The organism is Paenibacillus nicotianae (assembly GCF_042681745.1).
Taxonomy (GTDB): domain Bacteria; phylum Bacillota; class Bacilli; order Paenibacillales; family Paenibacillaceae; genus Saccharibacillus; species Saccharibacillus nicotianae.
In genome coordinates this window covers 2779956-2837626 of sequence record NZ_JBHUGF010000010.1, presented here as the reverse complement: position 1 = coordinate 2837626, position 57671 = coordinate 2779956, and the positions used below count along the sequence as shown (strand labels likewise).

Sequence of the window (57671 nt, the reverse complement as noted above, 5' to 3'; positions counted from 1 at the left end):
TTTTCCTTTTACTTTGTCTAGATCAACGGTTACAGCTTGATCAGGTGTAGGATCTTGAATCTCTGGTTGAAGTTTGAGAATACGCCAGATTCGATCCATAGAAACAGTAGTAGATTGAAATGTATTCCATTGCATCGTAATCTGATTAATGGGTTGAAAGAATTGACGAATATAGCTGATAAAAGCATACAGTACACCTACTTCAATCTGTTTGTTAAATACAGCTACGCCTCCAAGCCAGACCATTAAGACCAGAGCAATATTACCCAAAATATCAAAAGTACGGTTGAAAAATACATTGGATTTCAATTGTTCTACATTGGCTTGCCAGTAATCAGCATTGTATTCATTGAAGCGCTTTTTCTGTTCTTTTTCTTGATGGAAAATCTGTATCAAGCCCATACCGGATAAATTCTCTGCTGTAAATCCGACTAACTTGGATAAGCGACTGCGTGTGTACTGATAGACCTGTCGCAATTTACCACGAAATAAAATCGCTAGTGTCGCAATCACCGGTAACGTAATCATCGAATACCAGGCAAGTGTCGTATCCAGACGGAACATAAAATAAATAATAAATACAAGCATCATACCATCACGAATTAGACTTAATAATACCTGTGTAAAAAATTGGCTGATCGTTTCAGTATCACTGGATACATTCGTTACCAACCCGCCACTGCTAGAGCGATCAAAAAAGCTCATCGGTAACTTGGTAATATGAGCGAAGAGGTCTTTACGAATACTGGCGACGATATGTTGACCGACGTATTGCAATAGATTGCTTTGTAGATAAGAGAACAGAAAACTGACTACAGCTAATCCCAGATAAATAGCCGCCATTCCTGTTAAAAAAGGCAATCCATTTTGTCCAGCAGCAATATGATCGTCAATCACAATTTTGACTAGATACGGTTGTAATAAGTCCGCCGCAATAGCAAGCATTGTTGCAAAGAAAATACCGACAAATGTCCAACGATGCGGACGAGCATAAGCTAAAATGGCACGCAAGGCTTCATATCGAATAGGCTTGCTGGTAGGCGTACTGGCTGTAGTATTTGATAATCGTTTGCTCATGCGCGCAACCCTTCTTCCTGTAATTGATACAAGGATGAATAGATGCCTTGTTGTTGCAACAATTGTTGATGGGTTCCACGTTCAACAATCGTACCTTCGTCCAGTACAATAATGAGGTCAGCATGTTTTACTGCACTGATCCGATGCGAAATAATCAAGTTGGTATAGTTATTCCGTTCTCGGATAAGATTATTCAGTATTCCTGTCTCGGTGACTGCATCGACAGCACTCATACTATCATCCAGAATCAAGATCGGCCCTTTTTTCACCAATCCGCGTGCAAGACTGGTACGCTGACGTTGTCCACCGGATAAGGTAATACCACGCTCACCTAATTTGGTATCAAATCCTTCTGGAAAATTGGAAATAGGATCATAGATCATCGCCTGACGTGCATGATCTTCTACTTTTTCAAGCGGTGTATTACGATCACTAAAAGCAATGTTGTCCCGAATCGTAGTGCTAAATAAAAATCCATCTTGAGGTACATAAGCAATACGTGATCGTAGACTTTGCAATGATATCTGGCGGATATCTGTACCGCCTAACCAGACTGTATTTGCAGGTGGGTCATATAGTCGTAGTAACAGCTTCACCAGTGTACTTTTGCCAGAACCTGTTTTGCCGACGATTCCTACTGTTTGCCCAGCTTGGATATGCAGATTAATATCAGATAGAGCATAACGATCACTGCCCGGATAAGCGAATGATAAATGTTTTATTTCCAGATCAGGTGTTGAAGCTAACGGTTGTGCATTAGGATGATCTTCAATGTCTGGCTTTTCAGCTAGTAAACGATTGACTCGATCCAGTGAAGCACCTGAACGTTGCATCATATTGATCACGTTACCAATTTGCTGAAGAGGGCCAGACATAATACGCAAGTACAACGTCAACGCGATAAAATTCCCAATCGTAATCGTACCTTGAATCGTTAAATATCCTCCATATAACAAAGAAATCACAAGCGATAATGCTCCTAGAAAAGGAACAGCCGCTTGAAATAGAGAGGACATGCGAACAAGATGTAACTGGTTATCACGAATATGATTGACCGTTGTTCCAAAGCGCTGACGTGCTGTAGGCTCGATCGCAAATGTTTTGGTCACTCGAATACCGCTTAATTGTTCTTCCGCCGATTCAGTCATCACTGCTAACGATTCCTGCACATTTTGCGAACGTTTGCGAATACGTGGGCCAAAATAAATGACTAGAAAAGGAATGCCTACCATCGGAATTACACTTACCAGTATCAGATACAGTGGAATATGACTGAGTAACATCATCACGATACAGGATAAAAATAGAAAAATAGCATTGGTGGTCATCGTTACACCATTCGAAATCGACTCACGTACAGAATTGACATCATTGGTCATCGAACTCAATAATTTACCGGTTCCTTGCTTGGAGAAGTAATATTCACTTAATGTGGAAAATTTGCTAAACAGACTTTGACGCATTTCAAATTCAAATTTGCGTCCTAATCGCATGACTGTGAATTGCCCTGCCCCGAAAAAGAGATTATACATAATCCCGATCACAGCCAGAATCAGACTATATTCAATAATCATTTGATATTGTATTCCACCATTCAGCAGAGCATCTGTAAATTGTCCCAGTACACGCGGAATCGCAGCTTGCCCGATATTAGACAGAATGATCAAACTGACAGCGAGTAAATAATATCGCCAATGCTTTTGGACATAATCAGTTAGAATACTCCGATCCTTCATATTTATATGTTCCTTCTTTCTTAAACGGTATATCTTTTTACAACCCTTGAATTCCGATTGTTAAACAGGTCAGATAAAATATAATCCATACATATAAGGTAAAGGAACAGTCGGGAAATCAAATTGAATAGCATGTGCAAGCGTAGCATCAGGATCGAATAATAGCGCATACAATTCTGAAGCATCTGCTATCGGATACGAACCAGATGGCGTATGCAGCACATAATCTTCTTCTAGTTGGAAACTTATATCATAAGAAGCGAGAAAAGCCTCTACACCTGTTTGTTGTAATAAAAGCTGATCGTCTATTACCAGTAAAGTACCGCCATTTTGTTCGATAGTGACAGGAAGTTCTTTTTCAAGAAGCGAATCAATGAGTGATTTATCTTGCCAGGGAACATGTACAGTAAGTGAAGAAAGCTCATAATGAGTCATAGCTTCTGCCCATAAATGCTGAACAACATCAGCATCACCGCCATATTCGATAATACTACCTATATGCTCAGCAGACGAATCTTCAGGATACGGAATAGAAAGGACGAGAAATCCTACCACTTGATGATCTGTATTCTCTGCTACTCGAATCTGTTGTTGCTGTTTGTTGATATTAGCCATCGGTTGAGAAGCAATAAATTGTTGTAGGTCTCCAAGTCCCCACTGAATATGAGCATATTGATTATGGATATGATTTGCGATAGCAAAAATATCTTGTGGCAATAGATCACGATAGGTGAAATGCGCCTTAGAATCGTCCAGTGTTGTCACCATATCAGAAGATAATGTAAACGTACTGACTTGTCCAAACGGTACACTTCCTGCGCGTGTATATAATGAACGATCTCCTGAAATAAATAACACCGAAGCTCCTGCTGAACGCGCATGTTGTCTACATAGTTCTAATAGCTGTCCTGCGAATCCTTGTCCGCGATAATCAGGATGTGTACATACCGCACCGATCGAATACGCTGATATAGTATGCGTACCGGATTGAACTTGTACCGGAACCATTCCCATAAAAGAAACCAGTATACCTTCCGGTGTAAAAGCACCATAGGAATGACTAATACCTGCTTGAAAAAGAGCAGGAAAAGAAGATTCCATATATCGATCTCCATCTGCGCAAAATACATCTTCTGCTAATAAAGCAGCTTGCTTCAGTTCATTGGTAAGCACACGTCTTATTTGCATATGTAGTCCTCCTATTGAGAATAATGAGATCAAAAGCACAATCATTGATAACCTATCTATCATCATTGAATAGTTCTAGCATACATTAGTTATACAGCAAATACGATGGTTCATAAGGGCAAGATTAGATGTACATATGCAAAAATCTCTAAACCTGAATGAATCAGATTTAGAGATTGGTGTAGTGTAGATAGCTAAAGTTTGGATATCAATGTAATGAAGTAAAAGAATGTGTTGTTAACTTACAGCAGGTACAGTACGGATCGAGGAAGAAAATAAATTTTGATCATAATCAGCAGATGGATGGGAAGCAGGCTCAAGATCATGAACCAAATGACCGAGTTTATCACTCATTTGATTGAGAAGATCAGCTTCTTCATTTACCAGACGTGTTTTTTCTAATTGTTGTTGAACAGTAAGATTGACGGTTTCATGGCTTTTCATCGAATCTTGAATAATATGAGTAACATAGCTCATCGATTGACTAATCTTTTCAGCAGAACCATTTAGAGATTGTGCTTGACTGGACATATGAGCTATTTGAAGACTGGTTTCTTCGGTTGCTGTCAAAATAACACCAAATGTTGAATGTGTCTGTGTAGCTGTTTTTAACGTGTCTTGCATTTTGGCGGCTCCACGTTCAGACGATTCAATCGCAGAAGCAGTCGATAAGCTAAATTGGGCAATAATACCCGAGATCATTTTAAGAGCAGAACTGGTCTCTAATGATAACTTTTTGACTTCTTGAGCGACAACAGCGAAGCTTTGTCCATGTTGTCCGGCACGAGCCGCTTCAATAGAAGCATTTAACGCTAACAAATTTGTCTGTTCCGCCAAGTTAGCAATGATATCGACAAAGCGAGCAATTTCATAAGATTGGTCAGACATAGCATGAATACCTGAAGCCATATCATCTACATCGATTTGTAAAGAGGACACTTGATCTGTAATCTGAGTTAGTGATTGTTGCCCTAATTGTGCTCGTTCAAGTGTAATAGTAGATGATTGATGTAATTGCTCAAGAGAAGCAGCTATTTGATAGATAGCATCAGCGACCTGTGTTAGCTGATGTTCACTTACCTGTTGGGAAGGCAATAATTCATCACTTGCTTGTGCACGTAATAGCTGAACAGCATCAGCAATATGTTCAGATAACGAAACTAACGATTGCGAATGAAGTCGTAACGATCCAGCAGATTGTTCCATATATTGCTCGGTATGCTGTAAATTGATTAACGATTGCTGGTTGCGGGCAGCCGCTTCATCATTTTGGGATTGTAACGCTTGGGTAGTATTCTTTTTGGCGACAATAATCAGGATCGCGGCACCACTTGTTAATAATAAAAAGACGGCATGAATCAGAAGTAACGAAAAGGAATACGCATGTTCACCACACAGTAGCTCAGGGAATAAAAAGAAACCTGCTAAATGATGAAAAGCAAAAATAGCCGTACTTAACAAAACCAAAGCGATAGAATCATAAAAAGCGACAAAAGCGACTACCATAAAAACAGAAAAGTGATATTCTACCAATCCATTACCAGCCGCAATTAGACCAATACTTCCTAAAGTAAGGATTAATGTATTAATAATAGGCAGATAAGTATGATCTGACCGACTACGGAAAAGAGAAGCTGACCATACTAACAAGATGAGTGGAACCGCTAACAAAATATAGCGAAAAATAGTGATATGTTCCATCGAAGATTGATTCATAGATGTATGATCCATACCTGCCATTGTAGCCACAGGGATAAGATGAGTGTATTGATGTAGAGCAAATACTATAAAAGATAACAGCACAGTGATAAGACATAACATATTCATAACTTTATTTTTCGCGTACATGTGTAGTGCTCCTCTAAATTCAGATAAGATGGGTAATCCAAAGATCAATTAGGTGAAAATAGTGTGGTTTGAGATCATAAAGGGTATAATAGATAGCGTTGATTCAAGATAGAAGGATTATGCTTGCTAAGTAGCTAAGTAATATATCGTCTATATCAACACATTTTGTAACATTCAAACATGAAGAATTAATTAAGATTTGATTATATTGAGCACAAAATAATTGCTTATATTAATTCTTGCATTACTTGTTCGTAACTTTATTCAAAATAGATCATATAAGGAGCGAAAAAATTGAGCGAATTCAAATTGATGTTAGAAAAATATGCAGAACTTGTGGTCAAAGTCGGTGTCAATATTCAGCCCGGTCAAGTGCTGATTGTACAAGCACCGCTAGAAACAGTAGATTTGACCCGTCTTATTGTAGGCAAAGCGTATGAAGCAGGAGCTAAATATGTACAGGTCGATTGGGATGATGAACAGATCACTCGTATTCGCTATGAAAAAGCAACCGATGATTCGTTTGGCTATTATCCACAATGGCATGCTGATATGTTAGAAAAATTCGCTGAAGAAGGCGGAGCGATTTTACATATTAAAGTGCCTGATCCTGAATTATTCAAAGGAATTGACTCGTGGAAAGTATCTACAGCCGTCAAAGCCGCAGCGATAGCTCGTGAAAATTATCAAGGGTATACTCGCAATAGCCGGATTAGCTGGTCATTAATCAAAGCGCCAACTCAAGCATGGGCGAATAAAGTATATGCTGATTTGCCAGAAGAAGAACGTGTACCTGCAATGTGGGAAGCGGTATTCCAGATGAATCGTGTAGGCTCAGATAATCCGGTAGCGGCTTGGAGAGAGCATATCGATCATTTGAAAAAAAGTCAGGATCTTCTGAATAACAAACGATACAAAAGTTTGCATTACCGCGCTCCAGGAACCGATCTACATGTCCAATTACCAGAAGGTCATCTATGGCGTGGTGGCGGTGGAGAAAATGAAAAAGGCGTGTACTTTGTAGCAAATATGCCTACAGAAGAAGTATATAGTATGCCTCATCGCACAGGCGTGAATGGAACAGTGAGAAGTACATTACCACTGAACTTGAACGGTCGTCTGGTGGAAGGGATTGAACTTACCTTTAAAGATGGCAAAGTTGTTGATTATCAAGCAACATCAGGACGCGAACATTTAACTTCGTTGTTGGAAACAGATGAAGGCGCTTCTTATTTAGGAGAGATTGCTCTCGTACCGTATGATTCACCTATTTCACATTTAAAACGTGTTTTTTATAATACCGGAATTGATGAAAATGCGTCTTGTCACTTTGCTCTTGGTAGTGCATATCCGACCAATATCGAAGGCGGCACTCAAATGACCAAAGAAGAATTACAAAGTAAAGGCGCAAATGTAAGCTTAACTCACGTAGACTTTATGGTTGGCTCAGATCAATTAGATATCGATGGAGAATTGGAAGATGGAACGATAGAACCTGTATTCCGTCAAGGAAATTGGGCTTTTTAAGCCCTTTTTTCTTTCTCTTTTTTTTAGAGTACCTATTTTTGGTAACGCTATCATTTTGAAAAGGTAATTATAATTATAAATTAAAGCAGAATAACATGTAAGAAGACTTGTCATGATGTGAAGAATAACGGTAAGATAAGCATAATAACTCACGACACAATTTCACAATTTTCGACAGAGGGTGGCTGGATCATGAAAGTATTACTTGTTGATGATGATGTCATAGTATCCCGCGGACTTCGCAATATTATCCCTTGGCAGGAATTAGGAGCAGAAGTGATTGGAGAAGCACGTAATGGCAAAGATGCGTTAGAAATTGCTCTACGTCTACATCCTGATCTAATCATTACAGATATCAAAATGCCTATTATGGATGGTCTGGAACTATGTTGTCGTATTCGTGAATTGATGACGGATACCGCAATCGTATTACTCAGTGCTCACGAAGAGTTCGATTATGCTCGTCAGGCGATGCAATACGGTGTAGATACATATATCGTGAAGCCGATGGCACGTAAAGAGATCAGTCAATTAACTACTTATATTCAAGAAATCTCCCGTCGCAAAAATGAAAAGCTTCATCATTATTCTTCGCTTTTTAACCGTCAGCTTGAAATCAATTGTTATGAAGCACTCAAAACAGGCAATACGCTTTTTTTCAAAGAGCTGTTTGAACAACAGTTAGCGCTATCTACAGCCCATCATAATGAGATCAAAGAATTATGTATGCGTCTGCTTACTATTTTGTTTGATTTTTATCAAGGTGTAGGCGGGGATCGAGCTTCTACATTGTTACAATCCAAGTCTGCTCGTCTTGACGATCTATACAATCTCAAAACCCGTCATGAAGCAATAGCATTTACGTATGATCTGTTCCGTCAAGTCAATGAACTGGCAACAGAGAAAAAGGAAGATCGGCAACATTCGTTAGTACAGTATGTGAAGCAATATGTACATGATAATATCTACAATGTAAATCTGTCTCTGGCTGATATTGCTTATCATATGGAGCGTTCACCTGCGTATCTTAGTGCAGTATTTAGTCAGAATACCGGTGTGAAATTAAATGTATATATTACACAGAAGCGTATCGACCAAGCAAGACAATTGTTACTTGATCCGTCATTACCGATCTATAGCATCTCAGAAAAATTAGGTTTTCAAGATCCTCATTACTTTGCACGTGTATTCAAAAAAGTAGAAAGTATTACACCTTCAGAATACCGTAATCTCTATCTGAACCATAGTGTACGTGCGGATGCTGAGGTGAAATAACATTGCTCAAAAACAAATCGATTTCGCTTATTCCCAAAGCCAGTATAAAAGTAAAAATTGCTGTGCTATTTATTGTGCTAATCACTTTATCGGCGCTGTTGTCTAATGGAATACTGTACTTTGTATTTATGAACATTATGCGAGAGCAATTGCTGGAAGATCAGCAGAATATTATGCTTCAAAGTCGTAGTAATGTACAAAATGTAGAGAATAGCATCGATCAGGCGACGTATTATTTTTCGACCGACAAAACAATAGCCGATATTTTGAACAAAACAACATTTGATGATATTGAAAGTTATCGTGATCTCAATACGATCAATCAGCAGTTTATTAAATATCTGGATGTACCATTAAGCAATGTAGTCAGTACGTATTCGGCTACCTTTTTTGTCAAAAATACATTTCCAGTAGCTACCGAATTACCTACCATTCAATTAGAGCAATTAAATAAATTGCCCGGTGGTACAGGCTCGAATCGCTTTTTTAATTCCAATGAAGCCGAAAATGAAGAATGGTTCAAGCGCACTGTCGAATTAAGCGGAACACTGAATATTTTTTATGCGGATCAAGATCATGATCGCGTCTATTTTGCCAAGCAAGTTCGCAATCCACTAATTCTGAATACGACCAATGAAATGGGTGTAATTGTCATTGCGATCGATACGGCTGAATTTGGAAAGCAAATAGAAGCTTCACGACTTACACAGGGCACGCAATTATTGTTAGCCGATCAGAATAATCAAGTGTTGTATAGTAATAATCCTGCACTCAAAGGAGTAGATATCAGTCACACCCCAGACTTGGCCCCTGTATTACAATATACCGATATTGGTGGAACCAGCGATCTGAAATACAATCAGACCCAGTATATTGCAGATACGTATCCTTTGAAATGGGGATGGAATCTTATAGCCCTTATTCCATACAGTGATATTACAGATCGCTTGTCGATTATTTTCGATATTATTGTAGGAATTACAGTTGCGGTAATTGTAGCAGGAATCAGCTTTACTTTATTATTATCCAACAGTATAGCCAAGCCGGTTATTACACTAGCCAATGTAATGAGAAATATAAAAGACGGCTCGACAATGGATGTATTTATAGAACCACCGGAGCAAGATGAAGTCGGCGTATTATATCGTCAGTTTAACAATCTAATGAAACGTATCAACGGATTAGTAGACGATGTAATCGAAAGTGGCGAACGAGAACGACAAGCGGAAATGAAAGCTTTACAAGCACAGATTAATCCTCATTTTATCTATAATACACTGGACTCGATCAACTGGATGGCACTCAGTAAAAATGAAGAAGATATTGTGACGATGGTATCATCACTGGCTCATATTTTGAGATACAGTATTAAGCAACCGAATGAACAAGTGCCTTTACGACAAGAGATTGAGCATGTACAGAATTACGTGAATATCCAATCGCTTCGTTATGGCGATAACTTTGAAGTCCGTTATGATATTGAACCTGAATTATATGATTATGTATTGCCCAAATTTATTATTCAGCCTTTGATTGAAAATGCGATTTTGCATGGAACTGAACAAATTACCGATCATGGCAAAATTGTATTGCGTGCTTATACCGACGGGATTGTAGTACAAATTAGTGTAGAAGACAATGGCCCAGGAGCAGATACCGAATTATTAAATGATTATTTAGATCGTGAGCAAGAAGTATTACACAGTTCGGATGGAATCGGAATTAGCAATATTCATCAGCGCATTAAGTTACATTACCCGGACAATATGTTTGGTTTACGCTTTTATTACACAGATAATGTAATGAAATCTATCATAACTATTCCGTATAAAGTAAGTAAGAAAACGCTTACCGAAAAAATATCCACCTAATCTAAAGAAAATACGGTACACCTTTCTGACAGCCTGACGGATAATAAGGATACAAAGTCTAAGCCATTCCTAAAGATACCATCTACGGAGTGGCTAAAGAATAATCTCTGTACACTATCATTAGAAAATAGTACATATTATTCTTTAAACAACGTGTTCACAATACTATTTTAGCAGTAAAAATGAATGATGAACGAAAAAGGGGATGGGTCTATGTTACGCACACCGAAAGCATGGTCTTTAAGTTTAGCTGTAATTATGATGTTGTCTATCGTTTTGTCTGCATGTGGCGGTTCCAAAGAAAGTAACGGAACAACAGCAGATGGTCAGCTAGCTCCAGTCGAATTGATCTTTTATAACTATGCAACACCGATGAAAGGTCAAGATCGAGTAATGGAGAAAGTAAACGAATACTTAAAGAAAAAAATCAATGCTACGATCAAAGTAGTCACGATGGAAGGCAGCGACTTTGAAACCAAAGTACCTGTAATGTTGGCTTCAGGTCAGCCGATGGATATCGTGTTTACCAGTTCATGGACAAATAACTACTTATCTAACGTTTCCAAGCAAGCTTTTACACCGTTAACTCCGCTATTGGATCAATACGGACAAGACTTGAAAAAGACAGTGCCTGATACCCTTTGGAAAGGGATGACAGTCAACAAAGAATTGTACGCTGTACCGATCTACAAAGAAATTGGTCACCAGGTAGGCGTATTGTTTCGTAAAGATCTGGTGGATAAATACAAATTAAATGTAGCAGGTATTCAATCGTGGAAAGATATGGAGCCTATTTTAAAAACATTACATGAAAAAGATCCAAGTATTCTAGCCTTAGATGGAACAGAAGGTATGTATCGTTCATTCCCTGTACAGCATATGTCAGGTGACTGGAACTTACCGGGGATTATCAATGTAGGCGACAAACCATATTATGCCCGTTCTGATGATAAAATTTTTAACCAATATGATACGCCTGAATTTAAAGAGTTCGTAGAAACAGCATACAAATGGAATCAAGCAGGTTACACGCCTAAAGATGTCGATTACCAGAGCGAAAATGATTGGAAAGCAGGCAAAGTGTTTGCCGGTTCTCTACTATATGCACCGAACTATGTATACAAACGTAGCGCTCAATTAGGTTATGAACTGGATTATCAAAATCTAGGCAAAGGCGTTGTAGAAACAAGTGATGTACAAGGTGGAGCTTATGCAATCCCGCGTTCATCCAAAAATCCTGAACGTGCGATGATGTTCTTGAACTTGTTATACACTGACCCAACATTAGCGAACTTATTTGTGCATGGAATTGAAGGACAAGATTACACCAAAGTCGATGATCAATTTATTAAGCCTGCTGAAGGTGTAGATGCTGCTAATCCTGATTATGATTACGGTTATGGTTGGATGTGGGGAAATGTGAATATATTCTACTATGATCAATCGTATCCTAAAGATACATTAGAACAATTCAAAAAATTCGAAGATAACAATACACCTGCACCTGCATTAGGATTTAACTTTGATACCACACCGGTACAGACCGAGATTGCTGCAATTAACAATGTGATTAGCGAATACTACAAACCACTGGTCACCGGAACCGTCAATCCAGATGAATATCTACCTAAATTTATTCAGAAATTAAAAGACGCTGGTGTAGATAACATGCTCGCTGAAATGCAAACTCAATACGACACATGGAAATCCCAACAAACCGGTTCCTAATTTCCAACAGCACCACAAGCAATTCCATACCAACACCAAAAGGACGGAACCTCTATTCCGTCCTTTTCTTTTTAAACAAAAGCAAAATATACGATCTGTCACAAGAACAAAACACACCCATTTTTTCAAAACAAATCAAACAATAAATAAAATTGTAAAGGTATCCCACTTCAAGAACAGAAGTAGTTACTAGACACTTTTTTAAAAGAACCACAAAATCACTACATTCTTATATATCCTTAACACAATCTTATTCATAATCTCAAACAATCTATCTCCAACTCACGACACCAAATCATATACAAATAAATAAAAGGAATTACAACAAAAATAACTAAAACAAAAATACCAAAGCACAACCATCAACACACTAAAAACCCAAAAATAATAACTTCTCACCCAAACCAAACCTAAAAAAATATAAAACTAAAAAATATAACGTTAATTCTAAATCACTCTACTAAAATCAAGCACCCAATATTCCAATATCTAAATCACTACTATCTTTACCATGTCCCTACACTACCCACCCAAGTTGCTGGAAATAAACGTGAGAAATTCGCACCTAGCACAGAGCGGAGGGGGAAGAGAGGCTATGAAAGAGCGAAGCGCTCGCCTTTGTAAAGAAATCCCGACCCTTAAAAATTCATTCAGGGATTTCTTTACACCAGCGACGACAATAGCCACTCTTCCCCCGCAGCGGTGTACCTAGATGTGCAGAAACTTTCCACTTTATTTCCACCCTGCAACTCCAATTGAAAGGATGATCACTTATGACCAATTATAAAAATCCAGCACTTTCTATTGAAGAACGCGTACAAGACCTGCTTGCTCAAATGACACTGGATGAAAAAGTAGGGCAACTGATCCAATTATTTGGCTGGCGTACGTTTACCAAAAATGAAGATGGAACTGTTACGCTTACCGAAGAATTTAAAGAAGAGGTTCGTCAAGGACAAATCGGTTCCTTATATGCCACATTACGTGCTGATCCCTGGACAGAAGTGACGCTGGAAACGGGACTTTCTCCAGCCGAAGGAGCTGCTGCACTCAATGATATTCAGCGTTTTGTTATCGAACATTCCAGATTAGGGATTCCGCTAATGTTTGGCGAAGAATGTTCTCATGGACATATGGCAATCGGCGCAACAGTCTATCCAGTTCCACTACTTGCGGCAAGCACATGGAATCCAGCATTGTATCAGCAAATGTGTGAAGCAGTAGCGATCGAGACGCGCAGTCAAGGTGGTGTAGCTACCTATTCACCGGTACTGGATATTGTGCGTGATCCACGCTGGGGACGAACAGAGGAAACATATGGAGAAGATCCTTATCTAGCAGGAGAACTTGCCACTGCTGCTGTGATCGGTCTGCAAGGCAAAGGATTGGATTCACCGGACACAGTAATAGCCACTTTAAAACACTTTGTCGGTTATGGCGCTTCTGAAGGTGGACGCAATGCTGCACCTGTACATATGGGAATGAAAGAATTGCATGAGATTGATCTGGTTCCTTTCCGCAAAGCAATTGAAGCAGGAGCGATATCAGTCATGACTGCATATAACGAAATTGATGGTGTACCTTGTACATCCAGTGAATATTTGTTAGATGATGTGCTTCGACAACAGTGGGGATTTGATGGCTTTATTATTACCGATGCAAGTGCTATGAATATGCTGGTACATGGTTATAATGTGGCAGAGACAGGAGAGAAAGCAACAGCATTATCGCTACAAGCAGGAATCGATCTGGAAATGTCAGGGTATATGTTTGGCAAATACCTCAAATCTGCATTAGAGCAAGGAATCGCTCAAGAGGCTCATTTGGATCAAGCAGTTCGTCGTCTACTCAAAGTGAAATTTCAGTTAGGTTTATTTGATCAACCTTATGTCGATCCTGAACGTGCTGCTCGTGTGATCCATAGTACAGAACATATTGAATTGGCTCGTGAAGTCGCTAGACAAGGAATTATTTTGCTTAAAAATAAAGATTCGGCTTTACCATTACAATCATCATCTACAGGAAAAATAGCAGTGATTGGGCCCAATGCGAATAAACCGTATAACCAATTAGGTGATTATACTTCGCCACAACCAGCAGGCAAAGTGATTACAGTGTTAGAAGGATTACGGCAAAAGCTAGGAGCAGACAGCAATCAACTGTTATATGCACCGGGTTGCCGGATCAAAGACAATTCTCGCGAAGGATTTGAACTTGCTGTAGATACCGCCAAGCAAGCAGATACAGTTATTCTAGTACTCGGTGGATCAAGTGCTCGTGATTTTGGCGAAGGGACGATTGATTTACGAACAGGTCAATCATTAGTCCATGATGCAGAAGAAAGCGATATGGAATGTGGCGAAGGAATCGATCGCTCCAATCTCAATCTGACAGGGGTACAGTTAGAATTGTGTCAGCAGATTTATGATCTAGGTAAAAAGTTGGTTGTGATCTATATCAATGGACGACCTGTAGCAGAACCGTGGATCGATGAACATGCCGATGCCATTATTGAAGCATGGTATCCAGGACAAGAAGGTGGTCATGCGCTTGCAGAGATTTTGTATGGAGATGTGAATCCATCCGGTCGTCTAACAATCTCTGTACCCAGACATGTAGGGCAATTGCCTGTGTATTATAATAGCAAGCGTACACGCGGTAAGCGTTATCTGGAAATGGATTTGCAGCCTGCTTATGCGTTCGGACATGGACTAAGTTATACAACATTTGCTTATGATTCACCTGTAGTAAATCCTACGATTATATCACCGGATGAAGATGCTCAAGTGAGTGTGCAGATTACGAATACAGGAGAGGTAGCCGGTTGGGAAGTAGCACAATTGTATTTGACCGATCTATTTGCTTCAGTTACTCGTCCAGAAAAAGAACTTAAAGGATTTCAAAAAGTCTTTTTACAACCGGGAGAGACACAGACAGTGACATTTACTTTGACACCAGAACATCTAGCATTAGTCACTTCTCAATTAGATCGTATTGTAGAGCCAGGCGATTTTCAGATTCAGGTCGGTAGCAATTCTATCGAAGGTCAGGTTGTGACATTGACGGTACGTGAATGATGAACGTTTTTATCTAAGCATGGATATCAACAGATACACTAATATCTCCAAACAATCATGATTTGAGGAGGCTCTCTATGTACCAGATCGAACGATTTATCAAACTTTTATCTACCAAACAATGGTTGGATACGCAAGAACTGAATCAATGGACAGTAGAAGAAACTCGTTATATTACACCTGATCATTATGAGGTTCTTGTACCACGTCAGAATAGTGATATGAGATTAAAAGAAAAGCATGGTATCACCTACTTTTTACAAACCAATATCCAAATTCCAGCTTCATGGTCATCACATCCTGTCGGCTTGGTATTCAATGCAGGCGGTGGCGAAGGATTACTAAAAATCAATGGCGAGTTCTATCATGGGCTTGATAAAAATCATACGTTTGTTCCTTTGCGCGAATCATATGTAGGCACCCAGATTGAACTTGATATTGAATTATACGATCCGATTCCTGAACCCCATGATCCATTAAACGGACAACCTGAATTTGTAGCTCCGTTAAGAGGATACGAGGCGAGTCTGGTCAGTATCAACAGTGGACTACGTAGTCTGATGTACAGTGTGCAGATATTGTTACATAGTATGCGCCGTTTGCCTGAAAATGAATTGCGCCGCATCGAAATCCAAAAAGCTTTGGAGCAAACGATGCATGCTGCTTATGCACTTCCAGAAGAATCATGGCAACTGGAAGAACCGTGGCGACAACTGGAAGAAATCTTACGAGAACAGGTACTCGTTTTTGCTCCAGATGCATCTGAAAATGGCTATATGTATATGATTGGACAATCGCATATTGATATCGCATGGTTATGGCCTGTACGGGAAACCGTTCGCAAGTCCAGTCGTACATTTTCAACGATGTGTACATTAATGGAGCAATATCCTGACTTTATCTATTCTCAGAGCCAACCGCAATTATTTGCTTATGTCAAAGATCATTATCCAGAGCTGTACGCCAAAGTAAAACAACGAATTGCTGAAGGTCGCTGGGAATTGGTAGGAGGAATGTGGGTAGAACCTGATCTGAATATTCCAAGCGGAGAGTCACTCGCTCGTCAGCTATTATATGGACAACATTTTTATCGTGAAGAATTTGGCGTGACTTCTACGATCGAATGGTTACCGGATACATTTGGCTATTGTGCTTCATTGCCACAATTATTGCGTCAAGCAGGGATCGATTATTTTATGACGACCAAGCTGAATTGGAATGATACCAATATCTTCCCTTATGATCTGTTTCACTGGGTAGGAATCGATGGTACGCCGATTTTGTCTTATCTGAATCATGGTGTCAATGAATCGACCACACCGAAAGACATCGCAGAACACTGGGATTATTTCCGCCAAAAAGATATCCATCCTCAGCAAATGTTGCTCTACGGACATGGAGATGGGGGCGGTGGAGTCACTCATGAAATGATTGAATATGTCGAACATGCCGAATTAATGGTGGGATTACCACAAGCAGAATTTGGAACAGCCAAACAGTTTTTTGAACAGACATTAGAATCAGCAGATGAGCTACCTGTCTGGCGTGGTGATCTGTATTTAGAATTACATCGCGGAACCTATACGACGCAAGCATGGAATAAACGTCATAATCGTAAAGCTGAATTACTGTATCGTGAAGCAGAAGTATGGGAAAGACTTACCACGATCTATTTCAACCACAGTAGCCTAGCCGATAGCGAGTCTGTCGAATTATCTTTAGAACAAGATGACACACTAACATCTGCACATATACAAACACTAGCGAAGCAGTATGCAGATGAAGGTTTATCTGTACATCCTGCTCTGTTTGAACAACAACAGGATGGAATCATTACCAGACAACAATTCAAAAATGGCTGGCTTGGTATTATGCTCAATCAGTTTCACGATATAGTACCTGGTTCAGCGATTCCAGAAGTGTACGATACATCAGAAGTGGAATATGCTCAGATTTTAGAGATTGGTACAACTGCTCTGGATCAAGCGCTTGCTCCGTGGACATCATGGATTGGACAGCAGTTGGCACAGTCGGATCAGCAAGGTACAGCTTATGCTGTGTTCAATAGTCTCAGTTGGGAACGTGGCGAATGGATCGAGATTGAAGGTGGCGAGGAGTTAAATAATGTTCAGGTATATGATCAATCAGGAACATTGTTGCGCAGTGATGTGATCTCACAAGCTACTGTTCAGCAGACTGTACCCACATCGATTCCGTCTACAACAACTGAAGTACCACAGTTATTGTTTACATCAGCCAAGCCTGTTTTACCAGGACATACGACCAATACTCATCCATCTGCAATCGAAAATTCTACAAAGTTATCCACAGAAAATGAGTCTCAATTGGAAAATAAATACACTCTACGGGTCGATGTACCATCGATTCCTGCGTTCGGTTATACAGTGATCTGGCTACGTTCAGAGAATGATCATAGTACTGTACCTGCTAATCATATAGATAACGATACCCTATCCCCATCTCAAGTCACTGTTGGAGAAGCAGTTCCATCAATCTGGGAAACTCCTTTTTATCGGATTCAGTTTAGCGAGCAAGGAGAGATCGTTTCTTTATACGATAAGCAATACGAACGGAACGTGCTCAAAGAAGATCAGCATGGTAATGTATTTGGCTTTTATCATGATCGTCCGTTGCTGTGGGATGCGTGGGATATCGATCCCCATTTTGCCGATCAGATCGCTGATACTGCTGTGTGTCTCTCTTCTCAAGTGATAATGAGTGGACAGACAGGGGATATATTGCAATTCCGCTGGCAGATTGGACAGTCTATTATTGTGCAACATATACATCTGTATCAAGACCATCGCCGGATCGATTTTAAAACAGAAGTCGAGTGGAATGAAAGTCATAAATTGCTGAAAGTATCGTTCCCTGTCGATCTGGTAGCCGAGCAAGCGACCTATGAGATTCCATTTGGTGCTTTGCAACGTACAATGAATACCAATACCAGTTGGGACAAAGCTCAATATGAAGTCTGCGGACATCGCTGGGCAGATATTTCGGAAGGGAATTATGGAGTCAGTCTGCTTAACGATTGCAAGTATGGCTACGATATCAAAGATTGCAATATGCGTCTGTCATTACTACGAGCACCGAAATGGCCTGATCAAGGTGCCGATCTAGGTCATCATGAGTTCACCTATTCGTTATTACCGCATCATGGAAATTGGCGTGAAGCGCAGGTTGTACGGACAGCAGCAGAGCTTAACCAACCTGCATCTTATAGAAAAATTGCGGCTACACCGACTACAGATCAGAAATTATCTACAGTAATCGATCATCAGTTGTTTACATCACTGTTTTCTTATCATAGCGAGCATATTATTCTCGATACGATCAAGCCAGCAGAAGATGGACAAGGAAGTATTATCCGTCTATATGAATCTTCAGGCAGTCGCGGCACTGCTCGTATTCAATGGCCTGTACAGGCAGGTCAACCAGACAATCATACGATTACACTGGTCAATATCCTAGAAGATCATCTTGAAACGTTATCGGCAACAGACAATCAATTAGAACTGTCATTCAAACCTTATGAGATCAAAACATTGAAATGGAATAAGGGGGAAGTATCATGTTAGAAAAGTTAGAACATGTTCAAATGTCCACATTCGAACTGCCACAGGCAGTTCAGGATGTGCTAGCAGAAGCAGAGCAAGTAATAGCTCACCGTCCCAAGTTAGCTGAACTATTTCGCAATTGTTTTCCTAATACATTAGAGACAACTACCAAATTAATGGATGATGGAACGACTTTTGTAATAACAGGAGATATTCCGGCAATGTGGTTGCGGGATTCAGTAGAGCAGTTGATGCACTATGTTCCTTTTTGTAAAGAAGATAAAGAATTGCAACGTATTATCAGCGGACTAATCAGACGACATATGTTCTATCTGGAGATTGATCCGTATGCAAATTCATTTAACGAAACAGCCAATGATTGGCACTGGGACCCTGCCGATGAAACAGAAATGAGCCCCTGGGTATGGGAACGCAAATTTGAATTAGATTCACTTTGTTTTACGATCCGGCTGGCATATCACTATTGGAAAACAAGCGGTAATACCGATATTTTTGATGCAGGCTTTAAGCAAGGGTTGCGTACCATTTTCCAATTATGGCGGACAGAACAGCGTCATATGGAAGAATCGCCGTACCGTTTTACCAGACGCAATTGTCCGGCGATAGATACGATTCGGAACAAAGGATTAGGCATGCCGGTGAACTATACAGGAATGATCTGGTCAGCCTTTCGTCCAAGTGATGATGCTTGCGAATTTCATTATAGTATTCCTTCGAATATGTTCGCAGTCGTTTCTTTACGTCAAATGCAAGAAATGGTGCGCGCTGTTTATCGTGATGAAGCTTTTTGTGCAGAGTTAGCTGAAATGGAAGAAGAAATCCAGCATGGCATCGAATGGTATGGAATTTATCGACATCCGGTACATGGAAAGATATATGCGTATGAAACAGATGGGTTTGGAAATTATTGTTTGGTAGATGATGCTGGTACACCAAGCTTATTATCGATGCCTTATCTAGGATATTGTGATGTAAACGATCCGATGTATCTGAATACACGAAAATTTATTTTAAGTACTGAGAATCCGTATTATTTTGAAGGAAAAGCCGCTAAAGGCATGGGAAGCCCGCATACACCGGACGGTTACATCTGGCATATGGGATTATCGATGCAAGGATTAACCGCTAATAATGATGCTGAAATGTTAGAAATGATTCATTTATTAGAAAGTACCGATGCGGATACCGGTTATATGCATGAAGGATTCCATTCGGACGATCCGACTATTTTTACCCGTCCATGGTTTGCATGGTCTAATAGTTTATTTTCTCAGTTAATCTATAAAGCGATGCAAAAAGGGTTACTCACCAATCCATCATCTTAAAACACATCAAAATGTTGAATAAAGTTGAAATACTAAATTTCAAAAATTACTTAATGCATAACTTAACAGAATCGGTTATAGTGAAATAGTACAGAGCGAAGGGAATAGGACTGTTCTGAAAGAGTTACAAGCTTTCGTAAGAAAGGTACTTTGGAAGCATAGGCTAAGATCGCCTTTGGATATGAATCTTACCGCAAACTGGTTAAAGATAGGATTCGTATCCAACAGCGACGATAAGAACATTTATCTTCCCATAGTGGGGTACCTCTTTAGCATCCGAAACGTTCCAATCCAGTTTTATTCCAATCCAATTCAATCCAATATCAATGATGAAGGAGATTATTATGACTTTAATTTCTAAGCTTCATACTGTTATTTTTTATGATCCTGCTTTTCCTTTTGATGGACAACGCCCAAATGAACAACAGCTAACAGAACTGCATAAGCAAGGCACAGTGGTTACAGCTAGCGAACTTTCTAAAGCGCTTACGCAAGCAGATTTGTTTATTCATCTGCATGGCAGTTACTTTCCCAAACAAGCATGGACAGCGATTCATAATCATTTAAATGACAGCAAAGGATTTGTACATATGGGCGGTATTCCTTTCCGTACCCCTGTGAATGAAACAGCAGATGGATGGAAAGCTGAACACGAACAAACAGCGTATCACCAAATATTGAATATTAATGAAGTGTTGCCTGTAGAAGTGACACCGATCGATCATTATAAAGCAAGTACTGATTTTCCATTGTTTGCAGGACAAGAATCTTTATTTGAGCGTCAGAGCACATGGGGATTTGCTCTTCATGTAACCAAAGCTAATGACCATCCTGCACAAGGTGGTTCCAGTGGGCCGATGGATGCTCATATTTATCCGCTACTTAAAGGAATCTCTAAAGACGGACGTGAAGTAGCCGCGCCTGCTATTTTGCTCGAAAATACCAAAGGCGCTTATGCTGGTGGACGCTGGGTATTTGTCAACCAATTAGCAGGAGCTTCTTTCTGGGAAAAAGGTATTGAAGCTATTTCCAAGTGGGGCGAATTTGCAGCCAAAGGGGTTACTGAAATCTGGGTAAAACCTAACTATGCAAGCTATGAACCGGGCGAGCGTCCAACACTCACGATTCAATTACAATCGTTGCAACGTCATTCGACCAGTGCAGATATTAGCGGAGAATGGACATTCCACCTACAAGTGGCTAAAGAAGACCAGGCGTTATCCGGTCAATTTACAGACGTCTGGACAAAAGAAGTAACAATCTCTGCTTCTCGTGAACTGGATATTGTACGCTTACCTGTTGAGATTACGATTGAAGCTGGATATTATCGCTTGGAAGGAACGATCACTTCACCATCCGGTGAGATTCGTACAATTCATCAAGGATTCTGGGGATTTGATGCAGACTTTTTGGCAACAGGTGAAATGTTAACAGCTGATCGCGATTATTTCCGCAAAGAAGGTCGTCCATTACCGATTGTGGGTATGACGTATATGACGTCAGATGTAGCACGTAAATTTTTATTTTTACCGAATGCGGCAGTCTGGGATAAAGATATGGCACAGATGAAACATGCAGGCATTAACTATCTGCGTACAGGGGTATGGAGTGCTTGGCGACATGTGATGTTTGTCGATGGTCATCCGTATGAAGAAGTAATGCGCGCAATCGATGCGTTTATTTTGACAAGTAAAAAGCATGGTCATGAATTAACATTTAACTTTTTTGCTTTTACACCGGAAGCTTGGGAAGGGGTTAACCCGTATCTTGATCCACGCAGTGTAGAAGCGCAGAAGCGTTTTATCTCAGCGATTGTCACCCGTCATCGTCACACATCCAATATTCATTGGGATCTGATCAATGAACCATCGATGTTCAATCCAGATATTCCATTTTCAGGCCCGCAACCGGTATATGATGAATTTGAGATTGCAGCGTACAAAGAATGGGTGGAAAAGCGTTATGATAGCGATATTACCAGAGTGCAAGAACGCTGGAATATGACACCGGAAGAATTACCAAACTTTGATGCGGTATATCCAGTTCATGTCGATGATATTAGCTATAACCCTACATCGATTCATCCGAAAAAAGGAACTCGTTGGCTGGACTATAATCTATTTACAATGGATATGCACAATCGCTGGGCGACAGATTTGACGCGTATGATCCAAAGTATTCAACCCAAGCAGTTAGTCACTGTAGGGCAGGATGAAGGATTAGCAGGGCAACGTCCATCGCCATTGCTATATGCAGAGACTGTCGATTATACAACCGTACACTCATGGTGGGAAATGGATGATCTCGTGTGGGATGGCATTTTCACCAAGACACCGCAAAAGCCGAACCTGATCCAAGAAACAGGAATTATGTATATTGAGACACCAGAGGGTAAAGCCAAACGTAGTGAAAACGAATTGAAGTATATTTTAGAACGCAAATACGCTTATGCTTTTTCAACAGGTGGAGCAGGGGCTGTACAATGGATCTGGAATATTAATTTCTATATGCATAATGTGAATGAATCTCATATCGGGGCTGTACGAGCAGATGGAACAGAAAAGCCAGAAGCCGATGTGTCGTATGATTTCGGACGTTTTATGGCGGCAACTCGTGATCTATTTGAAAATCGTCAATTGGAAGAAGTAGCTGTTGTTTTCCCATATTCTAATGATCTATCCAATCGCAAATTAGCTCATGATGCAACAACCAAATTGATTCGTACGTTATCGTATGAATTGAATGTACATGCGCATGCATTTGGCGAATACCATTTACATGAATTAACGACAGGTGATGCACCGAAATTAATTATCGTATCCAGCCCTCATAATTTCCAAACAGCAGCCCTTCAGCAATTGCTAGATTATGTAGAAGAGCATGGCAGTACTTTACTATTTACAGGCCCATTAGCATTGGATGAATACTGGCAATATACCGATCGTTTAAGTGAAGTGACGGAGAGTGCTCCTTTATCAAATGTACGTCGTGAAGAAGCATTACAATTAGGTGAAGAAGTATTACCTGTATCATTCAGCCGTAAACGAATTGCAGAATTAGTCAAACAAGCACCGTTAACCGGTATTGCTCAAGTAAAAAATGTAACTATCGGCAAAGGTAAAATCATCTGGAGCCCACTGCCTATCGAACTAAGTGATCGTACAGAAACTCAGATTGCTCTGTATGAATATGCGTTAGCAGAAGCAGAAGTATCGACTGAACTGGAATGGTTGCAAGGCGATGAATTATCAGGTGTCTATGGACGCAAATTGTCTTTCGATAAAGGTAATCTATATATTTTTGTATCTGAATATGGAGTGAATGCTCCAATTCAAGTGCAAGATCCGATTAGCAATAAAATCTATAATTTTGTATTAGATGCCGAACGTACAGTGATGTTCGCTACTGATACTACAGGTACGATTACTACTATTTATCGTCCAGAAGAAGTGAATATTGAGGTGACAGAATAAGCAGTATACACTCTTAGGCGGTGCAATGACTGTATAGTTTGCAAAGAGATTACCTGTAGAGGTAATCTCTTTTTTTATATGAATATATGTAAATTACTTCGTATAACAAGAAATTGGATAACTACGAAGCAATGCTTTATAATTAAATAATGATATACATATGTATCAAATTAGAATTAAAGGAATGAATTTATGAAAAGATTATTCAAGTTTATGCTCAAAGCTGTCGCAGTAGTTGTATTGTTAATTGTTGTTTTTCTAGCGACAGTCTATGTTGTTAATGTAGTAGCCAGCAAGTCAGAACAAAGCAAAATACAGCCATATGGACAATCTGTTGCTGTAGATGGCAAAAATATGAATGTACTGATCCAAGGAGAAGGTAAGCAAACGATTGTGTTATTGCCTGGCTTCGGTACAGCATCACCAGCTCTTGATTTCAAACCGTTAATCGAGCAACTATCTTCTAATTATAAAGTAGTAGTTATAGAGCCATTCGGTTATGGATTAAGTGATATTACCGACAAGCCACGTACCGTAGACAATATCACGAATGAGATTCATGAAGCATTGCAACAATTGAATATTAACAAATACATCTTGATGGGTCATTCGATTTCAGGAATCTATGGATTAGATTATGTGAATAAATATCCTAATGAAGTGACTACTTTTGCCGGAATCGATACAAGTTTCCCTACACAGCCGACAGAAGTGATGGATACCGCATCGGTGAGTTTATTGCAAAAATCAGGCTTTTACCGTTTATTAGTCAAGCTGAATCCGGCTCTGATCATGACACCGGATGTAGATGAGGCGACCAAACAACAAATTAAAATGATTACGCTCAAAAACACGATGAATCCAGACATCGTAAGTGAAGCACAGTTATTACCGACGAATTTCAAAGCTGTACAAGGCTTAGAATTCCCTAAAAATCTACCTGTTATTTTCTTTCTAGTTCAAAATGATCCTGATATTAAAAACTGGACAACTCAACACGAAGAACAGATCAAAAATTCAGTAAATGGTAAAGTCGTTCTATTAGACGGTACTCATTATCTGCATTACACTCAATCCAAAGCTATCGCGGATGATTTGAAAAAATTTATTGATAGCACAAAATAATTGAAAAAGTCGAACGATATACACAAAGGTGTAGCGTTCGACTTTTTTTGATTTTATTATCTATCTGTTTAGAAAATATTCTTTATTTTTATACTATATATAATAAAAATGCTTATAATTAGCAAAAACAATAATTATATGGTATTTTATATATGTATAATAATACATAATAAATGGAGGGGTAATAATGAAAAGATTATCTTTAGCAACTTTTATTTTAGGTGCAGTAATGGTTTTTCCAAGCTTTGTAGGTGCAACAGGAGTTAACAACGGTGAAGTATCTCAAAATCAGAGCAATGTAGCAGACACAGTTAAAGCATTTACTGTATCAAACGGAGAAATTAATTATATATCTACAGAAGAATATAACAGAATTACTGCTCAATCCATTATTGAAACTGCTACAGCCAATATGCTCACAAAAGGTAATTCTGATGATATACCTGTGTATCCAAGTATTGTTAGTTTGAGTACTTCTTATAAATACAACCAACTTAGTTATAAATCTAAAGTAGCAAGAAGCGATTTAAATAGAAGAATATCAGTTGCTATTAGAAATGAAGGTACAGTATCAGCAACAAGATCTATAAGCTATTCTTCAACTCAGACGTATACTTCTAGTATATCTTTCACAGCTGGAGCGCAAAAAAATGCTGTTAGTGCAGGAATAACTGGTGGAAAATCATGGGAAGGATCATATGCAGGTAACGAAACTATTACTCAAACAATTCCAGCTGGTAAATATGCTTGGATGGATTATTATCCTTATATGAATTATTCTTATGGAACATTCAAAACTGATGTTTATAGTGTTACAGATACAGGAGCAACTTCATTAGTGAGTTCATCTAGTCAAAATGTTAATATTTATAGTGCTATAAAATCTGCTTCTTCTCCACTACCAGACGGTGTATATTCTCTTAAAGAAAGTACTTCTGCTCCAACTTATTAATAGAAAGGATGAATAATTTTGAATAAAAGAGCAACAGGAACTATTTTTTTATCATTAGGATTATTACTAATAATCGGACAACAGAGTTTACGTTTTTTGGTTGCATCAGCAATGACTTTTCATATTAGCGGTATGTCTAATACTGCTATACAAGAGATGTTAACTTGGACGCCTACACCATACAATCTAGTTATTCCTATCATTTTTTTGATTATAGGTATAGGTTATCTACTCTGGTCAGAATTAAATAAAGAATAAACAAAAGGATGCTGTTCACTACGAATAGTATCCTTTTTACTTACTTCAAACTGTTAACGTATCCTTCAAATATACTCCCAGCATAGAGCGTAGATCAAGGAATTACCCGATAGAAGCGAAGCGTTCGCCTTTAAGACTTGGATATCGACCGCTAGGCGGTCAAATCAAGATATCCAAGTCTTACCAGCGATCGACAGGGTAATCCTTGATCGAAGCGGTGCCTCAAACCACCTCACATTTCCTCCCCAACAAATATGTAATTCAAACTAACATAACAAGTCGCCTTCACTCCCACAAATTCCTTTTTGATAACGCTTACCTAAAAAAAGTACACATAACCTAAAGAACTTAGCGTAGTTTCCTTTCCTTCTCTTGTCCATAATTAAAGTATAAGCACACAAGAGAGATACCGGAGAGAAAGGGGACTTCAATCATGACCTTTTTGTATGAATTGCGTAAAAATAAAGTTCTTTTTTTGATGGCATTGCCTGCATTAATCTTGCTGGTTTTGTTCAACTACTTGCCGATGTTCGGAGTCATCCTTGCTTTCAAAAATTATAATTTCTACGATGGTATTCTAGGTAGTCCCTGGATCGGATTCAAAAACTTTGAATATCTGTTCAAAGGCGATGCCTGGCTAATTACTCGTAACACATTATTATACAACTTCGTGTTTATTATTTTCGGACTGATTCTCGCAGTGGCACTTGCAATTGTACTTGATGAGATTCGTAACCGATTTCTTTCCAAAACCTATCAGACGATTCTCATTATGCCTTACTTTTTATCATGGACGATTGTTGCTTTAATTTTTTACGCTTTTCTGAGTGCAGATAAAGGGATTATCAATCAAGCACTCACCTATATGGGAATGCACCCGATTAATTTCTATTCTGAAACGACCTATTGGCCGTACATTCTAATCTTCGTCTTTTTCTGGAAAAGTGTAGGGTACAGCAGTATTATCTACCTCGCTTCAATCACAGGTATTTCACCAGAGTACTATGAAGCCGCTACAATCGATGGCGCTAGCAAATGGCAACAAATTCGCTTTATCACGATTCCTTGTCTCAAGCCTATCATTATTATTATGACAATTCTAAGTATCGGCAAAATTTTCTATGCCGACTTTGGATTATTCTATCAAGTAACGTATAACTCGGGCGCTCTGTACCCTGTTACACAGGTTATTGATACGTATGTCTACAATGGCCTAACTTCGATGGGGAACTACGGTATGACCGCAGCAGCAGGCTTATATCAATCGTTTGTCGGATTCGTGCTTGTTATCATCACCAACTGGATCGTCAAAAAAATGGACAAAGACAGCGCGCTGTTCTAGAAAAGGGGGCATTTCGATGGAACAAACATCTAGTAAATTCAATCAGCTTCCAAAAAGTTGGAATCTTGTATTTAACCTGATTTTGATTGTACTGTGTGTGGTCTGTATTATTCCGATTATTTTAGTTTATGCGATTTCATTTACGAGTGAAGCGAGTTTGTCTGCTAAAGGTTATCAGTTTTTGCCGTCAGAATGGAGCTTGGATGCGTATCGTTATGTGTTCCGCAATGGCGATCAGATTCTACAATCGGCGTATGTTACGATCGGAGTCACAGCGATAGGAACGTTATTCAGTCTACTGGTGACTGCATTGTTCTCGTATGTATTGTCGCGACGTGATTTTCGTTATCGTAATGTGATGGCATTTTTCTTATTTTTCACGATGTTATTTAACGGTGGATTAGTACCATCGTATATTGTAAATACAAATGTACTGCATCTGGCAGATACGTTCTGGATTTTGATTTTACCGTATTCACTGAGTGCGTTTAATGTTATTATTTTGAGAACGTTTATGCAGCAGTCTATCGAAACAGCTATTCTAGAAGCGGCACGAATAGATGGAGCAGGAGAGTGGTATATTTTTGCCCGTATCGTACTTCCATTGTCCAAGCCGGGACTGGCTACAGTTGGCTTATTTACACTCGTAACGTATTGGAACGATTGGTTCCTTGGACAACTGTATATCACGAATCCCAAATTAGTCAGTCTACAATATATGTTAATGAAATTGCAGTCTAATATAGATTTTGTGACCAGCAATGCGACGTCAGCTACCAACAATATGCTGATAGCACAGATTCCAGCAGAAGGCGCACGAATGGCTATTCTTGTTATTGTGTTAACACCGATTCTTTGTGCATACCCATTTTTCCAGAAGTACTTTGTTAAAGGATTAACGATCGGTGGTATCAAAGGCTAACACAAGGTAAGGAGGACGTTATGAATGATTCCAGATACAGGTACCACCGAATGGTTTTGATTCTGGTGGTATCTGTATTGTTGTTTATTGGAGCAGGTTGTCAGCAGCGTAGTAAGCAAGAGGTCACTTTATATTCAGCAACTTCACAATCAGTACAGACAGGGCAAGAGATTACACAAAGCGATCTTCCACCTGCGGAACTGGTATTTTACAATTATGCGAATCCAATGCCAGATCAAGCCAAAGTGATGGACGAAGTGAATAAATACCTAAAACGCAAAATCAATGCAACGATTCGGATTATTACACTAAATCCAACAGACTTCGAAGCCAAAATACCGGCTATTCTAGCTTCCGGTCAACCTGCCGATCTTGTGTTCACTAGCTCATGGACAAACAATTATTTAGCAAATGTGTCCAGAGGAGCTTTTTTGCCGCTTGATCATTTGTTGAAGCAATATGGCGTAGGTATGCAAAAATCGATTCCGTCTATTTTGTGGAAAGGGATGCTGGTTGATAATCAGACGTATGCTGTACCTCTTAACAAAGAAATTGGACATCAATACGGTATACTGATGCGCAAAGATATTGTAGATCAATACCATTTAAAAATTAATCATATTCGTACATGGGAAGATTTAGAGCCCCTTTTACAGATTGTGCATCAACATGAACCTCAATTACGACCACTGGATACACCGGAAATGTTATATCGTTCGATTCCAATGAATCATATTGCAGGCGATTGGTATTTGCCGGGTGCTATTAATATTGGAGAATCACCTGCTTTTAAGCGTGATGATCATCAAGTATTTAATCAATATGCGACACCTGAATTTAAGCATTTTGTAGAAACGATGTATCGGTGGAATCAAGCAGGCTATTTGCCCAAAGATCCGATGTATGATGCAGAAAATGATTGGAAAACAGGTAAAATCTTCGCAGGAGCACTATCGTATGCACCTAATTATGTATATGAGCGAAGTAATCAATTAGGTTATGATCTGGATTATGTCAATCTCGGACAAGGTGTAATTGAGACAAGTGATGTACAAAGTGGTGCTTTTGCGATTCCTCGATCTTCTCAGCAGCCTGAACGTGCTATGATGTTTTTGGAATTGTTATACACTGATCCTTATCTTGCCAATCTACTCAAGCATGGTATAGAAGGGGTTCATTATATCAAAGTTGATGATAAGCATATCGAGCCTGCGCCTGGAATAGATCATCTTAATCCGAAGTATGATTATGGATACGGCTGGATGTGGGGGAATATCTTTATTTCTTATTTTGATAAATCGTACCCACAAGATACGTATGAGCAATATGAAGCATTTAATAGTGGCAATATTCCAGCCCCTGCACTTGGATTTAATATGAATATTGCGCCGGTATCTACAGAAGTGGCAGCGATCAATAATGTATTAGCAGAGTATTATCGTCCGCTTATCAATGGAACGGTTAATCCGCAAAAAGTATTGCCGATGTTTCTGCAAAAATTACAATCAGCAGGTGTTGAACGATTAATTGCAGAAGAGCAAAAACAACTGGATTTGTGGAGAGCAGCACAATCTTCTACGTCATCTATGCCCTAAACTTATATAGTATCTTCTGACAAGTTCCACATGATCTGTATCGTCTGTCGAAATATCTTTAAGCAGATTGTTTTCCCCTATGCTATGTTTGTGGTACATTTATAAAAAAGAACTGTATGTGAGTATAAGTTCTTACGGGAATAGGGGGATCATCATCATGGCTGTAGATGAGAATTATCAGCGTAAGTTAGAAGATCAAAAGCGTTTATTTAAACAGTTGGGGATTAAGTTCGATGCACTTACAATTCATGAAAAAGATTTTGCGACCAAAATGCGTGGCTATTCTCAAGAAGAAGTCGACTTTTTTCTCGATGATGTTATTTTGGATTATGAGCGTTTTTACAAAGTCATTACAGACTTGCTTGATAAATATAATGAACTGCAACGCCGCCAGACGTACGAAAGCGAACGAGCTTCTGCGCGTATGAAAGAAGTCGAAGATTCAGTAGATCGCAGTATTGTAACCGATGCTATCGGAACACTGGAGAGAACGATAGATCAGCTTAAAGTACGCTTACGTGATAGCGATAACAAAAAAATGATCTAATTCTATCGGTATAGCATATTGGATTCATATCATACAGCAATAAAATAATAAATATAAAAAAAGCTGCTTTCTGTGATCATCACAGGAAACAGCTTTTCTTCTTTTCATAGAGATGATATTAGATATCAAGTACAGATTGTAAAAGCGTACATTTTTCCACCAGCGAAGGTTCTTGCGAAAGAAATGAAAACATCGCTTTAAGCATTCCTTTTCGTCGGTGATCACTCAAAATCTCCTGTTCAAGCTCATGCAGAACTTGACGATAATCTTCTTTCTGTTCATCCGAAACTTGTAGATGATGAAGTAATCTTTTGAGGTCGAGCAAAGCATCATGAATGATAATCCCTTTAAAAACAGGGCTATCTTTAATATGTTCAGGGTCTACTTTGAGCTGTTTCCAATCCCAGATCGGTACATAATCGTATTTCATCATCCCTTTAATCCATACATCGATAGTATTCCCGAGGAGGGCAGCAAATTCTTCATCTGTCGTATTCGGTTTGAGTCCCATCATCGGCAAAATCAAATACTGCATCATCATGCCACGAATCATAAAAATAACATCATAAGCAAAAGGTTCAACCTGTTCACCATATATATCTACCAGACAATCGGTAGTCCATTTGCTTAATTTAAATTCTACAATCAAAAAAGCTTCAATTAATTTTTCGCTATGAAACAAGCTTTTATCATGCATCGACATCATCATCGTATGGAATTTGGTATCTAACGAATTTTGTAAGTAAATACGGACAAATTCAGCAATTTTTTGCTCGGAAGCTAACTGAGTATCCGAATACATCATACAAAGCGCATGATCGATTTTGCGTCCATGCATCATTACTGTAGCTACCAGAACATCTTCTTTACTTTGAAAAAATTTATAAAAAGAAGCTTTGGCTATTCCGCTTTCCTTCGCGATCTCATCTACCGAAGTAGCTGTATACCCTTTTTCGGAAAAAAGTTGAAGTGCTACTTCAATAATTTCATCTTCTTTGTTTTTCAAGTGCACGTCTCCTTTACCGCTACGTCATCACGTCATTATAAAATAAGAACAGGCTCTTTGAAAAGAAGCCTGTTCTTATTCAGTACAAATCCATATCTACAGAATAATTCAATTACACTTTTTTACTTAAATTCAACTTTTCACGACGTTGTTGTTTACGTTCTAATTTACGGGCTGCTTTTTTATCTTTTCTTCTAGCAACAACCATGTATAAGGAAGGTACTACAAACAATGTCAAAATCGTCGAGAATACAAGACCGAAAATAATCGTAACTCCAAGTGGTCGGAACAATAGTTCACCGACAGTAGCGATCGGAATCATACCAACAATCGCTGTCAACGAAGTAAGAAGAATAGGGCGGAAACGAGCAGATGCCGCGGATATAATAGCATCGGTTAATTCCATACCTTCATGCCTTGCATCTTCTATAAATTCGATCAATACGATACCGTTCCTTACAACAATTCCGGCGAGTGCTATAATCCCCATGACTGACATAAATCCGATCGGTGTACGAGTGATAAATAATCCTAATATACCGCCCGCAGCCGCTAGATAGACTGTAGTCATAATAATCATCGGAATCGAAAGCGAGTAGAACTGAATCATAATTAAAATAATAATCAGGAAGATAACGACTACAAACAGTTGCCCCAGATCAGTAAAGGTATCTGTTTGACTGGACGTTGCTCCACCGACATCCCATGTGTATCCTTCAGGGAAATTAATTTGTTTGATTTTAGGTTCTAATTCCTGCATAACTTCTGTAGCTGTACGTCCATTTGCATCTGCCTCAATCGTATTCACTCGTGTTAAGTTGTAACGATCGATTTGTTGAATCGCAAATGATGGTTTCATTTCAACTACTTGTGATAATGGAATCTGAGTTCCAGCAGAGTTAGTAATACTGACTTGTTGGAATAGTGCTGTTGGACTAGCGTTTGTAGAATCTTTCATATAAAGCTTGATATCGATCAAATCTTCACCGTTATCAAAGTCACCTACACTAATACCGCTACCCATCATCAATAGGGTACGTGTTAAGTTTTCATAACTTACTTTGTATTGATCCATCGCTTGTTTGTTAACGACAAAGTTCAAAGCATAGTTTTCTACACCAATACTATCAGTGATACCGTATGTTCCTGGTGTATCAGCAATCGCAAGTTTCACTTTATCTGTTAGGCTACGAATTTCTTCTAGATCATCACCTAGAATACGGATCGATACTGCTTTACCTACAGAGACACCCAAATCTGTAGCTTTTACAGAGATACTGATACCTGGATAATCTTTTTTCAGTTGATCAGACCACTGTTCTGACGCTGTAGCTACATCGAGCTTATGTTCTTCACCGGTGACTAGAATCTGTCCGGTTGTGACACCACCGCCACCTAGACTAAGGTTGGTAAACAACTGAGGTGCACCGCCACCAGAAGCATAAGCTATATTTTCAACGCCTGGCTGTTTTTTGACCCATTTAGCAACACCTTGTACGACTTCATCTGTTTTCTGTAAAGAAGTACCTGTAGGCAACGATACATTGATCGTTAACTGAGGATCAGATGAACTTGGGAATAGCTCGATTGGTGTAAAAGCAGCTAAACCGTAAGCAAGTGTACTCACAATAAGTCCTGTTAAAGCAACAATCAATGGACGTTTTAATACTTTAGGCATTAATTTTTTAGCATAGCCATTGGTTAACGACTGAATTTGTTTACCTAATAGTCCAGCAGGTTTTTCTGTGCCATGTGTTTTACCTTGTTCATTACGACGCTCTTCATACCATTCACGGAAAATAGGAATGATCGTTAATGCCATAATCATCGAAGCTAACATACATAACGAGATAATGGTTGGAATCGGACGAATAAATGATCCCATATCGCCTTCAAGCAACATTAATGGAGCAAAAGCTGCGATTGTTGCTAATGTAGCAGTAATAATAGAGATCGATACTTCTTTGGTACCGTTTATAGCTGCATCGGTTGGGCTTTCTTTGAGTACGGTTAATCGTCGTTCAATGTTATCATTTACAACAACCGCATCATCGACCAGTATCCCGAGTACGATAATTAATCCTACAATCGTAATCTGATTCAGCGATATTCCCAGAGTAGGCAAAAGAATCAGACCGAGTGCGATTGAGACTGGAATAGCCAAAGCTACAAAAGAAGCTGTTAACCAGTTCAATCCCAACATACAGATAATAATAACCGCCAAAATCGCAATTAACATTTCACGAATCAAATCATTAAAAATACGGTCTACTTCATTTTTTTGAGCAAATAGGGAAGTAATCTTGATGTTAGCAGGCAATGTTTTTTCAAGTGAAGACATTTTTTCTGCTACACGCTCATGCATTGTAGGGACATCAGAACCTGTTTCACTACTAATATCGAGTGAAATTGCAGGGACACCGTTGTAATATCCTAAGTACGTTTCTTTATCCGTTACTAATTGCACATTAGCAATGTCTTTAACATAGACTGGAATACCGGCTTCTGTTTGAAACACAACAATATTTTTGAGGGAATCTACATCATGAGATTCATCGACAGTTAATTGATAAGTACGTGATTGGTATGCAATATCACCTGTAGGTACGCGGTTATTTTCAGACTGGATCGCTTGCATAACCGATTCCCACGAAATATTGTACTGTTTTAACTTCGCCATATCAGCGTCTACTCGTACTTGCTGATCCGGTATACCTTTAATCGCTACATCGGTAATACCCGGTACAGAGCGAAGTTGGTCACGCCATGTATTCATCAAATCACTTAAAGCATAAATATCTTCTTTGGTTTTGCCATATACAGCAAATGATTGAACAAATGTCTGTGTTAAATTGTCATTAACGACAGGAGTGTTAGCATCAGAAGGAAGTTCGCCTTCAGCATCTTGCACTTTACGGCGTAACTCACTCCATGTGTCTTTAGCATTTGCTGAAGGAAGAGCTTGAATTACGATACTGGATACACCATTACTGGAAGTAGAAGAGATCGTATCCAGATTGGTAACTTCTTTGATCTTCTGCTCTAACACTTTGGTGACCGTTTGTTCCATTAATTCTGGAGTTGCACCAGGATAAGTAGTTGTGACTGTTGCTGTTTTTACAACGATATCTGGCATTAATTGTTTAGGCAACTGCAATGCACTTACGATACCGAAAAGGATAAGCATGATAAAGAAGACAAGCGTAATTTTACGCTTTTTGACGATATATTTGATCATTTAGTGGTCGCCTCACTTACTGTAAGGGCATCTCCATTAAATAAACGGTCAGCTCCTTGAGTCACCACCTGATCGCCTACTTTTAAGCCTTTAGTAATCTGATAACGATTGTCGTATAGATTACCGATTTCAACAGGGGTTTGGACAGCTTTACCATTTACATTTTTGAATACATACGGTTCAGAGCCTGTACTTACAACCGCTTCTACAGGAATAGCGATTCCTTTTAATGAAGCAGCTTGACGAGAAGCTTTGACAACCTGACCTGGTTTCCAATCTAATTTAGGGTTATCAATCGTTACTTCTGCATTAATAGAACCTGTATTTTCATTGGTCGCAGGGTAAAGCTTGGTTACTCTGCCTGTACGTGTTTCATCATAAAGGTTCAAGCTAACTTGTTGTCCAACTTTCCACTTACTGATTTCACTATCCGCGATAGGAAGCAACACTTTAAGTTTGTTAATTTCACCCAGTGTAAACATCGCTGTACCTGCACTAACTGTTTGTCCATTAGAAATCGTTTTTTCTAACACGACACCAGATACAGGAGCAGCAAGTCCTACTCTAGATAAATTCAATTGAGCCGTTTCTTTTGCAATGACAGCTTGCTCGTAACTTGCTTGTGCCTGGCTAATACCCGCATTCGCTTGTTCGATCCCTGCATTGGCTTGCTCAATTCCAGAATTGGCTTGTTCTACACTAGCAACAGCACTTTGACGACCGACTTCGGCTTCTTTAACAGTAGAAGCTGCTGCTGCCCGATCGGATGCACTTGCTCCTTCTAATAGAAGAGAAAGTTGTTCTTTCGCATCATTCAGACTATCTTGCGCTGTAGCAAGAGTCGTTTGCGCTTGTTCATTTTCTTGTTGAGTCAACAGACCGTTTTGAAATAGTGTTTTGGCACGATCTGCTGCTGTTTTGGCTTGATTATAAGCTGTTTGTGCTTTGTTGACTGCATTTTGTGATTGTGCTTTTTCTTGTGTACGAGCTCCAGCAGCTACGCCTTGCTCACGAACTTTGGCACTTTGAATCTGTGCATCCGCGGATGCAATACCTGCTTGAGCTGCTTGTTTGGCGGCTTGCGCATTGCTAAGAGAAGCTTGGGCGCTGGTAAGAGAAGCTTGGGCGTTGCTGAGGGATGCTTGAGCAGCGGCAACACTTTGGTTGGCATTGTCGAGATCAAGTTGTAAATCTGCGCTATCTAGTTGGGCTAAACTTTTCCCTTTTGTAACCTGATCTCCAATATCGGCATTCACTGAAGTGACGGTTCCACCGATTTTAAAAGAAACAGGAGTTTCATCATATGCTTGTAGGGTGCCGGATAAGTCATAGACCGCATCTAATGTTACTTCTTTGACGGCTGTGACTTCGACACTACTACTTGCCGGCTCCACTGCAGCTTTCTCTGTCGAACATGCTGTCAAACTAACAGCTAACAGAATCGCTGTAAAGGCCGTTGGCCAGCTTTTTTTCATAGTTACAGTATCCTCCTCTGAACTCACCAGTTTAATTTATACTCTATAGTTCATGGCTGAATTATAGATTGTTTTTACGGTGCTTGTCAATTGTATCAAACTAAATTTGAAGAGACCTCAACCTCTGGATGTAGATTTGAATGAGATAAATTAAATCTAAAAGTGGATGCTTCATTTATGCAGAATAAGATTGTGAATATTGTGTGACAAATGGTAAGATTGTAGTATCGCAAGATATACAATATATGGAAGAGAAGGTGATTGATTGTGAGACCGACAGATCATTATGATCCAGATCAGAGGAACAATAATACGCCAAATCACAAACTTCATTATATAAATACAAAGCCTGCTATGATGCGCGAAAAAATACATCTTTTACTTGCTGCGTCTATTTTAGTTGCATTGGTCGTTATTTTATTAGAGTGGTCTTAATCAAAAGGATGACGCATCTTATTATTTTATTTTAAAATAATGTTCAAACAAGGATTACGTATATGTCATTTAAGGTATATAATATAAAGGTAGGAGTATTCCAACATACTAATAAGTAGAGAAATGATTTTTTAAATCAAACTTATTTTTAATTATAAATGATTTATTGAATTGTAGTTGATTTATTTTGTTAGTAATGCTAAATTAATTTTATTAGCTATACTAAATGTTTTTGGCAGAAACATTCATTTGTGAGTAGAATTATTTTTTTGAATATATGAAAAGAGGTAATATGGATATGAAAAAAGGAATGGTCGGCGCTTCTCTTCTGGCTATGGTACTTGTAGCATCGCAACCTTTAACAATGGCTCATGCTGCAGATGCAATACCAACGCCAGTAGTGACAGACACAACAGCTACACCCGCATCACAATTAACGATCTCTGGAGCAGGCGAATTGAAAAAGCTTGATACTTTGGATCTAAATACAGTTATTAATCTTGCACTAAATGATTCTTATAACCTTGCACTTCTTCAATTGAAATACAAAGTATTGGATCAACAAAATGCCAGTCTAGGTGTAAATCTAGTTGACTTGAACAATAGCTTTAATATTCAAGCAGGGAATGGTTCTCCTGTATTGCATGTTCCATCTGATAACGGTAGTGGTACAGATTCAGGTGTAAACGGCGATGATGCACAAAGTGGTTCTGTAACTACAGTTAGTCCTTCACTAAAAGCTGCGAATACAGTGAGCGCTCAAGCAGAAGATGCTACGCCGGCTGCAACAACAGACAATAGTGGTTCTGGATCTGCTAGTGCAACTGACGCTGCTGATCCTACACCTACTCCTACGCCTGAACCATCAGAGCCAGATCCAAGTGATGCTTACGAGCAACAACTAAAAGAACTTCAAGATGCTGTCGGTAAAATTTCGGATGGACTCAATAAAAGTGCAGCCGCTCAAAACACACAACTTGAAACGTCTCGTAAAACGTTAGAAAAAAATATCAATAGCTTGGATACACAAAAAGAAAATACAGAACTTCAAATTAATGAAGCTAAAGAAGGTATCAAACTTGGTATGACAGGTCAATATGTACAACTATTGGCAAGTCAAAAACAAGTTCAATTGTCTAAAGACTATATCGATGTATTGACTCGTGATGTACAACGTGCTCAAACATTGCAATCTCTAGGATCGGGTACACAAGAAGATATCGATAAAGCAAATCGTGCTTTGTTGGCAGAAAAAGATAACTTGACGAATCTTGAAGATGCTTACCAAAAAGCATTGATTACTATTTCATTTGATCTAGGTATTGAATACAATCCAAATATTCAATTAACAGATGTTGATGTAACTGTAGAACCTGTTGCTAAGAAAAATGTAGATACGATTCTTTCTTCTTCATACCAAGTAAAAACACTTGCTAATGGCATTGTTCAAGCTCAATGGGAAGAAGATAACCAAGATAAAAATGCAGCCAACAGCTTTGATGAGCAAGCAACCAAAGCAAATACTGAAATTGCTAGACAACAATTGACTCAAGGTAAAATTGATTTGGCTAAATCGATCGAATCAAGTTACACTGATGCAGATACAGCATATAAAAGTGTTGTAACAGCGCAACGTACCGTAAGTGATGTGACTCTGGATAATACCAATATGCAGATTCGTTACAACGCTGGCGTAGTAACAAAATACGATTTTGATAAATTCCAATATCAAGTACATGTAGATCAAGTGAAACAAGACTTGGCTAAACTACAATTTTATGTACAACAAGCTAAAGTACAAGCGATGGAAAACGGATATATTGCAGCTTCTTCTAGTGCTGCTGCTTCTGGTGCTTCATCTGCTTCTAGTGCAGGTTAAGCATTACCTATTCAACACAAAAAGCCTATCCTTTATAGCAAAGGATAGGCTTTTTTCTTTATTTACGGATCAGATGATAATAAGTTCAATACATAGAATACAATATTATGCTTCAGAAGCGCCTTCTGTCCATTCGTTTAACTTACGATCAGAAGGAAGTAAAAACGTAATCACTCCAAGTAAAGGTAAAAAGCTACACAACTGCATTACAGGAGAGATACCTATTTTATCAATCCAGTTGCCTACTACTAATGCTCCAAGTCCTCCTAATCCAAAAGCCAAACCTGTGATCAATCCAGATACAGTTCCGATTTTGCCGGGGATCAACATTTGAGCATATACGACTGTAACCGAAAAGCTAGAAATAAGTACAAATCCGATAATCGTTAATAATACGCCGCTCCAAAATAAATTAGCATACGGCAAAATCAAAGCTAGTGGCGCCGAACCTGCCATAGATGCAAAAATAAGATTTCGTTTACCAAAGCGATCTGCTAATGTACCACCGAAAAAAGTACCTAAAGCGCCAGCAGCTAAAAATAGAAAAATATAAATCTGTGCATCGCCTACACTAAGTCCAAAACCTTCGATCATATTAAAACTATAATAACTTGCAATCGAAGAGGAATACCAGGAGCGCACAAAAACAAGTGAAATCAGAATAATCATCGCAAAAGCAATTCGGTTTTTCAGTTCAGGACGAATTTTTCCAGCATTGCGATGCTTTTTAGCAAAACTTTCACTACGAATCGTTCGTCCATACCAGCGTGCGATAAAGATTTGAACAATAATACCAGCAGCCGCAACTCCGGTGAATCCAATTGCACCGAATTGACCATACGGTACAAAAATCAGTGAAGTGAGTAGAGGTGCCAGTGATTGCCCTGCATTACCGCCGACTTGGAAGATTGACTGAGCCAATCCTCTGCGATTTCCTGCTGCCATATGAGACACTTTAGAACCTTCAGGGTGAAAAGTAGCTGAACCCAATCCAACAAATACAACTGCTAATAATACCGCTGAATAAGAACTTGCATAAGCAAGTAATAACATGCCTGTAAATGTAAATCCCATTCCGATAGGAAGAAGAGAAGGGGTAGGCCGTTTATCTGAAAAAAGCCCGACAACAGGTTGCATAATAGAAGCCGTAAAGTTAATCGCAAACGCAATCCAACCGATTTGTGTATAACTAAGATTCATCGTTTCTTTCAAAATAGGGAAAATCGCTGGAATGACCGATTGCATCGAATCGTTAAACAAATGAACAAGGGAGATTGCAAGTAAAACTCCGAATATTGTCTGATTCGCTGTAGAACCGGGAGAAGCATTGTTTATCTTTTTGGTGAGTGATGGTAAAGACATGTTCATAATACTCCTTTTTTCAGTATGATATACACGCTGTAACACAAAAAAACCTTTTAGTTCATCACTAAAAAGGCACTGAGTCCAAAAAAGAATCACATGGCGATCATCTTTTCCGTCTCGGTCCCAAGCAGGATCAGAGCAGAAAACAATGTAAAGTCAGCTTAAATGGATATTCACCCATTTACTGGCTTAGTCCTAACACCTCCAACATACATATGTATTGTATAGCTATTTGTAAAGCTAAAAGTACAATTCGGATCTACCAATATTGTCTTTTTATCAGTATATCAGAAATGACATACAGGTTCATTCTAGAAAAAAATAAAACGTATCTACATCTACACTAAAGTAGACATAAATACGCAGAATATGAATCTGATGCATTTAAATATTTAACAGTCTAGCAATAGTCTGTGGTTTGAATAATTTGGCAAGCTCTTCTTGAGCTGTTAGATAGACCATTCCATTTCCTTCTAAGCGAGGAGAATCACCGAGAGGAATCGTACGTTTGATCAATTGAGCATACAGTTCAGGCTCTGTTAATTCTCGTTCAAAGCTTTGATTCGCGATGACTTTGATTAATGCCATTGCCCCAGACACATGAGGAGTAGCCATCGATGTTCCGCTAAGTGTTGCATATTTACCATCCAAATACGTAGATAATATACTTTCACCAGGAGCTACTAGATCAACTTCATTGTTAGAATTTGAAAATTCAGAAGATTGGCGATTGAGATTGATTGCACCTACACTAATAACTTCATTATAGTAACCAGGATATCCATATTCGTCGGTATTAGAATCATTATCGCCTTCATTGCCGGCGGCGCAGATGACTAGAATATTATTATTCACTGCTTTTTGAATCGCTTCATGCAATTCAGGGACATCATCAGGCCCACCAAGAGACATCGAAATGATATCTACTTTTTGCTCGATGGCATACTCGATTCCTTTAATAATCCAGTCAATTTGACCGGAACCATCTTTATTTAAAACTTTACCAATAAGCAAATTCACTTCGGGAGCTACGCCGACTACACCTGTATTGTTTTGGATTGCTGCAATCGTACCTGCTACATGAGTACCATGACCATTATAATCTTCATAGCGTTCAGGGTTGCTTTGATCATCATCTGTAAAGTTACGTCCTCTGCTAATACGACCTTGCAGATCAGGGTGATCGGTATCACAGCCGGTATCAAGAATAGCTATAGTGATGCCTGCACCTTTAGTGGTGTCCCAGACCTGTGGCGCTTGAATCATTTCTACACCTGTTGGTGTTTCGGTGACTTGTTCTGCATGAGCAATCACTTCGTAAGGAATAATACGCATTTTACGTTCCATGTTTTGTCCTCCTTTAAATCATATCTGATCAAATCAACAACACAGCTTGCTTACATGAACGAACGATAAAGTAGGATGGAAGTATCGACAAAAAGTGTATATGCGAATATAAATACAGTGTAACAATAATAAAGAGGTCAACACAGTTGCTATAGCCTTAGATATTGGATTTCTTTTGCGATTATATATACAAAAATTGTTAAAAATTGACGAAACACAATACAAAAAAAGAACCTACCTATTCTTAGAAACAAGAAAGGTAGGTCAAGTATAGGGAGGGCATTGCCTCAAAAATATTCATCAAACACTAAATAGTGTGTTGACTTAATAAGCACCTTCAGCAGTCATAATATCGCGCTCTAGATTAGGAGCTTCCAGATTCGCGTGTAAATACTCCTGATCATGTGGAAGAGCCAATTGGAAATCTTCACTACTGCATATCGAAATAGTACAGTGATCGACAACAAAGTCGAGTACATGACCGCCACCATTACGTTCATCATTAATAAAGTGTAAGTGATAACCTGCGACACCAATGCCTTGAGCAAATGCCGGTGTCCAGAAGCCAGCGATCACTCCGCCTGTATTAGGAAAATGGAAAGATGGCTGTGACTTGGTCACTTCGATAAATGGTTTGTACGGTTTTTCTTGATGAGGAACTGTACGTGTATTCACTTCACGAAATTGACCGTCGATACGGATCGCATGAAAAATATTAGGGCTATCCAGTAGATCGTCCAGTACTTTTTCCAATTGCTGACGAGTCAATGTACGATTGATCTGGAATGTTTTTTCCTCTTCAAAAAAAGTCACTGTAGAAAATGGTGTACTTTCTTGCATACCGACTTGTTGAGCACTACCATCTGGATACAAGTGATAAAATTTACCATCAAAAGCGATCATTTCACCATCCAATTGATGAAAGGTACCAATACCGAAATCGCCATGTTGTTTGAGTTCGTCAAATGTGACTGAACCATCGTACATACCGCTGAGTAAAGCGATCATTGTTGAAGCTTGATATATTACGTGATTTCCCATTTCTGTCTGACTCCTTTTTCAAATAAAATCCAATGTATCGATCAATAATTATAGTCGGATAAGTGAAACGAATAAATCTATATTAGTTGATAGCATCCGGTAATAGTTTTTCACCGAGTTTGATATTATCTTGATAATCGATAGGTACATCAACCACAACAGGACCTTGATGCGCCATTGCTTGACGAAGTACAGTTTCTAACTCTTCAGGACGATCTACTCGTAGTCCCAATGCGCCAAAACTTTCTGCATATTTCACAATATCGACTTTACCGAAATCGACACCGGAAGTACGACCATATTTCATCACTTGTTGGAAAGCAACCATATCGTAAGCACCGTCACGCCATACAATATGCACCAGTGGTGTATTTAAGCGGACAGCCGTTTCTAGTTCCATCGAAGAAAATAAGAATCCACCATCACCAGAAATCGAAATTACTTTCTCATTAGGACGTACCAATGAAGCACCGATTGCCCACGGCATCGCCACGCCTAACGTCTGCATACCGTTACTAAACAACAGACGACGAGGTTCATAAGAACGGAAGTAACGTGCCATCCAGATGTAATGGGAGCCAACGTCGCAAGCGACAGTGACTTCGTCGCCGATCATACCGCGTAATGTTTTCATAAATTCTATCGGATGTACAAGATCTGGGTGAGAGGAATGGAATCCTTGACCATCTTGTTCTAATTTATGATGTAAGCGTGCAAGTATATCAAGAGACGGTGTAGAAAGGCGTAATCCTTCTAACTGTGTAGATAAAGCTTGTATATTAAGCGCGATATTACCGATTAATTCGCTTTGTGGTTGATAATAATGATCAATATCTGCTTTGCGATTATCCAAATGGAATACCAATCGTTGACCTTCTTGATTCCATAAATGAGGATCATATTCAATCGGGTCATAACCTACAGTAAGCACTAGATCAGATTGTTTGAGTAGTAGATCACCCGGTTGGTTACAGAACAAGCCGACTCGACCAAGAAAATGTTTTTCCAGATCACGAGAAATTGCACCTGCCGCTTGGAACGTTTCAACAACCGGAATATCAGTATCACGAATCAATTCACGAATGGCTTGTGTCACTTCAGGGCTACTTGCTTTCATACCTAACAAAATAACAGGCAGTTTGGCTTGGCGGATCGCTGTAGCAACTTCATCAATCAGATGAGTAGGCGCTGTGCCAAGCTGTGGTCTATGCATGGTATGGAAATTGAATTTTTTAGCTTCACTTACCAGTACATCCATCGGCAGACTAACAAAAGCAGCCCCCGGTTGAGAAGCAGAAGCTTCACGAAACGCATTGGTAATAGCTTCGCCTACATTGTTAGGATGTTCGACTTCAACGCTATATTTGGTTACCGGTTCAAACAATCCTGCATTGTCCATCGATTGGTGAGTACGTTTGAGACGATCTGTTCTGGAGACTGCACCTGCAAGAGCAACTACTGGATCACTTTCGGCATTAGCTGTTGCAAGCCCTGTGACTAAATTAGATGCGCCTGGACCTGAAGTCACCAGACATACGCCAGGTTTCCCTGTTAAACGACCGATTGCTGCTGCCATAAAAGCAGCATTTTGTTCATGACGACATACGATTAATTCAGGGCCTCGATCTTGCAAAACATCAAATACAGCATCAATTTTGGCTCCTGGGATACCGAAGATATATTCAACTCCTTGAGCAATCAGGCTATCAACAACAACATCAGCCCCTGTTGTTACCTTTGTTTTCGCTACATCGGTTGGATTTGTTGTTTTTATTTTGGTTTCTGTACTCAATCTGTCCATCTCCTTTTTCTGTTTATGAAAATAATCATTTTCTTTTCTGTACTTTCTTGTAAGTATGGAAAAGAGTACATAACCTATTTTATTCCCAAATAAAGTAAAATCAACTGTTAAAATTTTAAATATTTAATGGAAGCGATACCAGTAAATTGGATAAAAAGTATTTAAAAATCAAAGAATATAATTATAACGAAATTTAAAATAACGCTTTCGTAACAATGTTTTGAAATAATGAAAATGTATAAATACCAGATTGTTGATATAAAAGTAAATGGAAATTAATGATTGAATCAAAAGTGAATAATTTCCAGATTAGAAATGCGAAGAAGATCATATGTAGGTCTATGACTGTAAGGATAGGGGTTCATTTGTAATTATAAGAATGATTTTTATATTAAAATTTTTGTATATGAAGAGATAGTGGTAAAGGTGTAAAACCAGATTGTTCATCTAGGTATTCCGACTAGATAGATGGGCTTTTATATGATTATGGAAGTAAGGCAGAGGATTAAAAGAGTAGAATTTAAAAATAATTTGGATTGAAAATATTTTTAGTATATTTTGTGAACATACAAAAAAGCTTCATCTCATTCACCAAGATGTGAAATAAAATAAAGCTTTTGGTGTACTACATATTGAATATTATTTTGAAATAGTTAAGTAGTAAGATAGATATTTTATTTCAAATCTATAGTTATTATTCTGGGTTATAATCTGCATCTTTTTCAGTAGAGCGATAATGATACGGATTAGCAACTTCGCTCATATTATCAAAAAGAGTTTGGAAATCTGCAATTCTCATATCTATGCGAATATAAGCTTTCATTTCTTCATTGCTTATTTGCTCATGCGTAGACAAATTAGATGCTTCTTTAAGAAGATATATCGCTTCCCATACATCTGCTGGTACAGAAAATCCGATACCGTCTGCAATGATATCAATAATATCTTCTAAATTATCTATACTTGGAAAATCAGACTCAGAGTCTAAAGCATCATCGTAATCTTGATTGAATTGCGTAATTTCATCTTTTATATTTTGAAATACATTTTTATTTTGCCAATCTTTATTTTTTAAAATATCGTTTAACATATTTTCGATTTTTATGGCTGATTGTGCAAGAGTACCACTTTTAGTTCTGTCAACAGATGCTTTTATAAATTTAGTGGCCATATTTTTGCGATCTGCATAATGTGCTCTATATACTTGTACCATATTTCCTGTATCTCCCATATGCAATTTATCTTGAGTAAATGGAAATTGATCATCATCTCTTATATGGTCAATACCTGGTATGTTTTTCATATAAGTGTTAGCATTTATTTCGGTTATCCCCATATCTTCAAAGTAAATTGAACTAAATTTTTCGAGTAAATCACCTTGAACAGAACGACCAGGTAACTTTTTGTTTTTTTCTTTAACTTTTGCTTGATACTTTGTATACAGATCATCGTATATTTCTTGTTGATTCGGATCAAATTCATCTGCTTCAAAGTCTGAATCTTCATTATCTTCATCAGTGTTGGTGTGATCTTCTTCAATATTCATTTTTGTTGACTCTTGCTCAATAGCATGAAGCTGGTTAAACCAAGTATCAGGATTAATAGGATTATTTTTATTTTTTTCATATTCTAAACGGCTAACAGTTGTCCTTAGCTGATTCAGGTCATTGTCGTCTAGTTTCCAGATATTTTCGTTCATATTGTGTTTAATCAAATTAAATTCTTCTTCAGTAATATTGTCCCAATTGACAGGAACTTCTTCACCTGTCTTAGTATCTATTATGCGCTGAATCGTTTCTTTAGAAGTAGATAATTGATTTTTTAAAGTTAATTCTTTTAGATGCTGATTTCCTAAAATTTTTTGCAATTGTAGTATAGATACATGTGGACTTGAACTAGATTTAGAATATGAAGTTTTGGAAATTGATGCAGAGGTTATTGGTGTTTTCTTTGTATCATCATAACTAAAATGAGTTGAACTTACAGCTCTCGAAAAAAGATCACTCTTTCTTTTCAATTCGATCACTACCCTTCATTTTGAAATCATTGAAGCTAGTATACAAATTCAAACAGTTATTAGTAATTATAATTTACTTTAATATAACAAATTCCCCAAAATGAAGTGAGTAATTTTTTCGGTTGCTGTGCTTAATGTAAAATTTGATTCAAATTATAAAAAAGCTAATGCTGGTTAGCATTAGCTTAAATATAACTTTTAAGTTTTAACGATTATCAATCGTTTCTGGATACATATCATGATTCATCATACGATGTTCAGCCATTTGTTCATATTTCGTTCCTGGCTTACCGTAGTTCGTATACGGATCGATCGAGATGCCACCACGTGGTGTGAATTTACCCCAGACTTCGATATAACGAGGGTCCATTAATTTAACAAGATCGTTCAAAATAATATTCATACAATCCTCATGGAAATCACCATGATTACGGAAACTGAATAGATAGAGCTTGAGTGATTTACTTTCTACCATTTTCTGATCAGGGATATAACTGATATAGATTGTGGCAAAGTCGGGCTGTCCTGTAATCGGGCACAGGCTTGTAAATTCAGGGCAGTTGAATTTGACGAAATAATCACGATAAGGATGTTTATTATCAAAATTTTCAAGAATACTTGGATCGTATTCAAAATTGTATTTGGTACCTTGATTGCCAAGCAATGTTAAATCTTGCATTTCATCGGGTTGTCTTCCAGACATAAGAACAAATCTCCTCTAAATATATAGTTACTTTCAGCGTACTTCTTCTAGTATTTTATATAAAAAAATGTAGTGTACCATCATCTATTAGACGCCGCGCTTATTGCCCCATACAAGTGTATGCAGTTGCGGTAAAATACGAGCATCATTAAAAGCAGGCATCTCCATTGCTTGATCGATCAGCCACTCATAACGCTTCAATAAAGGAGCAGCGATCTGATCATCTGCACTAGTCACATCAGGATTACCTGTCTGTAAATAAAGCAGTACATTCGGATAACGTACATGTACTTTCTCAGCGTAAGCCAGATCATGTTCATCGAAAATCACAACTTTAAGGCTAAACGAATGAGCAAATTGCGATGTTCCCGCATAAGCAAGAGGTGCTTCTTGTGCTTGAGCTGTATAGCGACTGATCTGATTGTGCTCCAGACGACGAATGATATCATCTAACATGTCAAAATTAGTTGTCATTCCAGAACTTGGTGGCTTCGGTGAAATCGTAACTTCATTAATATCGGTCAACCAATCTTGCCATTTGGAACCTTGAGTCTCCACTGCGGTACGGATACCTTTTTCAGCAAGCAATTTCACCAGTTCACCCAGTTGAGGAAGTAATGCCGGATTACCACCTGAAATCGTGACATGGTTAAAGCGATTCCCACCAATGTCGAACAATTGAGCATACACTTCTTCAGCACTTAGACGCATAATCTGATCTTTGGCACTACCATCCCATGTAAAAGCAGAATCGCACCAGCTACAACGATAATCACAACCCGCTGTGCGTACAAACATCGTTTTTTGTCCAATGACCATACCTTCACCTTGAACAGTAGGTCCAAAAATCTCAAGAACTGGAATCGGAGCAATTTTCGGTGTATGTGGATGTTCGGAATGATGGTGATCTTCAGTATCTGAACTGGCTAACTGATTGGCTTTGGCGATTTGTTCCGCATTTACTTTAAATGTTGTACTCATGCTTGCATCCACTCCCGTCTTGCTTCTGCGTAACTGGTTGGTGTCTCATACAATTGTACAAATTCTACACGTCCGCCTTCGACTTGTGCTGCATAAGGCTCACTTTGTAATGCTAATTCCATTTGCTCGTATAACCACACGACCATATTTTCAGCCGTTGTATTCATTGGAGGTAATGTTTCATTGAGATACCGGTGATCGAGGAAAGGTTCAATATGAGCTTTCCAGATGTCTTTGATATCGCCAAAATCAACAACGATCCCGTTATCACTAGGGATACCGCTAATACCAAAAATTACTCGATACGTATGACCATGTAGATTCATACATTTACCTTCATACGCATGTAAATGATGCGCCGCATCAAAAGTAAATTCTTTATTGATAAGCACCCGTCTACGATGGTAGCGGAGCTGTTCATGTTGAATATCTGTACCATACTGTTGCAACTTTTCGACGATACGGAAAGGTCCAGGTTGATTCATCGACGTGCACCTTCAGTAGCATTGTTTTGTTCGCGTTCTGCAAGATAACGATCCAGTCCAGCTTGACGTAATTTACAAGCAGGGCATTCTCCGCAACCGGAGCCAACAATACCGTTATAACAAGTTAACGTTTTTTCACGTACATAATCAAAAGCACCTAATTGATCTGCCATTTCCCATGTCTGAGCTTTATCCAGCCACATCAAAGGAGTATGAATAACAAACTGGTGATCCATGGACAGATTCAATGTTACATTAAGCGATTTGACAAAAATATCACGACAATCTGGATATCCACTAAAATCCGTTTCGCATACGCCAGTAATAATATGGCGTGCGCCTTTTTGCTTAGCCATAATCGAAGCAAAGCTCAAGAACAGCAAATTACGTCCATCCACAAATGTGCTTGGCAATTCGCCTTCTTCGTGCGTAATATCAATATCCGAACGAGTTAGTGCATTAGGAGCCAGTTGATTGAGTAGACTCATATCAAGAATCGTTTGCTCAACACCCAGTTCTTTGGCGATTTGAGTAGCCACTTCGATCTCTGCGCTATGACGCTGACCGTAGTTAAAAGTCACTACTTCTACTTCAGCAAATTGTTCTTTTGCCCAGAACAAACAGGTTGTACTATCTTGGCCACCACTGAAAACAACGACCGCTTTTTCATTTTTAAGCATAAAAAAATCTCTCCATTTCCTTAAAGGGATATCAAGACATTAGAATGAGGATCACTTGGTTAGAAAAGAAGAAGCATGTATTCCTTTACTAGCGATACACTATGTATCTATAGTAAGAAAAGATCTGCTATATTCTGATCGGTAAAGTGTTCAACACACTATATCTTGTCGTCCTTCGGGAAGAAGAGAGTTCCATGAACCTGTCCAACAAAAAACAAACCTAGTATCAATGCTAAAAAAGACACAAATGATCTTTTTTAATAGCTGCATTAATCAGGATTGATAGTTTTTTATAGAGGGAGTTCGCGAACCTCTCCCGCGTTGCCCTGTGCGGAACTACGTTGCTACCTATAATTAAGTAGAAAGTAGTCCTTTTCAGTACACTGCGGATTATCTTCTGTTCAGGATAAAACTTAAAAAAACTGCTTTGTTAGTATAGCATATTTGCAGGCAATGATGCATGATTAGAACTAAATAATTTATGAAGATTTTAAAGGAGAAACACATGGAAAAATACATATGTGCTGTATGTGGGTATGATCAATTGGATGAACCACAATGGGAGGGTAAGTTCCCTAGTTATCAAATATGCGACTGTTGTTTTTTTCAGTCAGGATTTGATAACGATGGAGCGAGTTACCCTGTTAGTGTTGAAGAATATCGTAAACGTTGGTTGGAGAATGGAAGCCCATGGAGAGGATCATATCAAAATCAGCCTGAGCATTGGGATGCAAGAATGCAATTAAAAAATATAAATGTTGATCCAGACAAAAAGGAAGAGCCTATTATTCATGGGATAGGACATATTACATTTTCTGTAGCTGATATTGAGCATGCAATGACTTTTTATATTAATGCATTTGCTGTTCAGACTGTGTTAGTTAAACCAAAGACTGTTTATTTTGAAATAGCTGGTATTTGGTTAGCATTGAATGTACAAGAAGATATACCAAGACAAGAGATTCATCAATCATATACTCATATTGCTTTTTCGGTAAAAGAGGAAGATTTAGAAACTTTACAAGCTAGGCTTCAAAGAGCAGGTGCAACAATAGAAGAAGGTCGTCAGCGCAATCCAGAAGGAGAAGGGCAATCTATCTACTTCCGCGATCCTGATGGACATTTATTAGAATTTCATACTGGGACGTTAGAACAACGATTGGATTATTATCGGAAATAATTTATATTCTAAAATAGAAAGCTTTTAATATTTAAAAGAAAATATAGTTATTCAGTAAGGAGTTTATAAATGAGTTCTGTCAAAGAACAACCTATTGGAAAGTGTTGTGTATGCTCACAAGGTTGGATTATCGTTGTTAAAGAAATCTCCAGTCAAAAATACTTTGTATACTGTGATGAATGTGAAATAGAATGGGATCATCCTGAAGATTTTATATCTAATCAAAAAGGTACTCGATTTAAATATGGATTCATTACAGAAGCAAGTAAGCAAGAAGTTTTCGATATAGGTTGGTCTAAATATATTGATCAAACCATGTTACAATAAAACAAACAACTGATTTTCATCAATAAAGGAGAATACACAATGAATATCACGATACGTAATGCTCAATTGGAGCAAGTGCCTGAACCGGATAAAGGGTATATTGGTAAAGTAGAATTAGTCGTCGAAGGGCATGCTGAACCTTATGAAGTGACGCTGTTCACCAAGCGTGGCAAAGAGTGGGATTATAGCTTGCACTTTCTAAATGAGCCGGGTAAAGAAGAAGAAATTCTTGCATTGGAAACACTGATTAGTGAAGATGATGATACGTTTGATCGTATTATTGATGCGGTTTGGGATTTTTATGAAGCCAATGAAGAACAGCCAGCTTCCGAGTAAATGATATAAAGAGTATTAAAAAATAGCTAATATCCGTCATCATTAGACAGGATATTAGCTATTTTTTGTTATTTTTACATACAATTGAGTTAGAACACTTGGCGTAAAGGGTTATTATAGGATAATATGCAAAAGAAGAGCTATCTATATTCATATATCTAACAAGAGAAAGTAGGAGTTCCAGGCGGCATGATTTTGATGCAGCAATAATTGTACACATCGTAGCTTAGTATAGACATCACAGATCGAAGGGAGATGTATGATGATTGGTTTTTTTCGTAACAAAACGGTTCCGTTAGCTGATCAGTGGACACGTCTGAAAGAAGCAGGTATTACTGTAAATGAAGGAATTAGTCTTGAACACTTAATGAGCGGTAAAGATAAAGCTTGGTTCGAGGAGAAGCCTTATGTTCATCTATTGATAGCATTGGGTGGTCAGACATTGATTGAAGAAGAATGGGTTAATCATACAAGTAATATCTGGTATGTGGATCTCAAAGCGGTAGAAGATACGGATATTTATACTCAACTGGCGGAACGTATGGTAGAAATGACCGACGGCGCACTTGAAATGAAACATATTCGCAGTTGTGTCGATCATGAGAAACGCAATGTACTGTTTTCTTTTATATATCAAGGAGAACGGATCGAGTGGAATTTAGAATATAAAAATGAATGGATCGATAAAAGCTTTTTTGATTATATGATTGCGCTAGATCGCAAACGTAATCCAGAACGGCAATTTGTTGCTAGCCCGCAAGATCATCATTTGTTGATTGCGTATATTGATCAGAAGCAGTTCAAACAGCTTAACAAATGGATCAAACCCGAGTTTGAATTATGGAATAATGGAGCTCGTTAATCGCAAAATGGATCGAATAGCTACCTAATATGACAAGGTGTGCTAATCGATCCATTTTTGTATACTAATAGTCTACTTTTTCGAGTTAACTTCTGCTCATCCTTTATACTGAATATAGATTAAATTCAAATGATTACTTGATAAATATGCCTCCAAAAGGAATCACTTCACGCAATACACGTTTAAATAATCCATCGCCTTGCAAATGTTTTTCTAATTCGCCGCTATCATGTCCACTTTGAATCAGTACTGATCCATTGCCGGTCATTTGCCATTGATAATGCATATGCTGACTAGCAAGGTGATTGCCATACACACTTAGCTTCAATTGAGCATTCTCTGGATAAGCAAGTAGACTACGAGCATCTACATATAAAGGTTCGGTAGGATGCAGCTTCATTTCAACTACAGCCCCTTTGGTCAAAATACCGATTTCGCCTTCACCGCTAAATTTTACTTTGATCGCATCACGAGTAATTAACATATTCTTGAATTGTAATAATCGGGTCTGCATTTTGATACCATCTGTATAATAAAAAAGATGGCGGAAATCATAAAGCAGATCACTGCCACCACGAATAGGAATAGACATCAGATTAAAGCCGGGAGGAAGAGAAGCGATAAATCGGCATGACCCTGTAAAGTCAGCTCGAATCAGATTCCGTTTGCGGTACATTCCTTTGACATCCATCAAGCGATCACTACGCCCTCCAGAAGGACCGGTATATGCAATCACTTGCCCGGGATGAAGCATATGCAGTTTTTCAGCTTCATCTAATACAATTGTTACAGCTTGTCCTGATGAAGGCATTTTGGTAGATTGTTGCCATTCCAAGTGCAAAAGGGTTCCTCCTGAAATTTGTAATTAAAATAGTAGATGATGGGTTGTTTTATCAATCGTATCATTAGCGGCGACGTAAGCCAAAACGGATCAGGCGGGTAGATACAAAGAAAAGGACGACTATTCCTATAGCGGTAAACACTAATCCTTTCCAAAAGCGAGCGCTTTGTGCACGATTAGCTTCCGACTGTTTGAGTTGTTCTACCGTTTGCGCAAGCAACGCATTTTGTTCAGCCAGACGTGCATTTTCTGTACGGTAAGCTTCTATATTCGATTGAGCTTGATCAAGTTTATTTAATGCCTGATCATACCCTTCTTTGAGTTCATTCACTTCCTGGGGCAAATTCGTAAAAGTCTCAATCCCATTTTTGTAGTCTTCCCACCAACCTGCATGTGCCATCGTCTGGCTTGTGAGTAGCCCGGATAAGACGATAAATCCGACCAAAAATATTCGTAACGGCTGAGTCCTTTTTGGCATTGTGATCCCCCTTTCATTTCATTAGATTTAGTGCAAAGATATCTCATAATAGATATACCCTAATATTACAGTGTTTATAGAAAAAAATACATTTTGATCTAAAGAACCGACTATAGATTCTGAAAAAACATATTTAAAGATGTTTAACTTCAGCCCAATACGGGTAATAATAAGACAGACCAAGAAAAATTTACGGTTCCACCACATACAACACGAAGATTAACTATACTAGGAGTGAAATACAAATGTACAATTCTAACTTTGATCATAATTACAGAAAGATTCAAATTACAGTAAATGGCGAGCCTGTTGGCGACGGTTTGGTATTAGATCGTGTCACTTATGCACCTTTACGTGAAGAAGAAAATCAAGCAGATAAAGCGAATCAACATCAAGCAATATCTTCTATCTAATTATACATGGATATAACGAGTATCACCGATAGACGCGGAGATCCACGACCCGCGGCTTTTTTTATATCTAAAATTATTTTTACGGAGTATATACGAAGACCATAAGCCGTATAATTATTTTTTCTGTAGATAGAGAAAATGGTTATAGGGCTTTTTTGATAAATAAATCGTTAACATAGGTGTAGTAACTGTTTAATATCTATTATAATAAATAAAATAAAGCATTGATTATGGATTGAAGGAGCCCAATACGATGAACACTATGGAGAGCCAGACTGAACTTGAACAAGCATTACAAGAGATCAAAAAATGGGAGAAAAATCAAGGTGGTCTGATGTTTTGGGACAAATTAGGACGTATTCCGTTTATGATTCTTGATAAAATGACCCCGAAAATGATCCGTAACAAATTAGGCGTAGTACTGAATGAATTAGGGCGTTTTATTCAAAGTGGAGGAACCTATCTAATTTCATCCAAAGCAGTATTGCAACGTCTAGCCAAAGAGCAAGGTCAAGCTGATCAAGAGCTAACGATAGCACAAGCATCTCAGTTACCTCTTCAAGTGATGAACAAAACAGCAGACTCTTTATCCAAAAATCGTTCTAACTGGGCGGCGCTTCAAGGAGCAACAACAGGAATCGGTGGTATTTTTACTATTTCAGCAGATATTCCAGCAATGATTGGAATGTCACTCAAAATATTGCAAGAAATTGCTATTTGTTACGGTTATGATCCCAAAGATCCAAAAGAGCGTTTGTTTATTATGAAATGTCTTCAATTCGCTTCTTCTGATGTAGTAGGCAAAAAATCAATTTTGACAGAATTGTCTGATTTTGATCATGCAGATACGTCCAAAGAAGTCTTTTCCCAAATGAAAGGGTGGCATGAAGTAATTACTACCTATCGCGATAATTTTGGGATCAAAAAACTATTTCAATTGATACCTGTTGCCGGGATTGCTTTTGGTGCATTTACCAACCATACTGCACTTGAAAGTGTAGCAGAAGCAGGGAAAATGTTGTACCGCAAACGTCGTATTCAAGAACGTCTGCAAGAGTTACAACAAGCAGAATCAACACCTACTTCATTAGAAAAAATGTAATCAGATAGATCCCATCAAGAAGGTTTTATCTTATAACTATCGATAGCTCATACTTAGTAAAAAAGACAAGCATTCTCCATATGATCGTGGAGATTATGCTTGTCTTTCTCTTTTATACAAAAGCGAACATATGTGCTATAATGAAGGTTGCATAATCTCACCTTGAATAGGTGAAATGTGATTCACAAACTGCACAGGTAAAGAAGTAGAATCTGCCCAATTGGCTTGATCCATCACTTGAAAATGAATATGAGGTTCGCTGGAATTGCCAGAATTACCGCATTGTCCGATGACTTGTCCACGCTTCACTGTATCACCGACTTGTACCTTAATGGAATGTTGACGGAAATGAGCAAGCATACTGTATTCACGATCAGCATGTTGGATCACCACGTAGTTACCTGGAGCTTGTTGTTCATTTATTGTTCCGACAGGAGCATTGTCAGCAATATCATTTACTACTTTAACGATTTGACCATCTGCGGGTGCGGTGACCGGTCTGCCAAATGCAAAGTAACTACGATTCTTTTTCGGATTGCCACGATAAGAAGAGCCATTCTGGGTAACGATGAGATCGTAAGCATAACGTTGATTACGATATTCATAATGGTAATTGATTAATGCGTTAGAGCCACCCCAGATCACTTGCCAGTTTTGCTGAATAGGGGGACTGAATATCGTTTGAGTCTGTACATGATCTGTAGCAGGATACTTGTCCAGCTCATTTACACGTAATCCTAGAATCGTATGATCTGGATACGTAGGCAGTTGATCTGCAAAAACAGCAACGATTCCGCGACGTTGTTGTGGATCTACCCAGACTTTGCGAACGGTATGATCTTGTTTGAGTTCGGATATCGATTGGTAACCCTGTGCACTATCGCCGAACGAAGAAATAACTTTTAGGAAGGTATCCCAAGATACTTCTTTTTTAAAAGCTTGAGACGTTTGAGAATAAATCTGCTCATAGTTTCCTTTGACTAATTCATTAGCTAAATGATCGGGATGAATCGGATACTCTGCTGTATCGCTAGGTGTGACACGTACAGATTGCGAACTTTTATGCATCAGTGATTCTCCTGACTGTATCTTGAATGATGGGGTAGCTACAGATGAAGAAGCCAGATGGTCTGTATTACAACTGGTAAGCATAAGGCTCAATAGTGAACAATATAATGTAATACGGAGCAATTTTGATGATGTTCCCATATGAACGCTCCTTTAAAAGGTGTTGGAAAAACGTTATGTGATTCGTAGATCATATTCTTATAGCTATTTTACTATGAATAATCAGGATAAAAAGGTGAATAGTAAAAATTTAACATTCATCGAACAAATCAAACATTTCATTTACAAAACAACATGAATAACTGGATGTGCTTGGCAGAAAGGAAGATTTTTTTATTATGATGGGTAAATCGCATTTTATTATTAGTACCGGCGTAACTGTTTCTTTGATGACACTTGCAGGTATACCAGTTACATCAGCAGCAGTGGTTGCAGCGGCTGTTAGTTCATTATTACCCGATATCGATGAGCCTAATTCACTACTTGTATCCAAAACATTATCTGAACCTCTACTGCGCGTATTGCAGACAATTATGCTTGTATCGGTCGTATGGATTTTGTGGAAAGGGCTTTTTGGAATGCCGTGGGATATAGGGATTGCAGTAGCCGTCGTGTTTATCGCTTTTTTACCGGTACGTTCTTTGCGCAAATTTGTGATGTTTATGATTGGAGTCGGTATGATTATTTATGGTAGGGATATAGCTCCGTGGAATTATATGGCAGGTAGCTTACTGATTATTTGTACATTTTTACCTCACCGGGGATTGACTCATACCATCTATGGCACAGCCGCATGGTCAGCATTATTGTATGGAACAACTGCTCATCTTGGCAAAAGTATCTGGATTGCTGGTGGAGTTTCGTATTTTCTACATTTGTTAGCTGATTCCTTAACCAACCGAGGCGTAAAATTATTACCACCGCTTAAATGGAGATTGCGTTTTAATCTGATGAGTACAGGAACCAAAAAAGGCGACAAATTTGAAAATATTTGTATCGTGTTAACACTTATTTTGCTAGGAATTGTCTTTTTACCCAAGTTATCAGGGTAGAACGAAAAAAAGTATACACAATCATAAAAGAATCATGCAGGAAGTTCCCTCTTGAGCGCCAATTGATATAGTAAGCAATAAATCTATGACTAAGCGATAGGGGGAAATAGCAATGAGTGAGCAACCAATGAATGAACAAGAACGTGAACTGATGGAAAAGCTGATGGAAGTGCAGGGCGGTGTACATAATTACAGCAGTGAGGAATCCTGGGTTAAGCCAGAAGATCCGTACATTTTGGAACGATTAGAATGGTTCAAAGATCAGAAGCTAGGGCTGATGATGCATTGGGGTCCTTATTCACAGCTAGGGGTAGTCGAATCCTGGGCGCTTAGTGATGATGATGGAGAATGGTCAAGAGACGGCATCGATTGGCAACAAAACAAAGAAGAATTGAAACGAGAGTATTTCGATCTGAACAAAACATTTAATCCGATTCGCTTTCAGCCGGAAGTCTGGGCAGAACTTGCGGCAGAAGGTGGATTTAAATATTTAAATTTTACAACCAAGCATCATGATGGATTTTGTATGTGGGATACACATACAACAGATTATCGTATTACCGGTGCAGATACTCCGTTCCACCAGCATAAATATGCCGATATTGTAGGGAATCTGTTTAATGCTTTTCGAGCAAAAGGATTAGCGATCTCTGCTTATTTCTCCAAAGCTGATTGGCATACGCCATATTACTGGGCAGACGGAATGGAACGCGGACAAGATTCATGGCGCGGGCCTTCATATGATCCTGCTGAATATCCATGGTTATGGGAAAAGTTTGTTCAATTTACTCATGAGCAGATTTTGGAGTTGTTAACGAAGTATGGACGGATCGATGTATTATGGTTAGATGCAGGTTGGGTTAGACCGGGCAAAGGGAATCAAGATATTCGTCTGGGCGAAGTGGTGGAAAAAGCACGTAAACAGCAACCCTGGTTATTGTCAGCAGATCGTACAGTCGGTGGAGCTTATGAAAATATCGTGACTCCCGAGCAGACGGTTCCAGAACATGCGATGTCGATTCCCTGGGAAAGCTGTGTCACGATGGGAACTTCATTTTCTTTCCGTTACGAAGACAACTACAAGTCTGTGC

General features: G+C 38.6%; 44 protein-coding genes and 1 riboswitch (2 of these 45 cut by a window edge). Of the genes, 25 read left to right on the top strand and 19 right to left on the bottom strand.

Annotated elements, in window-relative coordinates; all coding sequences use genetic code 11:
* The 4 genes from ACFSGI_RS16700 to ACFSGI_RS16685 all read right to left on the bottom strand — a co-directional run.
* Positions 1-1077: the 5' portion of an ABC transporter ATP-binding protein gene (locus ACFSGI_RS16700; RefSeq protein ID WP_204825326.1), read on the bottom strand. 741 nt of this gene lie to the left of the window's left edge; the window shows 1077 of its 1818 coding nt (coding positions 1-1077); the start codon lies at positions 1075-1077; its stop codon lies off the left edge, out of view.
* Entirely contained in the window at positions 1074-2813 is a 1740-nt protein-coding gene (locus tag ACFSGI_RS16695) for an ABC transporter ATP-binding protein (RefSeq protein ID WP_204825325.1), read from the bottom strand. The genes ACFSGI_RS16700 and ACFSGI_RS16695 overlap by 4 nt, the downstream gene beginning before the upstream one ends.
* A 69-nt stretch (positions 2814-2882) precedes the next feature.
* Positions 2883-4001, bottom strand: a complete 1119-nt coding sequence (locus ACFSGI_RS16690; protein WP_204825324.1) for a GNAT family N-acetyltransferase — start codon at positions 3999-4001, stop codon at positions 2883-2885.
* 237 nt (positions 4002-4238) lie between these two features.
* The gene (locus ACFSGI_RS16685) at positions 4239-5849 is read right to left on the bottom strand and encodes a methyl-accepting chemotaxis protein (protein WP_204825323.1); all 1611 of its coding nucleotides are present in this window, start codon (positions 5847-5849) and stop codon (positions 4239-4241) included.
* A gap of 312 nt (positions 5850-6161) precedes the next feature.
* Between ACFSGI_RS16685 and ACFSGI_RS16680 the strand changes: the two genes are divergently transcribed.
* From ACFSGI_RS16680 to ACFSGI_RS16610, 15 genes are all read left to right on the top strand, one after another.
* Entirely contained in the window at positions 6162-7376 is a 1215-nt protein-coding gene (locus ACFSGI_RS16680) for an aminopeptidase (RefSeq protein WP_204825700.1), read from the top strand.
* 192 nt (positions 7377-7568) lie between these two features.
* Positions 7569-8651 carry a response regulator gene (locus ACFSGI_RS16675; protein ID WP_204825322.1) on the top strand — a complete coding sequence of 361 codons (1083 nt, stop codon included), beginning with the start codon at positions 7569-7571 and terminating at the stop codon, positions 8649-8651.
* A 2-nt stretch (positions 8652-8653) separates the two neighbouring features.
* Complete coding sequence (locus ACFSGI_RS16670) at positions 8654-10522, top strand: cache domain-containing sensor histidine kinase (RefSeq protein ID WP_204825321.1); 1869 nt, start codon at positions 8654-8656, stop codon at positions 10520-10522.
* Positions 10523-10735: 213 nt separating this feature from the next.
* Positions 10736-12250 carry an ABC transporter substrate-binding protein gene (locus ACFSGI_RS16665; protein WP_204825320.1) on the top strand — a complete coding sequence of 505 codons (1515 nt, stop codon included), beginning with the start codon at positions 10736-10738 and terminating at the stop codon, positions 12248-12250.
* A gap of 773 nt (positions 12251-13023) precedes the next feature.
* Positions 13024-15327 carry a glycoside hydrolase family 3 N-terminal domain-containing protein gene (locus tag ACFSGI_RS16660; RefSeq protein ID WP_204825319.1) on the top strand — a complete coding sequence of 768 codons (2304 nt, stop codon included), beginning with the start codon at positions 13024-13026 and terminating at the stop codon, positions 15325-15327.
* A gap of 77 nt (positions 15328-15404) precedes the next feature.
* Complete coding sequence (locus tag ACFSGI_RS16655; protein ID WP_204825318.1) at positions 15405-18929, top strand: alpha-mannosidase; 3525 nt, start codon at positions 15405-15407, stop codon at positions 18927-18929.
* Positions 18923-20254, top strand: coding sequence for a glycoside hydrolase family 125 protein (locus ACFSGI_RS16650; protein WP_204825317.1), 1332 nt, complete (start codon positions 18923-18925; stop codon positions 20252-20254). The genes ACFSGI_RS16655 and ACFSGI_RS16650 overlap by 7 nt, the downstream gene beginning before the upstream one ends.
* A 344-nt stretch (positions 20255-20598) precedes the next feature.
* The gene (locus ACFSGI_RS16645; RefSeq protein WP_204825316.1) at positions 20599-23727 is read left to right on the top strand and encodes a beta-galactosidase; all 3129 of its coding nucleotides are present in this window, start codon (positions 20599-20601) and stop codon (positions 23725-23727) included.
* 192 nt (positions 23728-23919) lie between these two features.
* Positions 23920-24852: an alpha/beta fold hydrolase gene (locus ACFSGI_RS16640; protein WP_204825315.1), complete on the top strand. Its 933-nt coding sequence runs from the start codon at positions 23920-23922 to the stop codon at positions 24850-24852.
* Between the two features lie 187 nt (positions 24853-25039).
* Positions 25040-25804, top strand: a complete 765-nt coding sequence (locus tag ACFSGI_RS16635; protein ID WP_204825314.1) for a hypothetical protein — start codon at positions 25040-25042, stop codon at positions 25802-25804.
* Between the two features lie 18 nt (positions 25805-25822).
* On the top strand, positions 25823-26062 hold the full coding sequence (locus tag ACFSGI_RS16630; RefSeq protein ID WP_204825313.1) for a hypothetical protein: 240 nt from the start codon (positions 25823-25825) through the stop codon (positions 26060-26062).
* Between the two features lie 433 nt (positions 26063-26495).
* Positions 26496-27404 carry an ABC transporter permease gene (locus ACFSGI_RS16625; protein WP_204825312.1) on the top strand — a complete coding sequence of 303 codons (909 nt, stop codon included), beginning with the start codon at positions 26496-26498 and terminating at the stop codon, positions 27402-27404.
* Between the two features lie 16 nt (positions 27405-27420).
* The gene (locus tag ACFSGI_RS16620; RefSeq protein ID WP_204825311.1) at positions 27421-28326 is read left to right on the top strand and encodes a carbohydrate ABC transporter permease; all 906 of its coding nucleotides are present in this window, start codon (positions 27421-27423) and stop codon (positions 28324-28326) included.
* Positions 28327-28346: 20 nt separating this feature from the next.
* Positions 28347-29921 (top strand): ABC transporter substrate-binding protein, encoded by a 1575-nt coding sequence (locus ACFSGI_RS16615; RefSeq protein ID WP_204825310.1) that lies wholly within the window; start codon positions 28347-28349, stop codon positions 29919-29921.
* A 157-nt stretch (positions 29922-30078) separates the two neighbouring features.
* Positions 30079-30468 (top strand): DivIVA domain-containing protein, encoded by a 390-nt coding sequence (locus ACFSGI_RS16610; RefSeq protein ID WP_204825309.1) that lies wholly within the window; start codon positions 30079-30081, stop codon positions 30466-30468.
* A 118-nt stretch (positions 30469-30586) separates the two neighbouring features.
* Here ACFSGI_RS16610 and ACFSGI_RS16605 read toward each other — a convergent pair whose 3' ends face one another.
* The 3 genes from ACFSGI_RS16605 to ACFSGI_RS16595 all read right to left on the bottom strand — a co-directional run bounded on the left by ACFSGI_RS16605 (position 30587) and on the right by ACFSGI_RS16595 (position 36187).
* Positions 30587-31474 (bottom strand): TetR/AcrR family transcriptional regulator, encoded by an 888-nt coding sequence (locus ACFSGI_RS16605; protein WP_204825308.1) that lies wholly within the window; start codon positions 31472-31474, stop codon positions 30587-30589.
* Between the two features lie 112 nt (positions 31475-31586).
* Positions 31587-34712, bottom strand: coding sequence for an efflux RND transporter permease subunit (locus tag ACFSGI_RS16600; protein WP_204825307.1), 3126 nt, complete (start codon positions 34710-34712; stop codon positions 31587-31589).
* A complete protein-coding gene (locus ACFSGI_RS16595) occupies positions 34709-36187 on the bottom strand; it encodes an efflux RND transporter periplasmic adaptor subunit (protein WP_204825306.1) in 1479 nt (492 codons plus the stop codon). Before ACFSGI_RS16595 ends, ACFSGI_RS16600 begins: the two co-directional genes overlap by 4 nt.
* Before the next feature lie 267 nt (positions 36188-36454).
* Between ACFSGI_RS16595 and ACFSGI_RS16590 the strand changes: the two genes are divergently transcribed.
* Both ACFSGI_RS16590 and ACFSGI_RS16585 read left to right on the top strand, forming a co-directional pair.
* The gene (locus ACFSGI_RS16590; protein ID WP_204825305.1) at positions 36455-36622 is read left to right on the top strand and encodes a hypothetical protein; all 168 of its coding nucleotides are present in this window, start codon (positions 36455-36457) and stop codon (positions 36620-36622) included.
* A gap of 298 nt (positions 36623-36920) precedes the next feature.
* Positions 36921-38501, top strand: a complete 1581-nt coding sequence (locus tag ACFSGI_RS16585; RefSeq protein WP_204825304.1) for a TolC family protein — start codon at positions 36921-36923, stop codon at positions 38499-38501.
* 105 nt (positions 38502-38606) lie between these two features.
* Here ACFSGI_RS16585 and ACFSGI_RS16580 read toward each other — a convergent pair whose 3' ends face one another.
* The 9 genes from ACFSGI_RS16580 to queC form a co-directional block, all read right to left on the bottom strand.
* Positions 38607-39863: an MFS transporter gene (locus ACFSGI_RS16580; RefSeq protein WP_204825303.1), complete on the bottom strand. Its 1257-nt coding sequence runs from the start codon at positions 39861-39863 to the stop codon at positions 38607-38609.
* A gap of 387 nt (positions 39864-40250) precedes the next feature.
* Positions 40251-41213: a S8 family peptidase gene (locus ACFSGI_RS16575; protein WP_204825302.1), complete on the bottom strand. Its 963-nt coding sequence runs from the start codon at positions 41211-41213 to the stop codon at positions 40251-40253.
* 324 nt (positions 41214-41537) lie between these two features.
* A complete protein-coding gene (budA, locus tag ACFSGI_RS16570; RefSeq protein WP_204825301.1) occupies positions 41538-42254 on the bottom strand; it encodes an acetolactate decarboxylase in 717 nt (238 codons plus the stop codon).
* Between the two features lie 82 nt (positions 42255-42336).
* Entirely contained in the window at positions 42337-44055 is a 1719-nt protein-coding gene (alsS, locus tag ACFSGI_RS16565; RefSeq protein WP_204825300.1) for an acetolactate synthase AlsS, read from the bottom strand.
* Between the two features lie 694 nt (positions 44056-44749).
* Positions 44750-46072, bottom strand: a complete 1323-nt coding sequence (locus ACFSGI_RS16560) for a hypothetical protein (protein WP_204825299.1) — start codon at positions 46070-46072, stop codon at positions 44750-44752.
* 205 nt (positions 46073-46277) lie between these two features.
* Positions 46278-46775 carry a preQ(1) synthase gene (gene queF / locus ACFSGI_RS16555; RefSeq protein ID WP_069329139.1) on the bottom strand — a complete coding sequence of 166 codons (498 nt, stop codon included), beginning with the start codon at positions 46773-46775 and terminating at the stop codon, positions 46278-46280.
* Between the two features lie 87 nt (positions 46776-46862).
* Complete coding sequence (gene queE / locus ACFSGI_RS16550; RefSeq protein WP_379283994.1) at positions 46863-47594, bottom strand: 7-carboxy-7-deazaguanine synthase QueE; 732 nt, start codon at positions 47592-47594, stop codon at positions 46863-46865.
* Positions 47595-47752: 158 nt separating this feature from the next.
* Complete coding sequence (gene queD / locus ACFSGI_RS16545) at positions 47753-48241, bottom strand: 6-carboxytetrahydropterin synthase QueD (RefSeq protein ID WP_204825297.1); 489 nt, start codon at positions 48239-48241, stop codon at positions 47753-47755.
* A complete protein-coding gene (queC, locus tag ACFSGI_RS16540; RefSeq protein ID WP_204825296.1) occupies positions 48238-48921 on the bottom strand; it encodes a 7-cyano-7-deazaguanine synthase QueC in 684 nt (227 codons plus the stop codon). The genes queD and queC overlap by 4 nt, the downstream gene beginning before the upstream one ends.
* 276 nt (positions 48922-49197) lie before the next feature.
* Positions 49198-49241: riboswitch (PreQ1 riboswitch) on the bottom strand.
* A 464-nt stretch (positions 49242-49705) separates the two neighbouring features.
* Here queC and fosB point away from each other — a divergent pair.
* From fosB to ACFSGI_RS16520, 4 genes are all read left to right on the top strand, one after another.
* Positions 49706-50101: a metallothiol transferase FosB gene (fosB, locus tag ACFSGI_RS16535; RefSeq protein WP_379283992.1), complete on the top strand. Its 396-nt coding sequence runs from the start codon at positions 49706-49708 to the stop codon at positions 50099-50101.
* Between the two features lie 69 nt (positions 50102-50170).
* Positions 50171-50428, top strand: a complete 258-nt coding sequence (locus ACFSGI_RS16530; protein WP_204825295.1) for a hypothetical protein — start codon at positions 50171-50173, stop codon at positions 50426-50428.
* Between the two features lie 39 nt (positions 50429-50467).
* On the top strand, positions 50468-50764 hold the full coding sequence (locus ACFSGI_RS16525) for a hypothetical protein (RefSeq protein ID WP_204825294.1): 297 nt from the start codon (positions 50468-50470) through the stop codon (positions 50762-50764).
* A gap of 262 nt (positions 50765-51026) precedes the next feature.
* A complete protein-coding gene (locus ACFSGI_RS16520; RefSeq protein ID WP_204825293.1) occupies positions 51027-51626 on the top strand; it encodes a hypothetical protein in 600 nt (199 codons plus the stop codon).
* 133 nt (positions 51627-51759) lie between these two features.
* On the opposite strand, the gene ACFSGI_RS16515 is transcribed toward ACFSGI_RS16520, so the two are convergent.
* Positions 51760-52437 carry an AIM24 family protein gene (locus tag ACFSGI_RS16515; protein WP_204825698.1) on the bottom strand — a complete coding sequence of 226 codons (678 nt, stop codon included), beginning with the start codon at positions 52435-52437 and terminating at the stop codon, positions 51760-51762.
* Positions 52438-52531: 94 nt separating this feature from the next.
* Positions 52532-52945 carry a hypothetical protein gene (locus ACFSGI_RS16510; RefSeq protein ID WP_204825292.1) on the bottom strand — a complete coding sequence of 138 codons (414 nt, stop codon included), beginning with the start codon at positions 52943-52945 and terminating at the stop codon, positions 52532-52534.
* A 245-nt stretch (positions 52946-53190) separates the two neighbouring features.
* Here ACFSGI_RS16510 and ACFSGI_RS16505 point away from each other — a divergent pair, with 245 nt between their 5' ends.
* Positions 53191-53358, top strand: a complete 168-nt coding sequence (locus tag ACFSGI_RS16505) for a hypothetical protein (RefSeq protein ID WP_204825291.1) — start codon at positions 53191-53193, stop codon at positions 53356-53358.
* Between the two features lie 253 nt (positions 53359-53611).
* Entirely contained in the window at positions 53612-54460 is an 849-nt protein-coding gene (locus tag ACFSGI_RS16500) for an EcsC family protein (RefSeq protein WP_204825290.1), read from the top strand.
* A gap of 135 nt (positions 54461-54595) precedes the next feature.
* On the opposite strand, the gene ACFSGI_RS16495 is transcribed toward ACFSGI_RS16500, so the two are convergent.
* Positions 54596-55528, bottom strand: coding sequence for a M23 family metallopeptidase (locus ACFSGI_RS16495; RefSeq protein WP_204825289.1), 933 nt, complete (start codon positions 55526-55528; stop codon positions 54596-54598).
* 338 nt (positions 55529-55866) lie between these two features.
* Here ACFSGI_RS16495 and ACFSGI_RS16490 point away from each other — a divergent pair, with 338 nt between their 5' ends.
* Both ACFSGI_RS16490 and ACFSGI_RS16485 read left to right on the top strand, forming a co-directional pair.
* Entirely contained in the window at positions 55867-56580 is a 714-nt protein-coding gene (locus tag ACFSGI_RS16490) for a metal-dependent hydrolase (protein WP_204825288.1), read from the top strand.
* Between the two features lie 112 nt (positions 56581-56692).
* Positions 56693-57671: the 5' portion of an alpha-L-fucosidase gene (locus ACFSGI_RS16485; protein WP_204825287.1), read on the top strand. Its footprint extends 449 nt past the window's final position; the window shows 979 of its 1428 coding nt (coding positions 1-979); the start codon lies at positions 56693-56695; its stop codon lies off the right edge, out of view.

Bases quoted from the DNA above. Each gene is read 5' to 3' on its own strand.
- queE (WP_379283994.1), bottom strand. From the start codon at position 47,594: ATGGTCATTGGACAAAAAACGATGTTTGTACGCACAGCGGGTTGTGAT.
- ACFSGI_RS16525 (WP_204825294.1), top strand. From the start codon at position 50,468: ATGAATATCACGATACGTAATGCTCAATTGGAGCAAGTGCCTGAACCG.
- ACFSGI_RS16615 (WP_204825310.1), top strand. From the start codon at position 28,347: ATGAATGATTCCAGATACAGGTACCACCGAATGGTTTTGATTCTGGTG.
- ACFSGI_RS16635 (WP_204825314.1), top strand. From the start codon at position 25,040: ATGAAAAGATTATCTTTAGCAACTTTTATTTTAGGTGCAGTAATGGTT.
- ACFSGI_RS16585 (WP_204825304.1), top strand. From the start codon at position 36,921: ATGAAAAAAGGAATGGTCGGCGCTTCTCTTCTGGCTATGGTACTTGTA.
- ACFSGI_RS16505 (WP_204825291.1), top strand. From the start codon at position 53,191: ATGTACAATTCTAACTTTGATCATAATTACAGAAAGATTCAAATTACA.
- ACFSGI_RS16625 (WP_204825312.1), top strand. From the start codon at position 26,496: ATGACCTTTTTGTATGAATTGCGTAAAAATAAAGTTCTTTTTTTGATG.
- ACFSGI_RS16690 (WP_204825324.1), bottom strand. From the start codon at position 4,001: ATGCAAATAAGACGTGTGCTTACCAATGAACTGAAGCAAGCTGCTTTA.
- ACFSGI_RS16665 (WP_204825320.1), top strand. From the start codon at position 10,736: ATGTTACGCACACCGAAAGCATGGTCTTTAAGTTTAGCTGTAATTATG.
- ACFSGI_RS16530 (WP_204825295.1), top strand. From the start codon at position 50,171: ATGAGTTCTGTCAAAGAACAACCTATTGGAAAGTGTTGTGTATGCTCA.
- ACFSGI_RS16495 (WP_204825289.1), bottom strand. From the start codon at position 55,528: ATGCATAAAAGTTCGCAATCTGTACGTGTCACACCTAGCGATACAGCA.
- ACFSGI_RS16660 (WP_204825319.1), top strand. From the start codon at position 13,024: ATGACCAATTATAAAAATCCAGCACTTTCTATTGAAGAACGCGTACAA.
- ACFSGI_RS16500 (WP_204825290.1), top strand. From the start codon at position 53,612: ATGAACACTATGGAGAGCCAGACTGAACTTGAACAAGCATTACAAGAG.
- ACFSGI_RS16510 (WP_204825292.1), bottom strand. From the start codon at position 52,945: ATGCCAAAAAGGACTCAGCCGTTACGAATATTTTTGGTCGGATTTATC.
- ACFSGI_RS16645 (WP_204825316.1), top strand. From the start codon at position 20,599: ATGACTTTAATTTCTAAGCTTCATACTGTTATTTTTTATGATCCTGCT.
- ACFSGI_RS16685 (WP_204825323.1), bottom strand. From the start codon at position 5,849: ATGTACGCGAAAAATAAAGTTATGAATATGTTATGTCTTATCACTGTG.
- ACFSGI_RS16600 (WP_204825307.1), bottom strand. From the start codon at position 34,712: ATGATCAAATATATCGTCAAAAAGCGTAAAATTACGCTTGTCTTCTTT.
- ACFSGI_RS16595 (WP_204825306.1), bottom strand. From the start codon at position 36,187: ATGAAAAAAAGCTGGCCAACGGCCTTTACAGCGATTCTGTTAGCTGTT.
- ACFSGI_RS16580 (WP_204825303.1), bottom strand. From the start codon at position 39,863: ATGTCTTTACCATCACTCACCAAAAAGATAAACAATGCTTCTCCCGGT.
- budA (WP_204825301.1), bottom strand. From the start codon at position 42,254: ATGGGAAATCACGTAATATATCAAGCTTCAACAATGATCGCTTTACTC.
- ACFSGI_RS16610 (WP_204825309.1), top strand. From the start codon at position 30,079: ATGGCTGTAGATGAGAATTATCAGCGTAAGTTAGAAGATCAAAAGCGT.
- ACFSGI_RS16620 (WP_204825311.1), top strand. From the start codon at position 27,421: ATGGAACAAACATCTAGTAAATTCAATCAGCTTCCAAAAAGTTGGAAT.
- ACFSGI_RS16695 (WP_204825325.1), bottom strand. From the start codon at position 2,813: ATGAAGGATCGGAGTATTCTAACTGATTATGTCCAAAAGCATTGGCGA.
- queF (WP_069329139.1), bottom strand. From the start codon at position 46,775: ATGTCTGGAAGACAACCCGATGAAATGCAAGATTTAACATTGCTTGGC.
- ACFSGI_RS16680 (WP_204825700.1), top strand. From the start codon at position 6,162: ATGTTAGAAAAATATGCAGAACTTGTGGTCAAAGTCGGTGTCAATATT.
- ACFSGI_RS16650 (WP_204825317.1), top strand. From the start codon at position 18,923: ATGTTAGAAAAGTTAGAACATGTTCAAATGTCCACATTCGAACTGCCA.
- alsS (WP_204825300.1), bottom strand. From the start codon at position 44,055: ATGGACAGATTGAGTACAGAAACCAAAATAAAAACAACAAATCCAACC.
- ACFSGI_RS16575 (WP_204825302.1), bottom strand. From the start codon at position 41,213: ATGGAACGTAAAATGCGTATTATTCCTTACGAAGTGATTGCTCATGCA.
- ACFSGI_RS16655 (WP_204825318.1), top strand. From the start codon at position 15,405: ATGTACCAGATCGAACGATTTATCAAACTTTTATCTACCAAACAATGG.
- ACFSGI_RS16675 (WP_204825322.1), top strand. From the start codon at position 7,569: ATGAAAGTATTACTTGTTGATGATGATGTCATAGTATCCCGCGGACTT.
- queC (WP_204825296.1), bottom strand. From the start codon at position 48,921: ATGCTTAAAAATGAAAAAGCGGTCGTTGTTTTCAGTGGTGGCCAAGAT.
- ACFSGI_RS16515 (WP_204825698.1), bottom strand. From the start codon at position 52,437: ATGCCTTCATCAGGACAAGCTGTAACAATTGTATTAGATGAAGCTGAA.
- ACFSGI_RS16520 (WP_204825293.1), top strand. From the start codon at position 51,027: ATGATTGGTTTTTTTCGTAACAAAACGGTTCCGTTAGCTGATCAGTGG.
- queD (WP_204825297.1), bottom strand. From the start codon at position 48,241: ATGAATCAACCTGGACCTTTCCGTATCGTCGAAAAGTTGCAACAGTAT.
- ACFSGI_RS16490 (WP_204825288.1), top strand. From the start codon at position 55,867: ATGATGGGTAAATCGCATTTTATTATTAGTACCGGCGTAACTGTTTCT.
- ACFSGI_RS16640 (WP_204825315.1), top strand. From the start codon at position 23,920: ATGAAAAGATTATTCAAGTTTATGCTCAAAGCTGTCGCAGTAGTTGTA.